Here is a 57180-nt window from a genome sequence, read left to right as displayed (position 1 = left end):
CTGAACTCGACGCTGGTGGCGGTGGCGATCACCGTCTCGCAACTGGTCTGCGCGGTGCTGTCGGCCTACGCGTTCGCCTTCCTGGCGGTGCCGTTCAAGCGGACGATGTTCGCGCTGTTCCTGCTGACCCTGATGGTGCCGTGGGAAGCGATCATCATCCCGAACTTCCTGTTCATGGCCGACCATCAGCTGCGCAACACCTACCTGGCGCTGATCCTGCCGTTCCTGGCGGGCGGGTTCGGCACCTTCCTGCTGCGGCAGTCCTTCCGCACCTTTCCGGTGGAGCTGCGCGACGCCGCCACCCTCGACGGTGCCGGCCATGCCCGGTTCCTGTGGCAGATCCTGCTGCCGCTGTCGCGCCCGGCGCTGGCCAGTGTCGCGATCTTCGTGTTCCTGTCGGCCTGGAACCAGTTCTTCTGGCCGCTGCTGGTCACCGACTCGCCGAAGCGGCAGACCCTGCAGATCGGCCTGTCCTCGCTCAACGACGCCGAGCAGGCCAATCCCGGCCTGATCCTGGCGGGGGTCAGCATGGCGTTGATCCCCACCGCGCTGCTGGTCGCCTTCGGCCAGCGGTTCCTGGTGCGCGGCCTGACCGCCGGTGCGGTCCGGTAGCGGCCGCCTTCCCCTGACCGAGAGGCTGTAGATGACGTATCGCAAGAGCTGGATGGTGACGGCCGCTACCGCGGCGCTCGCGCTGGTCCTGACGGCGGGCTGTGGCAGTTCCTCGAAGGACTCCGGCTCCGCGGGCTCCGGCTCCGCGCCGGGCGCCGACGCGCTCAAGGGCCCGGTGACCGTGTCGTTCTGGCACGCCATGAAGGGCGCCAACGCCGAGGCGCTGGACGCGCTGGTGGCCAAGTTCAACTCCGCGCACCAGGGCAAGATCACCGTCAAGGCCACCTTCCAGGGCAGCTACGACGACACCCTCACCAAGTACAAGGCGGCGGTGCGCGCCAAGCAGACGCCCTCGCTGGTGCAGATCTACGACATCGGCTCGGGCTTCATGGCCGACTCCGGCCAGACCATCCCGGCGCAGTCGTTCGCCGACGTCGACAAGCTGGACCTGGCGGACCTGCAGCCGGCCATCAAGGGCTACTACTCGCGCGGCGGCAAGCTGCAGAGCATGCCGTTCAACTCCTCGGTGCCGGTGCTCTACATCAACAAGACGGTGTTCACCAAGGCCGGGCTGGACCCGGCCAAGCCGCCGACCAGCCTGGACGAGATCCGCGCCGACGCCGAGAAGATCAAGGCCAGCGGCGCGGCGAAGTTCGGCTTCGGCGCCGCCATCTACGGCTGGTTCTTCGAGCAGCTCACCGCCGAGGCCGGCAAGACCTACTGCAACAACGACAACGGCCGCACCACCCGGGCGGACGCCGTGACCTTCGACGACCCCGAGCAGGTCAAGGTGCTGACCTGGTGGAAGGGCATGGTCGACGACGGCCTGGCCACCAACACCGGCCGCAAGACCGACGACGCGCAGGCGGCGTTCAAGTCCGGCACGGTGGGCATGCACCTGGAGTCCACCGGGGCACTGGGCGGCTACGTCAAGGCCGCCGCCGGCAAGTTCGAGGTGGCCACCGCGCCGTTTCCGAAGGTGCAGAGCTCGGACGCCGGCGGTCCGGTGATCGGCGGCGCGTCGCTGTGGATCAGCGGTGAGGGTCACTCGGCGGCTGAGCAGCGGGCGTCCTGGGAGTTCACCAAGTTCCTGATCCAGCCCGAGAACTCGGCGTTCTGGCACACCCAGACCGGCTACTTCCCGGTGTCCAAGGCGGCCCTGGACGAGGACGTCGACAAGAAGTGGGTGGCGGACAAGCCGCAGTTCCAGACCGCGATCGACCAGCTCGCCGCCACCCCGTCCGGCGTGCCCACCCAGGGGTGCTTGCTGGGCACCCTGCCGCAGGTCCGGGCGCTGGTCGAGAACGCCATCGAGTCGGTGCTGACCTCGAGCAAGGACCCGAAGGCGGCCCTGGACGAGGCGGCCAGCCAGGCCAAGGCCTTGATCGAGAACTACAACTCGTCGGTCAAGTAGTTCGTCAGGGGTATTGGGGCGGCCCGGGGCGGGGCACAATGGCCCCATGCCGACCCAGACCATGGCGGACGCTGACCCAGACTGGGAGTACGCACCGCTGCGGATCCCCTCGGATGTCACGAGGATGAACGCAGCGGTGCGGCTCGCATTGCACGCCGAGTACGGCGGCTGGGAACTCGCCCGTGTACGCAGATACGCCGACGGCTCGCGCCAGGTGCTGCTGCGGCGCAAGCGCCGGGCAGCCGACCTGGTCCCGATGCCGGGCCTGAGCGCCTGACCCGGCGCCGCAGCACCGGGCCCAGCGCGTAGCCGCTCCGCCCGGCAGCCGCCCTGCGCCCCGAGGGCGCGGCCCCGCTCAGCAGTTACGCAGGAACCGGTCCAGCACCCGGGTGCCGAACTGCAGCGCGCTGACCGGCACCCGCTCGTCGATGCCGTGGAAGAGCGCGGAGAAGTCCAGGTCGGGTGGCAGCAGGAGCGGGGAGAAGCCGAAGTTGCGGATGCCCAGCAGCGAGAACGACTTGGCGTCGGTGCCGCCGGACATCGGGTACGGCACCGGCACCCCGGCGGCGTCCTCGGCCTTGAGGGCGGCGGCCATCGCGTCGACGATCGCCCCGTCGAACGGAGTCTCGACCGCGATGTCCTCGGTGATCGTCTCCCGGCTGACGTGCTCGCCGATCAGCTGGTCGATGGTGTCGAACAGCTCGTCGGAGTAGCCGGGCAGGAACCGGCAGTCGACGGTCGCCTCGGCCCGGGACGGGATCACGTTGGCCTTGTAGCCGGCTTGCAGCATGGTGGGGTTGGCGGTGTTGCGCAGCGTGGCGCCGAGCATCCGGGCGGCGTTGCCGAAGTACTTCAGCGCGCCCTCCGGGTTCTCCAGGTCGATCGGCAGGCCGGTGGCGTCGGCGATCCGGGTCAGGAACTCCCGCATGGTGGGAGTCAGGTGCACCGGGAACTGGTACTCCCCGATCCGGGTGACCGCCCGGGCCAGCTCGGTGACCGCGTTGTCCGGGTGGATCATCGAGCCGTGCCCGGGACGGTTCTCCGCCCGCAGCCGCAGCCAGGCGATGCCCTTCTCGGCGGTCTGGATGAGGTAGAGCCGCAGGTCGTCGCGGACGGTGATGGAGTAACCGCCGACCTCGCTGATCGCCTCGGTGCAGTCAGCGAACAGGTCGGCGTGGTGGTCCACCAGCCAGTGCGCGCCCTGCTGGCCGCCGGCCTCCTCGTCGGAGACGAAGGCCAGCACGATGTCGCGGGGCGGCTGCACCCCGGTACGGGCCCAGTTGCGGATGACGGCCAGTGTCATCGCGTCCATGTCCTTCATGTCCACCGCGCCGCGGCCCCAGACGTAGTCGTCCTTCACCTCGCCGGCGAACGGGTCGACGGTCCACTCCGAGGCGTCGGCCGGAACCACGTCGAGGTGGCCGTGGATCAGCAGCGGCGGCCGGCTGGAGTCGGTGCCGGCCACCCGGGCGATGGTCGAGGCCCGGCCCGGGGCGGCCTCCAGGATGGTGGAGGCGATGCCGACCTCGTCCAGCTTCTCGGCCACCCACTCCGCGGCGGGGCGTTCGGGGTGGGTGGGGTTAGAGGTATTGATCCGGATCAATTCGGTCAGCAGCGTGACCACCTCGTCGGCGGCCGGGGTGTTGCTGGGCGAGCTCTGCTCTGCTGCGGAGGTCATACCGTAGTTCCTACCAGTGGCCCGGGCCCGAATCGAGTTGGGCTAGACTTCGGCCTTGCTCGCACTCGTCCGGGTGGCGGAATGGCAGACGCGCTAGCTTGAGGTGCTAGTGCCCTTTATCGGGCGTGGGGGTTCAAGTCCCCCCTCGGACACCATTGTTTCGCATGCCGAACTCCTCGGGCGTGCTGTCGGTGGGGCTCAATACACTCGGCGCGTGGCTGAGCCGGAGACGTTTGTCGGACGGGATCTGCGCGGCGCGCGGTTCGCCGAGTGCGACCTGTCGGACGTGGTGATGCGCGGTGTCGAAATCGCCGGGATGGACATCGACGCTCCCTGGCTGAGCGAGGGCGCGGGTCTGCGGGTAAACGGGGTCGACGTCACAGCGTTCGTCGAGCAGGAGCTGGATCGCCGTTTTCCCGGCCGCGGCGAGCGGCGGGCGGAGAGCCCAGCGGACCTGCGGGTGGCCTGGACCTCGGTGGAGCGGGCCTGGGACGCGGCGATCGCACGAGCGGCGGCGCTGCCTGCCGGCTCCGTCGAGACCAGGATCGATGGCGAGTGGTCGTTCTCGGAGACGCTGCGGCACCTGGTGCACGCCACCGACATCTGGCTGGGCAAGGGTGTGCTGGGGTGGGTGGAGGCTGACTTCCATCCCCTCGGTCTCAAGTACGGAAACCGGAACTCCGAGAGCCGGCCTTACGACGCCGTGCTGGCCGCCCGTGCGGACCGGGTCGCGATGGTCCGCGATTTCCTGGCCACCGTCACCGACGACCTGCTCGCCGAGGAACGCCGCAACCCGCACAACCCTGCAGACACCGAGACGGTTCGCAGCTGCCTGCACGTGATCCTCGAAGAGAGCTGGGAACACCTGCGATTCGCCTCGCGGGACCTCGACGCGATCGAGTCGTCCATCGTCTGAGGACGCCACCAGCAGCGGGAGGTGGCTCCCGCTCCGGTGCGGCGTCCGTCTTGATTGCTGGTTGGCCACAAGTTGCCAGCAGCGGTATCAGACGGCGGGCTTCTGGTATCTCACCGGGAGAAGGCGCAACCGATCAGCCATCGAGTGCGTCTTGGTAGTAAGCGTCCGACCGAACGGGGAAGTGATCTTTCATGAGCAAGACAGCCAGCCCCACCACCGACACCAGCGAGCAGGTGCCGCTGCCACCGCCGCCTCCCAAGCAGCCCGACGATGACCCGCCCATGAACCCGAACCCGTACATGGGCGGCGGCGGGACTCCGACCTGACAGACGGACCCGAACTCCGCCTGCTGGGCGACAACCGGGGTGCCGGCTGCTGTTACCGGCATGAGTGAATCGCCTCGGCCGCCCAGCTGACTTCGAAACCCCGTCGCTTCGGTGGTCGCTCCGTTACGGCGTCGCCGCGCTGTCCTCGGCTGGCTGGGTCCGTCCAGTCGTCTGCCCGGCCGAGGGTGATGATCACCGGCGCGACCAGAGCTGGATGACTCGGGACAGGCTCGCCGTCGGGGAGTATGGTCAAGCCACCACGGTGCCTATCCCGGCAGCTTGTCGGACGGCCGTGGTGAGAGGCAATCTGACCCGTCCACCGGGTCTGCGAGGCCCGATGAAGCAGGTAGCTCCGACAGCCGGTGAGGGCCAGGCCGAGCCCGGCCTGCTGTGCGTGCCGTGCGGGCATCGAGTGCAAGCCCATGACCCCACCGCCACGCGCTACTGCGCGGCGAGCAGGGCCAGTGGCGTCGACCGTGGCTGCCTGTGTCCGCCGGGTGCCGTGTCCGCAGGCGTGCAGCCGCTTTCGACCACACAACCCTTCCGGTGAGCGGTAGCTGCCGCCCACCGTCTCTGCCACGCCAAGGAGAATCCGATGTCCGGTAAGAACAAGGGTGGGCGCGAGATCCGCAAACCCAAGCAGGAGAAGAAGCAACCGGTCACCGAGATCTTCGCGGCGGCACCCAAGCCGGGCACCAAGAAGCCCAAGTAGGCCAGCCCGGCGGTCCATCCCCGGCGCGGGACGGACCTCTGACTCGGGCGTTACCCGGTCCCGGCCACCGGCTACGGTTCGGGCATGCCCGATAGCAACTCGGATGCCCTGCCGGACTTCGAGACGCAGCGCGAGCCGGTTCCCCGCGTGGACACCGGCGAGCTCGACACCGCGCTGGCGTTCCTGGACTTCGTCCGTTCCTGCGTGCTCAAGAAGGCGTCCGGCCTCACCGACGAGCAACTGCGCCGGGCCGTCGTTCCGAGCGGCACGTCGATCCTCGGCCTGATCCAGCACCTGACCGTGGGCGAACGGTTCTGGTTCGGCTACCAGCTGGCCGGCATCGGCGAGGACGCCGACTTCGACTTCGACATGGTGGTGCCGGCCGGGCGGAGCGCCGCCGAGGTGATCGCCGAGTACCGCGCCGCGATCGAGGAGAGCAACGAGCTGATCCGCCGCATCGGCGACCCCGACGCGCGCGTCGCGGTACCGGTCGACGGCGAATACCTCAGCATGCGCTGGGTGATCGCGCACGCCACCGGTGAGGCAACCCGGCATGCCGGCCATGCCGACATCATCCGCGAGCTGATCGACGGAACCACCGGCCGCTAACTCGGCCGCAACGGAAACGCCAGCGTCCTACAGGCCGAGATAGGTGCGCAGCTGGGTCTCGATGCGGGCCAGTTCGGCCCGGGTGAGCAGGCCGCGCTGCCTCCTCAGCCGGGCTCGGGCGACGGGCCGCAGCGAGGTCACGTCGGCGAAGGACCGGCCGTACCTGGTCAGCCCGGCATCGGCGTCCAGCGGGATGTGCGTGCTGGGCGGGCCCGGGGTTCCGGTGATCGGGATGACGGCGGCATGGCCGAGCCGGCTGTTCAGCGGGTTGACGCTCAGCACCACGGCCGGATGGCGGCCGAACTCGAAGTCGACATCCCACACCTGCCCGCGAAACGGCTCAGGCGCCGTCATCGGCCGGTTCGACGCCGAGCGGCAGCGGGGGCGTCGAGTCGCCGTAGAACTCCTCCACCGACCGCGCCATCCGTTCCTCGGCCGCCTGCCGGTGCAGCAGGCCGAGAGCGGCCCTCACGATCTCGGTGCGGCCGTCCAGGCCGAGCACCTCGGCATCGGCGCGCAACTGCTCGGCAAGGTCGCGCCCGATCCGGGCCTGCCACACCTCGGACGCACCGGGCGTGCCGCTCTCCGGGGCCGGCACCGCCCGCTCACTGGCACGCCGCGCCGGGCTGCTGGTGAGCGCGCGGACGGCCGGTTTCGCTTCCTTGCGCGGGGTCTGGGATCGAGTCCGGGCCATGCCGTATACATTCTGTCGTACAGCGCCGTTTGTCAAGCCTTCCGAGCGGCTGTGGAGCAGTAAAGCGGAGACACTGTCCTGGTATTCGGCTGACCAGCCCGCCAGGCCGTGCTAGCCGGTGATGCCCGCATAGACGACCGCCGGGATGGCGGCGACCATCGCCGCGGACAGCCCGATCATCCCGAGCAGCCCGGCATCGTCACCTGTGCTGCGGAAGGAGGCGGTGACCAGCACGGCACCGGTGAGCACCAGGGCGAAGGTGATGCCGAGCAGCGCGAACGTCATCGGACGGGCCTGAGGATGCGCCGCTGCGCGGTATCCGCCGCGGGCGGCCGGCCGCTGCTGATGCGATGTTGGCACGGCATGCAACGGGCCGCGGCCGGCAGCACCTCCAGGCGGTCGCGACCGACAGCCCCGCCGCAGTCGACGCACTGTCCGTACCGGCCGTCCCGAAGCCGGTCGAGAGCGAGATCGATCTCGGCCAACGCGTGCCGCGCGGCTTGTTCGAGCGCGCCGGCGACCTCCGAACCGAGAGGTGCGCTACGGGCGCCCGCTCCGTCGGCCAGCTCCGCCAACTGCTCGAGGCGGAAGCTGCGCTGCTCGTGCAGTGCCGCTTCGAAGGTGAGCAGCTCGGCCTGGGTCAGGTCTGTTACGACACCCGCCGCGGACTGATTCCTCATCGACAACTCCTTGCCTTCGACGGCGCCTCACGTTCTGATGTCTTCACCATGCGGCATGCGCCGGGGCGATCCCATGTCTGCCGCCGGTGAACATCGGGCCGGGATCATTGCCGACGGCCGGCAAGGGCGGTCGTCGCAGGCCGCCCCTTCAGTACCTGGTTACGAAGGATGTCCGAGCCGGGATGCTCTGGCCGGATGCCCCGATGTTGCCGGGGGTAGGCAGGCAGCGAGGACGTATCCCCGGACGTGACTCCCAGCCGATCCAGGGCCGAGCCTTATTCGGTGCTGGGAAGCTGCCGCTGCGGCCATTGCAACAGCCGAGCGCCGAGCACGGCTACTTCGAGGGCCAGCCGGTCTCCCGGATGCGTCGGGTTGCGCCCGGTGAGCTCAGCCACCTTCGCCAGCCGGTAGGTCACCGTGCGCACCGACACGTGCAGCCGCCGGGCCGCCTCGGTAGCCACGCCGCCCGTCTCGAAGTAGGTCTGCAAGGTGTCCAGCAGTGGACCGGCGCCGCCGCGAGCAGTGGTCAACGGAGACAGCACCGCTTGCACGAGATCGCTGATCGCGGCCTGGTCGCGAACCAGCACCCGGTACACCAGCAGGTCGTGGGCGTAGACCATCGGCGCGTCGATCTGCAGGATCTCGGCCAGGTCGAGGGCTTCGCGTGCCTCCTCGTACGAGCGTGCCACCCCGTACGCGCCGGGGTGCGCCCGACCGGCGGCGATCCGCCAGCGAACCCCTTTGCGGACATCACCGAGTGCCGCCTGGACAGCCGCCCCGACATCGGGCCGGCCGGCGTGCCTGGCGTCGTCATCGACCTCCGGGGCCACCACGACGAACCGGCCCTCCCGGGCGTCTACCAGAACCTCCCGGCCGTCGTAGGCATCGGCGATCGAACGTTCCAGCGCCGAGGCGACCGCGACGTGATCGGCCAGCCTGCCATTGGGCACCGCCAATGCCACCTGATGTCCCAGCCCGAAGTCCAGGCCGAACGGTTCGCTGCGCTGGACCAGCGACGCGACGTCGGAATCGCCGCGCAGCAAGTCGTCGATGAACTGACGTCGGACGGATTCCTCGTTCCGGATCAGCCGGCGACGTTCTGACTCGTGTCCCTCGACCAGCGCCGCGACAGCGCCGTCCACCACCACCAGCACCGCTTCGGCCGCGGCCGACACGGCGTCGCGGCCCCGGGTCCGGACCCGCTGCGGAATGGTGCTCCACAGCCGGGCCGCGGCCGTCAGGTAGAGATGAGCCATCCGGTGCGCCGCCACCCCACTGGCCGCGGCTTGCCGTCCGAGTTCCCGCACGGCGGCCAGTTCCGACCGATCGGGGGTCCTCCCCGTCAGTGCCGCGTCCGCCACCAGGTCGAGATAGGCGCCCAGCAGCTCGGCTGGCGTACCCGACTGGCGGGCCGCGTCCGCGGCGACCTTGGCCAGCCATGCCTCTCGCACCTCCGCCGGAATGCGCGGCGTCCCCCGCGGGTGTGCCTGGGTCATCGCCTCACCCACGCATGCCGATACCGCAAGACATCAGCGGTTCCTGCCGCGGGCGGCCACGAGCCAGCGGTCGACCACCTGACCCCGGGCGGTGACGACCAGCTCGTCGGCCAGATTGACCGCGTTGCACACGTGGTTCGGCGCCACCCGCACCGTCGAGCCCAACGCGGGAGGCGACACGTCCGGCGGAAAGACCACCGTTGCGTGGTGCTCGGACAGCGCCACCACCCGGGCGTCGGGATGGTCGGGCAGCCGGCCTGCCCCGGTGGCCCAGCCGGGTTGGTCGGCCCCCAGCGTCTTGCTGCCCGCGTCGAGCACCACGGTGTCCGCCCGGCGGCTGACCACGGTGGCCATCGCGGTCAGGGCGACCGCGCTCCAGTCAGCGGAGCCGAGCTCCACCTGCTGGGCGTCGTTGAAGGCGTAGACCCCAGGCCGCAGCTCGGTGAGTCCCTCGCCTACCACGCCCGCGGCCGCCAGCTCTCGTTCTGCCACCCCCGCGGTCGGGGTCGAGCCGCCGCTGCGCACCGCCGGCTCGATCCCGCGGCCGCGCAGGATGGCCACCGCCACCGCCACCGTCCGCGCCTCGTCCAGGGCGGCCGGAGTGCGGTTGCCCGGGCCGTAGCCGTGTCCCGGAAAGGTGAACAGCCCCGCCACCGGCAGCCCGGCCCGCTCGGCGGCGACCGCGACCTGGCCGGCCTCGGCCGGATGGACCCCGGTGCGGTGATGACCGCTGTCCAGCTCGACCAGCGCCCGGGCCGAGGTTCCCGCCAGCGCCTTGCCCAGCAGTTCCGCGGCCTCGGCCGAGTCCACCCCGACGGACAGGCTCACCCGCTCGGCCAGGGCGCGCAGCCGCTCCGCTCGGTGGCCGGCCGCCCACACCGGATAGGCGATGAACAGGTCGTCGCAGCCGGCGGCGGCGAACACCTCGGCCTCCCCCACCGTGGCCACCGTCAGCCCGACCGCACCCAATGCCAGCTGCCGCCGGGCGATCTCCAGGCACTTGTGCGTCTTGGCATGCGGACGCAACGAGATCCCGCGCTCGGCGGCCAGCCCGGCCATGGCCGACAGGTTGCTTTCCAGCACTTCCCGGTCGACGGCCAGGAACGGCGTGTCGAGATCGGTAACCGTCACCATGGCTGGTCGGCCGTGAAGTGCACGCCGGAGAACTGCTTGCGCCAGGCGGTGACCTCGCCGGCCACCGCCTCGGGCGGGACGTCCACGTCCAGGCCGCGGGCGATGAGCCCGCCGAGCTCGGCCATGTCGGCGGGTTTCATGCCGAGCCGGACCAGCTCCGGGGTCCCCATCCGCAGGCCGTTGACGTCCCCGTCGACCGGATCGTCCGGCAGCCCGATGCCGCAGGCGAGCAGGTTGGCCCGGCGCAGCCGGCGGGCGGCGTGCTGCCCGCCGCCCCAGCGGTGCGCGCGCAGGGCGAACTGGTGCGAGCGGGTGGGCCCGTGCGCGCCGCTGAACACCGGCAGCCCGGCCGCCGCCAGCTCCTCGGCCAGCCGGCCGGCGGTCTCCACCATCGCAGCGGCGTAGGCCCGGCCGGCGACCTTCCAGTCCAGCATGGTCACCGCGAGCGCGGCCGCCTTGCCGGCGTCGAAGTTCGCGGTCAGCCCGGGAAAGGCGATCCGGTCCAGGCGTTCGGCGAGCTCCGGATCGTTGGTGACCACGGCGCCCCCGGCCGGGCCGCCCAGGCTCTTGTAGGTGCTGAACGTCATCAGGTGAGCGCCCTCGTCCAGCGGCTGCTGCCAGGCGTGCCCCGCGATCAGGCCGCACAGGTGGGCGGCATCGAACAGCACCTTCGCGCCGACCTCGTCGGCGATCTCGCGGATCGCGGCAACCGGGTGCGGGTAGAGGTTCAGGCTGCTGCCGATGGTGATCAGCGCCGGCCGCACCTCCTTCGCCAGCTCGCGCAGGGCCGGCACGTCGACGGTGTAACTGTCGGCCGAGACCGGCGCCGGCACCGTCCGCAGCCGGTACTGGCCAGCCGAGCCGGCGGCGTGGTGGGTGACGTGCCCGCCGATCGCCGGCGGCGGGGCGATGATCGTGCTGCCCGGCTCGCAGGTCGCCAGGAAGGCGTACAGGTTCGCGACCGCCCCGGACGGCACCCGGATCTCGGCGTAGCGGGCACCGAACACCTCGGCGACCAGCTCCGCGGCGATGACCTCGATCTGCTCGATGGCCTCCAGGCCCATCTCGTACTTGTCGCCGGGATAGCCCAGCGACGGCCGCGAGCCCAGCTTCGCCGACAGCATCGCCTCGGCCCGCGGGTTCATCACATTGGTCGCCGGGTTGAGGTTGACGCACTCCACGTCGTGGATCTGCCGGTTCTCCGCCACCAGGCGATCCAGCTCCGCCAGCAGCGCGGCCGGAGCGGCGCTCGCCGCTGCCTCCGCCACGGTGCGCACCCGCCGCTCCGGCTCTTCCGGAACCCAGGGGCGGGAAACGAGCGCTGCAGCCATCGAGGTCTACTCCAAGGGTCGGACGGGTGATCTGAGCTCCCATCCTGACGCCTGGCTGCGCCGAACGGTATCGATGCTGCCGGCGCCGTGCCGGTCAGCCGCTGGACGACGGGTCGTCCTCGACAGGAATCCGGTCATGCCATACGATTTCCGCCCCTCTCAGGTTTATAAGCTTCTCGTTAGATAACTGGAGCGCCGGCCCGTGAACTCCTCCGCACACCTGCTCGCAGTCCGGCGCCTGTGCCGATCCGCGGTCATTCTGTTCCTCACCGTCGCGGTGCCGGTAGCGGCCTGCCAGCTGACACCGGCACGGGCTACCACCCCGGTGGTGGCCGGCGCCAGCACGTCCGCGGCCACCGACTGCCCTCCGAACAGCTCCGACCAGAGCCTGGGCAGGGCGTCCCGGTGCGTGGCGGAGATGATGCGCTCGACCCGGGGTTTTCTCAGACCCGAGTGCTTCGACACCCGTGCCCTGACCCCCGACCAGCTCTACCGGCTCGGCGAGTGCAAGGGCCTGACGACCATCCAGGCCGAGGCGATCGCCCAGACCCGGGCCATCGTCCGGTTCAACTCCCAGTCGGTGTTCGGCGACTCGGCACCGCTCGGCTCGGTCACCGCCAACCTGCAGTGGGAGGTCTCCTACCCCAAGCCGGCCGGTGCGGCGACCGGCGGCCGGGTCGACATCCTGATGTACGACCGGACCAGCCCCGGCAGCCCGATGCAGGCGATCGAGGTCAAGAACTCCCTGGGTGGTGTCGGTGACGCCGACGCCGAGGCCCAGCTGATCCGCTACCAGCGCGACTTCCCGACCGGGCCGACGAACCGGCCGCTGGTCAGGTACAACCTGGCCGGCTACTCCGACAAGTTCCGTATCCTGGTGCGCGAATGCTCGCCCACCAACGACACCGAGGTGGTCTACAACTACACCGCCGGCCCGACCGGACGCCTGGGTGTGCTGCTGGTGTCCGACCCGACGAAGACGACCCGCAAGTGCCAGGACGACCCGACCCCGGTTCCCACCGCGGCCAGCCCGTCGGCCACCGCGTCCACCTCGGCTCCCACGGCAGAGCCCACCTCGACTCCGACGGGTCCTCCGGTGCTGGTGCCGCCGGTCTACCGGCACCCGGGCGCTGACGACGACGGCAACGGCAAGGACGACTTCTGGGAAGACTTCATCAAGGACCACCCGGAACTGGACGACCTGCCGATCCCCGACGCGCCGACGGTGTCCGAGCCGCTGGTGAAGGTCGCGGTCGCGGTCGGAGCGGCGGCGATCCTGGTGGCGCTCGCCGGGGCCTGCATAGCGGGCGGCTGCCTGGCCGCACTCGGGATCGCGGCGGTCGAGACGGGCGCCGCCACGATCGGCACCCTCATTCTGATCACGGTAGCCGGGCTGGCGGCGTTGATCGGCTGGAACATCTTCGGCGACCCGCACCTGGCCACCCCGGACCGGTTCACCTACGACCTGCAGTCGGTCGGCGAGTTCCACCTGCTGGAGGTCCCTGACGAGGGCATCGACATCCAGGCCCGGTTCACCCCGAGCGGGCCGAACGTGTCGCTGTTCAACACGGTCGCGTTCGAGATCAACGACACCTGGGTCGAGCTCGGCAACGGCACGCTCAAGATCAACGGTGTGCCGACCTCGCTGAGCGGCGGCACCTCCTACGACCTCGGCGACGGTGCCGCCGTGCTGCACACCGGCCGGTTCTACTCGGTGCTCTGGCCGGGATACGGCGACCGGCTCTCACTGATGTGGAGCGGGTCGAACGTCGGCCTGCACGTCCCCAAGACGATGCGGACCCGTGGCCTGCTCGGCAACTCCAACGGCAACCCCGCCGACGACCTGGAGCTGCGCGACGGCACCCCGCTGCCCGCGAACACCTCCGACACCGTCCTGCACGGGCGGTTCGCCGACTCGTGGCGGATCACCGATGACGACTCGCGGTTCTCCTACGGCGCCGGCCAGACGACCGCGACCTTCACCGATCGCGCCTTCCCCGCGCGGGTGATCACCCTCGGGGACTTCACCGAGGCCGAGATCGCCGTGGCCACCGAGACCTGCCAGCTGGCCGGGGTCTCGCCGGGCCCGCAGTTCGAAGATTGCGTGTTCGACGTCGTCACCACCGGCGACGACACCTATGCCCAGGCTGCCGCCGAGGTCACCCAGGTGCTGGTCGACTCGGCCTCGCACTTCTTCGACGACACCGGCAACCTCGCCGAGGACTTCGAAGGCGCGGTCGGCGCCAACTTCGTGGCCCCGCGCTACACCTCCGACCCGTCGACCACCCGGGTGGCCGGCCCGCTCTTCGACACCCCGGGCTACCGGATGACGGCCCGGTCGGTCACCCGGCACAAGTCGATCCGGTTGCGCGCCGACCTCTACGCCTACGGCAACATCGGCAGCGACAGCGTTCCCCAGACCGTCTCGCTGATCCTCGACGGCACGCCCGCCGGCCAGGTCAACTTCGAGGGCGCGGACGGTCCGACGCTGTCCGGCGGGCTCACCGGCAGCATCGAACGGGTGGGCGTGAACACCACCGTCAACGGCATCGCGTACAGCAAGTTCGCCCTCGACGTCACCCTGTCGCACTCGGCGTCCTCGGCCAACCTGGAATTCGTGCCGAAGTACTTCCGCGGCGTCCTCAACACCTCGCTGGGCATCGACAACATCAAGATGACGCTGGAAGTGCCACCGGCCAACACCTTCGACGTGGCGCTGCCGCTGACCGTGCCGTCCGTCCAGGCCGCGATCGAGCAGGGCGCCGGCACGCTGGAGACGGCGGGCGCGCAGGACGAGTACCGCTTCAGCCTGGCGGCCCCGGCGGCGCTGGCCTTCGACGCCCAGGCCTGCCTCAGCGCGCTCAGCGCGGTGCTGACCGAGACCACCACCGGCGTCCGGACCACGCTGACCACCTCGTGCGGCGACTTCACCACCGCGGTGGTACCCGCGGGCTCCTACCGGGTGGAGGTCCAGGCCGCCCAGACCGGCAACTACAGCTTCGCCCTGTTCGTGAAGCCGGACCCGCAGGTCTTCGATCTCGGCGCACTGGGCTCGTCGGCGGTGCCGGTGTCGGACGGGGTGCCAGCGTCCGGTGCCGGCCGGCTGGAGACCAAGGCATCCGAGGACGACTACCGGTTCGGCCTGCCGGCGGCCGGCTCGGTAGCCCTCATCGGAACGTGCTCGGGTACCGGTTCCACGTCGGGTTACCTGTCCTGGCGGCTGGTCAAGGACGACGGGAGCAACACCACGGTCAGCTCCGGGACGTCCTGCCCGGCCCGGGTGCTCACCGGCCTGGCGGCGGGCGACTACCGGCTGGTGGTCAAGCCGCAGGCCGAGTACACCGGCAGCTATGCCGTGGACTTCCTGCTGGTGCCGGACGCCCAGGTCTTTCCGCTCGGCTCGATTCCCCCAGCGGGGATCACCGTCTCTGACGGTGTGCCCGGTGCCGGTGCCGGGAACCTGGAAACCAAGGTGTCGCAGGACGAGCTGCGGTTCACCCTGGATGCGGCCCAGGCCCTGTTCTTGGACTTCGCCGGCTCGGCTATCACCCCCGCTTGGCAGCTGCTGCGCGCCGACGGCTCCTCGGTGGTCTCCACCAGCGGCAACTACCGCATCGACGCCCTGCCGGCCGGTGACTACCGACTGCTGGTCGGCTCGCGGACCAGCATCGGTAGCACCGGCAAGTACACCGTCAAGCTCAGCTCCGCTGTTCCGCAGTCCTTCGACATCGGCGTCCTGACCACCACTCCGGTCTCGATCTCGGACGGAGTGCCGGGGACCGGTGCCGGCCGGTTGGAGAGCAAGGCGGCCGAGGACGACTACCGGTTCAGCCTGCCGGCGGCCGGCTCGGCGAGCCTTACCGGAACGTGCTCGGGTACCGGTTCCACGTCGGGTTACCTGTCGTGGCGGCTGGCCAAGGACGACGGGAGCAACACCACGGTCAGCTCCGGTTCGTCCTGCCCGGCGAAGGTGTTCGCCAACCTGGCAGCCGGCGACTACCGGCTGGTGGTCAAGCCGCAGTACGAGTACACCGGCTCCTACGCCCTGGACTTCATGCTGGTCCCGGACGCCCAGGTCTTCCCGCTCGGCACCCTGACCGGTACCGGCGTGACGGTCTCGGACGGGGTGCCGGCAGCGGGTGCCGGGAACCTGGAGACCAAGGTGTCGCAGGACGAGTTGCGGTTCACCCTGGATGCGGCCCAGGCCCTGTTCCTGGACTTCGCCGGCTCGCCGACCAGCCCGGGGTGGCAGTTGCTGCGCGCGGACGGCTCCTCGGTTGTCTCCACCAGCGGCAGCTACCGCATCGACGCCCTGCCGGCCGGCGACTACCGGCTGCTGGTCGGCTCGCGCACCAGCATCGCCACCGCGGGCAAGTACACCGTCCAGCTCACCGTTGCCGTTCCCCAGGCCTTCGACCTCGGCACCCTGGCCACTACCCAGATCTCCGTCTCCGACGGGATACCGGCGGCTGGTGCCGGGCGTCTGGAGGCTAAAGCATCCGAGGACGACTACCGGTTCACCCTCGCGGCGGCCGGGTCGGTGATGGTGAACGGGTCCTGCTCGGGTACCGGTGCGACGTCGGGTTACCTGTCGTGGCGGCTGGTCAAGGATGACGGCACCAACACCACGATCTCCTCCGGTTCGTCCTGCCCGGTGAAGGTGTTCGCCAACCTGGCGGCCGGCGACTACCGGCTGGTGGTCAAGCCGCAGTACGAGTACACCGGCAGCTACCGGCTGGACTTCATGCTGGTGCCGGACGCCCAGGTCTTCTCGCTCGGCACCCTGCCCGGCACCGGCCTCATCGTCACCGACGGCGTGCCCGGTGCCGGTGCGGGAAACCTGGAGACCAAAGTGTCGCAGGATGAGCTGCGGTTCACCCTGGATGTCACGCAAGCGCTGTTCCTGGACTTCGCCGGCTCGGCGACCAGTCCGGGGTGGCAGCTGCTGCGCGCCGACGGCTCCTCGGTGGTCTCGACCAGCGGCAGCTACCGGATCGACGCCCTGCCGGCCGGCGACTACCGGCTGCTGCTCGGCTCGCGCACCAGCATCGCCACCGCGGGCAAGTACACCGTCGCGTTCACCTCAGCGGTACTGCAAACCTTCGACCTCGCAGCGTTGGGCTCGTCCGTGACGTCGGTGTCGGACGGCGTACCGGCCGCCGGCGCCGGCCGGCTGGAAAGCAAGGCGTCCGAGGACGACTACCGGTTCACGCTGCCGACGCCCGGATCGGTCATGCTCACCGGGTCCTGCTCGGGCTCCGGTTCCACGTCGGGTTACCTGTCGTGGCGGGTGGTCAAGGACGACGGCAGCAACACCTCGGTCGGGTCCGGTTCGTCCTGTCCCAACCAGGTGATCAGCAACCTGGCCGCCGGCAACTACCGGCTGGTGGTCAAGCCACAGTACGAGTACACCGGCTCCTACCGGCTGGACTTCATGCTGGTGCCCGACGTGCAGGTCTATACCCTCGGCGCGATTCCTTCGGCAGGGGTCACCGTCTCCGACGGGGCGCCCGGTGCCGGTGCCGGGAACCTGGAGACCAAGGTGTCGCAGGATGAGCTGCGGTTCACCCTGGACGCCACGCAAGCGCTGTTCCTGGACTTCGCCGGCTCGCCGACCAGCCCGGGGTGGCAGTTGCTGCGCGCCGACGGTTCCTCGGTGGTCTCGACCAGCGGCAGCTACCGCGTCGACGCGCTGCCGGCCGGGGACTACCGGCTGCTGCTGGGTACCCGCACCGGGATCGGCACCGCCGGCAAGTACAGCGTCAAGCTCGTCGTTGCCGTTCCCCAGGCCTTCGACCTCGGCACCCTGACTACCACCCAGGTCTCCGTCTCCGACGGGATACCGGGGGCCGGTGCCGGCCGGCTGGAGAGCAAAGCATCCGAGGACGACTACCGGTTCACCCTGCCGGCGGCCGGATCGGTCATGCTCACCGGCACCTGCTCGGGCACCGGTTCCACCAGTGGCTACCTGTCCTGGCGGCTGGTCAAGGACGACGGCAGCAACGCCTCGGTCGGGTCCGGTTCCTCCTGTCCCAACCAGGTGATCAGCAATGTTCCTGCCGGCAACTACCGGCTGGTGGTCAAGCCGCAGTACGAGTACACCGGCTCCTACCGGCTGGACTTCATGCTGGTGCCCGACGCTCAGATCTTTACCCTGGGCACGATCCCCGTCGCGGGTGTCGCCGTCTCCGACGGCGTACCGGGTGCCGGTGCCGGGAACCTGGAGACCAAGGTGTCGCAGGACGAGCTGCGGTTCAGCCTGGACGCGGCCCAGGCATTGTTCCTGGACTTCGCCGGTTCGGCGACCAGCCCGGGGTGGCAGTTGCTGCGGGCCGACGGTTCCTCGGTGGTGTCGACCAGCGGCAGCTACCGCGTCGACGCCCTGGCGGTTGGCGACTACCGGCTGCTGCTCGGCTCGCGCACCAGCATCGGCACCGCCGGCAAGTACAGCCTGACCCTCACCCCGGCGGTGCTGCAGACCTTCGATCTCGGCGTGCTGACCACCACCCAGGTCTCGATCTCGGACGGGGTGCCGGGGACCGGTGCCGGCCGGTTGGAGAGCAAGGCGGCCGAGGACGACTACCGGTTCACCCTGCCGGCGGCCGGGTCGGTGGCCCTCACCGGCACCTGTTCGGGCACCGGTTCCACCAACGGCTACCTGGCCTGGCGGCTGGTCAAGGACGACGGGTCGTACACCACGGTCACCTCGGGTTCGTCCTGCCCGGCAAAGGTGTTCACCAACCTGGCGGCGGGCAACTATCTGGTCACCGTCAAGCCCCAGTACGAGTACACCGGCAGCTACCGGCTGGACTTCATGGTGGCACCCGACGTGCAGGTTTTCACCCTCGGCACGATTCCCTCGGCGGGGGTTGCCGTTTCCGACGGGGTGCCGAGCGCCGGTGCAGGGAACCTGGAGACCAAGGTGTCGCAGGACGAGCTTCGGTTCAGCCTGGACGCCGTCCAGACGCTGTTCCTGGACTTCGCCGGTTCACCGACCAGTCCGGGGTGGCAGTTGCTGCGGGCCGACGGTTCCTCGGTGGTGTCGACCAGCGGCAACTACCGGGTGGAGGGCTTGCCGGCCGGTGACTACCGGCTGCTGCTCGGCACCCGGACCAGCATCGGCACGCCGGGCAAGTACACCGTCAAGCTCAGCTCCGCCGTCCCGCAGTCCTTCGACCTCGGCGTCCTGACCACCACCCCGGTGCCGGTCTCGGACGGGGTACCGGGGGCCGGCGCCGGACGCCTGGAGGTCAAGCCGTCCGAAGACGACTACCGGTTCACCCTGCCGGCGGCCGGATCGGTGGCCCTTACCGGCACCTGCTCGGGCACCGGTTCCACCAACGGCTACCTGGCCTGGCGGCTGGTCAAGGACGACGGCAGCAACACCACGATCAGCTCCGGTTCGTCCTGCCCGGCAAAGGTGTTCGCCAACCTGGCGGCAGGCAACTACCTGCTCACCGTCAAGCCCCAGTACGAGTACACCGGCTTCTACGCCCTGGACTTCATGGTGGTACCCGACGTCCAGACCTTCGCGCTCGGCACCCTGCCGGGTGCTGGTGTGACGGTGTCGGACGGCGTGCCGAGCGCCGGTGCCGGCAATCTGGAGACCAAGGTGTCGCAGGACGAGCTGCGGTTCAGCCTGGACGCGGCCCAGACGCTGTTCCTGGACTTCGCGGGCTCGGCGACCAGCCCGGGGTGGCAGCTATTGCGGGCCGACGGTTCCTCGGTGGTGTCCACCAGCGGCAACTACCGGGTCGAGGGCCTGGCGGTTGGTGACTACCGGTTGCTGCTCGGCACCCGCACCAGCATCGGCACCCCTGGCAAGTACGCCCTGAAGTTGACGCCCGCCCCGGTGCAGGCCTTCGACCTCGGAGTGCTGGGCACGTCGGTGGTGTCGGTGTCGGACGGGGTGCCAGGGACTGGCGCCGGACGCCTGGAGGTCAAGCCGTCCGAGGACGACTACCGGTTCAGCCTGGCAGCGGCGCAGTCGGTGATGCTGCTCGGGAACTGTTCGGGCACCGGTTCCACCAACGGCTACCTGGCCTGGCGACTGGTCAAGGACGACGGCAGCAACACCACGATCACCTCCGGTTCGTCCTGCCCGGCAAAGGTGTTCGCCAACCTGGTGGCGGGCAACTACCTGCTCACCGTCAAGCCGCAGTACGAGTACACCGGCTTCTACACCCTGGACTTCATGGTGGTACCCGACGTGCAGACCTTCGCCCTGGGCACCCTGCCCGGCATTGGCCTCACCGTCTCCGACGGCGTGCCGAGCGCCGGTGCCGGGAACCTGGAGACCAAGGTGTCGCAGGACGAGCTGCGGTTCACCCTGGACGCGGCCCAGACGCTGTTCCTGGACTTCGCGGGCTCGGCGACCAGCCCGGGGTGGCAGTTGCTGCGGGCCGACGGCTCCTCGGTCGTCTCAGCCAGCGGCAACTACCGGGTGGAGGGCCTGGCGGCTGGCGACTACCGGTTGCTGCTCGGTTCGCGCACCAGCATCGCGACCGCGGGCAAGTACACCGTGCAACTCACCGTTGCCGTTCCCCAGACCTTCGACCTCGGCACCCTGACCACCACCCCGGTGCCGGTCTCCGACGGGGTACCGGCAGCCGGTGCCGGCAGGTTGGAGAACAAGGCGGCCCAGGACGACTACCGGTTCACCCTGGCAGCGCTCGGGTCGGTGACGCTCACCGGCAGCTGCTCGGGCACCGGTTCCACCAATGGGTACCTGTCCTGGCGGCTGGTCAAGGACGACGGCAGCAACACCACGATCAGCTCCGGTTCGTCCTGCCCGGCAAAGGTGTTCACCAACCTCGCCGCCGGCAACTACCGGCTGGTGGCCAAACCCCAGTACGAGTACACCGGCAGCTACCAGCTGAGCTTCAAGACCAGCTGAGTACGGCGGCCGGGCTCCGGACCATGCCCGGCCGCTGTTCCGGCACCCGATGGCTACCGTGGGCACAGCTCGCCGGCAGAGGAGGACAGAACGCATGCCCAGCGGTCCAGCAGTCGAGATCCAGCTGGCTTCGATAGAGAAGGCGTGGAAACGATACGGCGGCGCCGACATGTGGTTGCAGCTGCGCACCGGCGACGGCACTCTCGAGGACTTCGCGTCGGCGGCGGCCGAGCTGAACGACGAGGCCGAGGCCGACGGCGTGGAGAGTGTCTGGGCCGAAGCGCCGAGCTCCGCTCCGGCCGGCTTCGTCGTGCTGCTCACGCACTGCGCCGACCGGGAGGAACTGCGGCGCTGGATCTCCGAGTTCGCCGGACGGCTCGAACGGCGGGGACTTTCCGGAAAGCTGCAGCCCACGCCCCCGGTGCGCTACCCGGACTGGCTGTCCGGCGCCCAGCCGCCGGTGCCCACGGCTTTCCTCGCCTGGTCGGTGGACCGGGCGGCCGAGGCGGCTGACCCGTACCGCTCCTCGCACTGGCACGTGCCCGCCGAAGCCACCTACCGGATCGCCGCACTCGCCGATCGGTGGGCCCGGCTGCCGGGTGCCGAGCTGCGGCTGCGGTACAACGTCTACCGAGCCGCGGTGAACCTCGACGACGCCAGCGGTCCGTTGGCCCGCTCGCTGTTCGAAACCGGCATGGCGGGCCTGGAGTTCGTCGACGACGCCGGGCAGCAGGCAACCAACGTCGCCTTCGACGTCGGGGGTACCAGCCTGTTCCAGGACATCGGCGGAACCGGCGGCTGGCAGGCGCAGGTCGACCGGCTGCGGGCCGCGTTGACCGCGCTGCCGGCCGAGGTCGACCTCGGCTTCATCCGGATGGGCATTCGCGCCTCGGTGGGGATCGATTCGATGGCCACCGTTCAGCCACTGCCCGGCATCGAGGAGTACCACGTCCGGTACAACACGCACCTGCTCGACCGTTACCTGCCGGACGCGCACGGCATTCAGGTGCTGCGTACCGCGCACCTGGACCGGGCCCGCGACCTGTCCGGCTGGGAGGTGACCGAGCTGGGCGAGGGCAGGTTCCTGGTCCAGGCCGCCGACCTGACGCCCTGGTACGGCGCGGCGCAGCCGGACCCCGACGTGCTGGCCCGGGCCCGGGCGGACTTCGCGAGCGCTCTGCTCACCGAAGAGGTCATCTCCGCCAACCCACCGCCCTGGCGGGCCGGGTGAGGATATACCGGTAAACCGCAACGTCTGAGGGAGTAATCGTGCCTACCGACGTCCTGCTCGTCGTGGTGATCACCGGAGTGGCGGTCTCCCCCTGGGTGGCCCGGGTCAGCCGGCTGCCGGTGCCCACTACGCAGTTCCTGCTCGGCTGCCTGCTCACCGCCCTGCCGGCGGCCAGGGGCCTCACCGTCTCCCCCGAGCTGATCCTGCTGGTCGTGCTGCCGGTGATCCTGTTCTGGGAGGGCTACCAGACCTCGGTGAGCTGGGCCCGTCGGTACTGGCGCCCGATCTTCCTCAACGGCGTGCTGCTGGTGGTCGCCAGCGCCGGCGGGGTGGCGGTGATCGCGCACTGGCTTAGCTTCACCTGGCCCGCCGCCTGGGCGCTCGGGGCGGTGCTCGCGCCCACCGACGCCAGTGCGGTCGCCGCGTTCGGCCGGGCCCTGCCGACCCGGTGGACGACCGTGCTCCGCGCCGAGAGCCTGATCAACGACGGCACCGCGCTGGTGGTGCTCGCGGTGGCGATCCAGGCCGCCAACCACGAGCACTTCAGCGCCGGCTCGATCGCCTGGCGGTCGGCCGAGTCTTACGGGGTCGGCATCGCGGTCGGCCTGGCGGTGACGCTGTTCATGCTGCTGGTGCTGCGCCGGATCACCGACCCGCTGGTCAACGCCTCCTTCGCGCTGGCGCTGCCGCTGCTCGCCGCGGTGCCGGCCGAGGCGCTGCACGGCTCCGGGGTGGTCGCCGTGGTGACCTGCGGCCTGGCCGGCAGCCGCGGCGCCCGGCGCATCACCTCCGGGCAGATGCGGCTGCCCGCCCACGCCTTCTACGAGACCACCACCTTCCTGCTCACCGGCGCGCTGTTCGTGCTCAGCGGCCTGCAGCTGCGCGGCCTGGTCACCGGCGTCACCGCCCGGCACGCCGCCACCCTGGTGGCCCAGGGGCTGCTGATCACCGCTGCCGTGCTGGTGATCCGGTTCTGCTGGTCGATGACCATGACGGCGTTGATCCGCACCCTGGACCGCCGGCCGGTCCAGCGCACCCTGCGAGCACCGTTCCGGGCCCGGGTGGTCAACTGCTGGGCCGGGCTGCGCGGCGGCATCTCGCTCGCCGCGGCACTCACCGTCCCGCTGGCGGCAGCCGGCGCCCCGTTCCCGCGCCGGCAGGACCTGCTGGTGATCACCTTCGTGGTGGTCGCCACCACCCTGCTGATCCAGGGCTCGACCCTGGGACGGGTGGTGCGCTGGGCCTCGCCGAGCTTCCCGCCGGCACCGGCGCAGGATGCCGTCACCGCGGCCCGCCGGGCGATGACCCTGCGCACTCTGCGCGCGTTCGAGAACGAGTGGTTCCTCACCGAGGCCGACCCGCTGCTGCGCGAGGAGGTCCGCCGCACCCTGGCCGACGCGGTCGCCGGTGGCCCTACCGACGACGCGCGGGAGGTGGCGCGGATGCAGCTCGCGCTCGACGTGCTGCGCCGCAAGCGGCAGGAACTCGTCGGCCTGGTCACCGACGGCGAGGTGGAGGACTCGGTGATGTGGGAGGTGCAGCGGCTGCTCGATCTCGAGGAGGCCCGGCTGGACGGCCTGCTGTCGGCCGCGCAGGCACGTACGGCACGGCCGGCGCCCAGCGAGCTGCCGGCCGGCTGATCAGCGCCGGGCGCTGCGGGGCGCCAGCTCCAGCCCTACCGTCACCGTGTCACCCAGCTCGAGCCCTTCCGCCTCGCGCACCCAGGTCTTGACCGGCACGATGTAGCGGCCGTCCTTGGGCCACAGCGACGTCGTCCACGCGGTGTCGCCGATGTGGGCGGTCACCGGGATCATCCCCCAGCCGTAGGACACCTCCCGGGACGCCGCCTCGATCTCGGTACACCTGTCGTCCGGCACGGTGACGAAGTGCCACGGCGCCGGCCCACGCCAGAACCACAGCTCGCCGCTGAACTCCAGGTCCATCCGGTCAGGATAGGCAACCGTGCTACGAGCCGAGGCGCAGTTCCACGCAACACTCCCCCGCCTTCGGCTGCAGCACCGCCTGCACCGTCGGGGCGTCCAGGCCGGCCAGGAAGCCGGTCAGGTAGGCGTGGTTGAGCCCGCAGACCAGCTCCCGGGCCTGCTCGGCGAGCGGGTGGAACGGGCAGTTGCGCAGCGCCACGCACCCGGAGGAGACCCGCTCCGGTTCGTAGCCGTGCCGTTTCAGCAGCGTCTCGCTCAGGGTCAGGGCGCGCTCGGCGCCCAGCCGGCCGGGACGCAGCTGCTCCCGTTCGGTGGCCGCGACCTGCCGGCCACGGTCCTGCGCGGCCCGGATCGCGGCCTGCCGGGCGGTCTCACCGGCGCGTTCGGTGAGCACCGCGTCGAGGAGGATCGACGCCAGCACGTCCGGCTGGCGTTCGGGGATGCTGACCCGGATGTCGCGGTCGACCGGCTGGTACACCTTCGGCGTCCGGCCGACCTTGCGCAGCCCGCCGACCGGCTCGTAGTCCGAGCGCAGCAGGCCGGCCCCGACCAGCTTGTCCAGGTGGAAGGCCGCGAGCTTGCGCGAGATGCCGACCGCCTCGGCGGCCTGCTCCCGGGTCACCGGCCGCCGGGCGGTGCGGATGAACTCATACATCCCGTACCGCAGCCGGTCCTCGAGCGCGGCGAGCGCCCGGATGGCAGTCTCGACGGGTTGCTCCGCGGGCCGGCCAGCGATGCTCATCGGGCCACCATAACGCCTACCGGCCTTGCCCCAGCAGGAGCTTCGGCAGGACTCGCAACGAAACTTGACGGCGGAACCGAATAAGGCCAAGCTTCGTTAGAGAAATTCTTCTCGCCAGGGAGACCTCCGATGGACTCGACACACAACGCCAAGCAACCCGTCACCGTGCTCGCCGGCCCGTACGGCCACCCGTTCCACCCGATCCTGGTGACCGTTCCGATCGGTGCCTGGACCTGCTCGCTGGTCTTCGACATCGCCTCGCACATCGTCGACCGGCCGGGCTTCCTGACCGAGGGCTCGGAATGGCTGATCGCCATCGGCATCCTCGGTGCGCTCGCCGCCGCGGTGTTCGGCTTCCTCGACCTGCTCGCCATTCCCAGCGGCACCCGGGCGTTCCGCACCGCTCTGATCCACATGAGCCTCAACCTCGCCGTGGTCGTGGCCTACGCGGTCAACTTCGTCTGGCGGCACGGCAGCTACACCGACGGGGACAGCGTCGGGATCGGCCCGCTGGTGCTGTCGGTGCTGAGCCTGGCCGCGCTGGGCATGTCCGGCACCCTCGGCGGCAAGCTGGCCTACCACTACGGCGTCCGGGTCGCCGACGAGAGCACCCAAGCGGAGGGTTTCGTCGCTGCCGCCGGCACCGGCACCCGGCGCGGCGTGCGGAACTGAGCGGGGGCACTCCTGGCCCGGGCCGTGGCGTGTCCCCACGGCCCGGGTTAGGGCTGAATCAGGGTCGGCGGTCCCGGCCCTGGCGCGGATAACGAGGGGATAGCGTCCCGAACCCCGACGCAACGTTCCGGGTGGCCGGCCTCATCTAGCTGGGTAACGCGAGCACGCCCACCTGGAGGGTCGCCATGCTTCTGTCCACCCGCACCGTCGCTGCCCGTACGGTCCTGACCCGTACCGCCGTTCCGGTCGCCGTCGCCGGGCTGCTGCTCACCGGCTGCAGCGGCGACAAGCCCCACACCAGCCTGGGCGCACCGCAGATCGCACCGCGGAACGAGCCGAACATCGCCCCGACCGTGATCGGCGGCAGCGGCGTGGCGCTGGACGCGCTGCCCAGCGGCATGGCGGCCGGCATCGCCGCGCCGGTCAGTGCGGTGAGCCCGCTGGCCGCCGCACCTGCCGCGACGGTGGACGGGCACACCCTGTCCACCCGCGGGGTGGGCCGGGCCACCGGCACGCCGGACACCCTGACGGTGCTGATCGGCGTGTCCACCCAGGCGACCAGTGCCAGATCGGCGCTGGACGCCAACAACAGCAAGGCGAACGCCCTGCTGGAACTGCTGCGCCGCAACGGGGTCGCGAACAAGGACCTGCGGACCAGCCAGCTGAGCATCAACCCCACCTACAACGACAAGTCGACAGCCATCACCGGCTACCAGGTCGACAACACGGTGCAGGCGACGTTGCACGACCTGGGCAAGGCCGGCGCGCTGCTCGACGCCGCCGTCGGCTCGGTCGGAAATGCCGTGCGCATCCAGCAGATCTCGTTCTCGATCGGCGACGACACCGCGCTGCGGGCGCAGGCCCGGGCCCAGGCGGTCGCCCAGGCCAGGGCGCAGGCCAGCCAGCTCGCCCAGGCGGCCGGGGTGTCGCTGGGCTCGATCCGTTCCCTCACCGAACTGGTGGACGCCGGCTCCCCGATCGCCTACGACATGGGGAAGATGGCCGCCGGAGCGTCGGCGGCCTCGGTGCCGGTGCAGCCCGGCCAGCAGGAGATCACCGTCGCGGTCGACCTGGTCTACGACATCTCCTGACCCGGCCGGTCACCACTCGGTGCGCCAGCCGCGGCTGGTCGAGACCGTCCCGTCGCTGCCGATCAGCAGCGCCTCATAGCCGTCGATCTCCGTGATCCAGCGGAGCGCGTGGCGGCCCAGCACGAAGGCCGCGGTGGCGTAGGCGTCGGCGAAGGTCAGCGACGGGCCGACCACGGTAGCGCTGGCTAGCCCGGTGGCGGGCCGGCCGGTCAGCGGGTCGAGGATGTGCTTTCCCCGCTCGGCGGTTCCGGAGGTGGCCACCGCGAGGTCGCGGCCGGTGACGGTGTCGGCGATCCGGCGGCGGTCGGCTGGATCGCTGATGCCGACCACCCAGGGCCGGTCCGGTCCGGCGGAACCGGCCAACTGCAGATCGCCGCCGCCGTTGACGGCGTGGTTGACCGCGCCGTGCTCGGTCAGCAGCCGGCTGGCCCGCTCGACGGCCCAGCCCTTCACCAGGCCGGTCGGGTCCAGCCGGCCCTGCGGCATGGCAGTGAACGCGCCGCCGGTCCGGGCCTGGGCCTGGGCGCACAGTTCCAGCACCTGCTCGACGGCCGGGTCCGCGTCGGCCAGCCGCAGCTCGCCGCGCCGCATCCGGCTGATGTCGCTGCCGTCCGAGTAGGTGCTGAACACCGCGTCGACGTGGTGCAACCAGCCGACGGCGGCGGCGATCGCCGCGTCCCACCGGCCGGGGTCGCGGAGGTCGAGGGTGAAGACGGTGCCCATGCAGTGCTCGACGTGCACGGTGCGAGGCGCCTCGGCGGTGCCGGCGGCGGGAACGGTCAGCTCGGCGGTGCCCATGTCATAGGCCCGCCTTGTCCAGGGCGCTCTGCAGCGAGTCGAGGTAGCCGTCGCTGGTGTAGGTGGCGCCGGAGACCATGTCGATGTTCGCGCTCTTGGCCGCCAGCGCCTCGGAGTTCAGCTGCGGAATGGCGTAGGCGTTGATCTGCTGGTCGCGCGGGTTGTTCTGCGGGTACTCGACGGCGTTGACGGCGGTGATCGTGCCGTTGGTGACGGTGATCTGCACCTGCACCGGCCCGAACCGGGTGTCGACCGCGTCCCCGGTGACCGTCTTGGTACCTGAGGCGGCCGCGCTCGATGCGGCGCTGGACGGCGCGCTGGCCGTCCCGGTCGAGGAGGTGCCGCCGGTCGAGGACGCGCTGTCCCCGGCGGAGGTGCCGGCGGGAACCACGGGTGCCGTTGCGACCGGCACGGTGGCGGTGCTGCTGTGCGTCTTGAAGCTCAGCAGCATCACCAGCCCGGTGACCGTGCTGAACAAAGCTAAAGCGACTCGGCGCATCTTCGAAGTCCTTATGGTTGCGGAGGAAAGCGAGGATCAGAATTCGAACGATTCGGAATGGACCTGCCGGCGCGGCACCTTCGCGGCACGCAGCGCTGCCAGCACGGCCTCGGTCATCGGGGCCGGGCCGCACACGTAGACGTCGTAGTCCGGCAGGTCCGGGAGGTTGGCGGTGAGCGCCTCGGCCGACAGCGGGTCATAGCCGAGCTCGGTGCGGCGGCCGGTGACCACGTGCAGCCGGGCGCCCCGTTGCCGGGCCAGGGCAGTGAGCTCCTCGCCGAACACCACGTCGGAGTCCCGGCTGGCCCGGTAGACCAGGGTGAGCTCGTCCGGGCCGGTCGGCAGCGTCTCGAACAGGGCGCGCAGCGGGGTGATCCCGATCCCGCCGGCAATCAGCAGGACCTTGCGGCGGGTCCGCCGGCCGGCCGTCAGGGCACCGTACGGGCCTTCGGCGAAGACCCTGGTGCCGGGCCGCAGCCGGGCCAGGGCCGCGCTGTGCTCGCCGAAGCCCTTGGCGGTGATCCGCAGCAGGTCGGAGTGCGGGGCGGCCGACAGCGAGTACGGATTGGCCGCCCACCACAGCTCGCGGGTCGCGAACCGCCAGCGGAAGAACTGCCCCGACTCGGCGCGCAGCTCCGCCAGCTGCCGGCCGCTGATCACCACCGACACCACGCCGGGTGCTTCGGGGTACACCCCGGCCACCCGCAGCCGGTGCCGCAGCGCCTGCCGGACCGGCACCGCGCAGCGGTACCAGACGATCGCGGCCGCCACCGCGGCATACATCGCCGACCAGGCAAGGCGCGCCGGCCGGTTGGACAGAAAGTCCGCGCCGGTGGCGAACTGGTGGCTGAAGGCCAGCGCCACGGCCAGGTAGGTGTAGAAGTGCAGGTAGTACCAGGTCTCGTAGCGCATCCGGCGCCGCGCGGCCCGGGCCGAGGCCGCGCCCACGCCGACCAGCAGCAGGCCGGCGACGGTGGCCATCAGCACGTCCGGGTAGCTGGTCAGCAGCGTGCCGGTCTGGCTGACCACGTTGGTGTGCGCGGTGATCGCGTAACCCCAGATGATCAGCAGGCCGTGCGCGACGACCAGGCTGACGGTGTAGCGGCCACCGTGGGCGTGCCAGCGGGCCAGCCGGTCCGCACCGATCCCGCGCTCCAGCGGTGGCAGGCGGGCCATCAGGGCGACCAGCACCACCACCCCGTAGCCGGCCAGCAGGCCGGTGACCCGGCCGGCGTTGGTCAACCAGTCGCCGAAGCCGGAGATGGAGTCGCTACCGTGCCACCACAGCGCGACGGTGGCCAGCGCACCGGCCGCGATCACGCCCAGCACGGTGCCCGGGGTGGCGCCGGCCGGCGCGGCGGGCGGTAGCGAGCGGGGCGCGGTCGGCAGCGAACTGGCTTCGAGCGTTGCGGTCATGGTTACTTTGTGCCCGACCGACCTTGCCCGTCCCTGATCAGAACCTGGACGTCTCCTGTGAACGCCCGCCCACTGTCAGAGCGACTGGGTGGGCACCACCGCGACCGGGCAGGTCGCCGAGTGCAGCACCGCCTGGCTGACCGAGCCGAGCAGCGTGCCGGCCAGCGCATGCCGGCCGCGGTTGCCCACCACCAGCAGCCGAGCCGTCGCCGACTCGCTCACCAGCCCGACGGCGGGATGCTCTCGCACTACGCCGCTGCGCACGTCGACATCCGGGTACTTCTCCTGCCAGCCCGCGATCGCCTCGGCCAGCCAGGCCTCCGTGCGGGTCGGCGCCGGGGGCTCCGGACGCCACAGCATCTCGGCGAACACGTCCGGATGCCAGCACAGCACGGCACGCAGCGGCGCCCGCCGGCGGCTGGCGTGGTCGAAAGCGAACTCCAGCAGCGCCTGGGACGCCGGGCTGCCGTCCACGCCGACCACCACCTCGGCCTGCTCACCGGCCAGGCCTGCCGGACCGCGCAGCACGATGGCGGGGCAACTCGCCCGCGCCGCCGCCGCGGCGCTCACCGACCCCAGGACGGTCGCACCGAGCGCCGAGCGCTGCCGGGAGCCGAGCACCAGGAGCGAGGCCGCCTCGGACGCCTCGACCAGCGCCGGTGCCGGGGCGCCGTCCACGGTGTCGCCGGTGACCAGCACGCCGGGGGCAGCCCGTTCCGCGTCGGCAACGGCATTGGAGATCACCGTGGCCGCGTGCTGCCGGATCCGTTCGATGTCTGCGGGGTAGTCGGCGTACATGCCGGGAGCCTGGTAGAAGCCGGGCATCAACCGGTAGGCGCAGATCAACCGCACAGCGGCCTGCCGGCTGCCGGCTTCCTCGACAGCCCACTGCACCGCCGCCTGGGCGCCGGCCGATCCGTCGACCCCGACCACGATGGGACGCTCTGTACTCATCTCACTCCTCGAAGGCCATGTCGTGCGCCGGCAGCGCAGCGATCGTTGGATGCAGGGTTTCGCATCCGCCGGGCCGGTCTTAGAGCCTTTGGTCCCGTACCCGCTGCCGTCTCCCGCTGCTCATGACTTTCGGCCCTGCTGCCAGCCGGCGAGCCGGCGAAGCCTTGGACGGAGGCAGAAATGTCGGAATCGACGGAGGTTGGGAACGGCTCTGGTGGGCGTGCCGTCACCGTCGAGCCGTTCCCGCCGAGCAGGCGGCTGGTCACGGCGGCGGTTCGTTCCGGCCGCCGGATCGTCGCGATGCACGGGCTGTTCGAGGTGGACATCAGCACGGCGCGGCAACTGCTGGCCGGCCACGACCCGCCGCTGTCGCTCACCGCGTTCGTGATCGCCTGCCTGGGCAGGGCAGTCGCCGCGCATCCGCAGGTGCATGCCTATCGGGACTGGCGAGGCCGGCTGGTCCAACACCGTGCCGTCGACATCCAGACGCTGATCGAGGTGCCGACCGCGCATGGCCCGTTCGGGCTGGTGCACGTCGTCCGCGATGCCGACCGCCGCGGGATTGCCGAGATCAGCGCCGAGCTGCGCGCGGTCAAGGCCGATGCTGCCGGCACTCCGTCCGGACGGCCGCTCAGCACGCTGGCGACCACCGGTGGCCGGATTCCCGGCGGGTACCGGCTGATGTATGCGGTGCTGCGCCGGTCCCGCCGCGCCCACCTGGCGACCGGGACGGTCCAGGTCACCGCGGTCGGCATGTTCGGTGGTGGCGGTGGTTTCGCCATTGCTCCGCCCACGCTCGCCTCGCTCACCGTGGTGGTGGGGGGCGTCAGCAGCCGGCCGGTCGCCGTCGACGGCCGGGTCGAGGTCCGCGAGGTCCTCGACCTCACCGTGACGATCGACCACACGGTGGTCGACGGCGCGCCCGCCGCCCGGTTCGCCGCGGAGTTCCGGCGCCTGCTGGGCAGCCCAGCCGGGTTGCCCGGCTAACCCTGCTGCGCTGCCTGGATCGCGGTGAGCGCGATGGTGTAGACGATGTCCTCCACGCTCGCACCCCGGGACAGGTCGTTGACGGGCTTGGCCAGTCCCTGCAGCATCGGCCCGATGCTCACCACGTCGGCGCTGCGCTGCACCGCCTTGTAGGTGGTGTTTCCGGTGTTGAGGTCGGGAAAGACGAACACCGTGGCGTGGCCCGCCACCGGACTGCCGGGTGCCTTGCTGCGCGCCACCGAGGCGATCGCGGCCGCGTCGTACTGCAGCGGGCCGTCCACCACCAGGGACGGGTCGCGCTCGCGCACCAGCCGGGTCGCCTCGGTCACCTTGGCCACGTCGGTGCCCGTTCCGGACGTCCCGGTGCTGAAGCTGATCATCGCCACCCGTGGCTCGATGCCGAAGGCGCGTGCCGAGGCGGCGCTCTGCAGCGCGATGTCGGCCAGCTGCGCGGCGTCCGGGTCCGGATTGACCGCGCAGTCGCCGTAGACCACCACCTCGTCGGGCAGGCACATGAAGAACACCGAGGAGACCAGGGCCGCCGACGGTGCGGTGCCCAGTATCTGCAGCGCCGGCCGCAACGTGTCGGCGGTGGTGTGCACCGCGCCGGCCACCATGCCGTCGACCTCGCCCAGCCGCAGCATCACGGTGCCCAGCACGATCGGGTTGCCGAGCTGGTCGCGGGCGATCTCCGCCGTGATGCCCTTGTGCCGGCGGGCCGCCACCAGCGCCTGGACGTAGCGTTCGTCGACCTGCGTCGGGTCGACGATCTCCAGCTCGCCGGGCAGCACCAGTCCCCGGCTGGCGGCCGTGGCGGCCACCTCGGCCGGGCGGGCCAGCAGCACGCACCGGGCGATGCCCTGCCGGTGGCAGGTCAGCGCGGCCTGCAGGGTGCGCGGCTCGGCGCCCTCGGGAAGCACGATGCACCGGCCGGCCTGCCGGGCCGCGGTGGTGAGCCGGTGCCGGAACGCCGGCGGGCTGAGCCGGGGCACGTGGCTGGCGGTCGGCAGGGTGGTCAGCCACTCCGGGTCCAGCGCGTCGGCCACGGTGGACATCACCAGGCGGGCCCGCTCGGCGTCGTCGGGCGGCACCTCCGGGTCCACCGCGTGCACCACGGTGGCCGTCTCGTAGCTGTAGCCGCCGGTGAGCAGCACCGGCAGGCCGGTATCGGCGGCCGGGCGGCACAGCTGCCACACCCGCGGATCCGGTTCGATGCCGGCGGTGAGCAGCAGGCCGGCCAGCCGGGTGCCGTTGCGCGCCGCCAGGCAGGCACTGAGGATCACGTCGTGCCGGTCGCCGGGCACGATCACCAGCGTGCCGTCCCGCAGCAGCGGCAGGACGCCGGGGACGGCCTGCGCGGCGATGATGACGTCGGTCACCCGACGCTCGGATTGGCCCTGGTTCAGCACGGTGACGTCGAGGCCGGCCACGAGATCGCACAGCCGGGGCCAGGTCAGCTCGGTACGGAACGGAATGGCTCCCACCAGCACCAGGCCGCGCCCCGCGAGCGCCGTGCGGAGCACCTCGACCGCCTGCCGGCCGGTGTCGGGCACCCGGTTGACCAGGGCGCCCACCACCCGCCCGCGCTCGCCGGCCTGGTAGGCCTGGGCAGCGATCGCCATGCCTTCGGCGAGGTGGTCGGCCGGGCCGTCGCCGGCCGCGCCGACCAGCAGCACGTCTGCGTCGAACGCCTTGGCCAGTGCCAGGTTCACCCGGCTGGCGTACACCAGGCCGGTGGCCGGCACCAGTCCCTCCAGGATCACCACGTCGTGGCCGGCGGTCATCGGCTCGACGGCGGCGACCGCCTGTTCCATCAGGGCGTCCAGGGCATTCTCGCTGAGCAGGTGCTCGACCACCCCGGCCGGGATCGGTTCCGGAGGGCACAGCCCGGAGGTCAACGTCATCAGCGCGGTGGAGCGGTCCGCGTCGGTGCCGTCCGCACGCGGTTGCGCCAGCGGCTTGCCGAAGCCGACGTCGACGCCCTGCCGCTGCAGCGCGTTGACCAGCCCGAGGCAACTGGCCATCAGGCCCACGCCGTGCCCGGTGGGCACCACCAGCAGGGTGCGGGTCACCGGGCCGGCTCCGCTGTCAGCTCCCAGGTGTCGCGCGCGATCAGCAGCTCCTCGTCGGTCGGCACCACCAGCACCGGCACCGAGCCCGCGCCGGAGATCCGGCCGCCGGTCCGCCGGCCGTCCTCGCCGTTGGCGCCGACGTCCTCGGTGATGCCCAGGATGCCGAGCTGGACCAGCACCGCCGAGCGCACCGTGGCCGAGTGCTCGCCGATGCCGCCAGTGAACACCACCGCGTCCAACCGGCCCAGCGCCACCGCCAGCGCTCCGATCGCCTTGGCGACCCGGTAGCAGAACACCTCGACGGCCAGGGCCGCATCGGCCGATCCGTGCTCGGCGGCGTCCTGCACCTCGCGCATGTCGTTGCTGATCCCGGACAGTCCCAGCAGGCCGCTGCGGGTGTTGAGCTGGTCGAGCAGCCCGGCCAGGCCCTTCCCCAGCCGGTCGGCGAGGTAGCCGAGCGCACCCGGGTCGACGTCGCCGCTGCGGGTGCCCATCACCAGGCCCTCCAGCGGCGTCATGCCCATCGTGGTGTCCACCGAGATCCCGTCGCGGACCGCCGTGGCGCTGCACCCGTTGCCCAGGTGCACGGTGACCATTCTGAGCGAGGCCAGCGGCCGGCCGAGCAGCTCGGCCGCCCGCCCGCTGACATAGCGGTGGCTGGTGCCGTGGAAGCCGTACCGGCGCACCGCGTGCTGGGAGTACCACCCGGCCGGCACCGCGTAACGGTAGGCCCGCGCCGGCATGCCGGAATGGAACGCGGTGTCGAACACCGCCACGTGCACCCGGTCGGGCAGTTCCGCCCGGGCGGCCTCGATGCCGGCGAGGTTGCCCGGCAGGTGCAGCGGTGCGAGTCCGGTCAGCTCGCGCAGCGTCGCCAGCACCGGGTCGTCGACCACCGCGGAGGAGGAGAACCGCTGGCCGCCGTGCACCACCCGGTGGCCCACTCCGGCAACGGTGGCCAGCTCGTCTGCGAGCGCGGCTAGCAACTCCTTGATCACCCCGCGGTGCGAGCCGTCCGCCGGCGCGCCGGCCTGCTCCTGCTCGCCCCGCCGAACCCGCACGGTTGCCTCGCCGGTGCCGACCCGCTCCGCCAGTGCGGTCACCCGCCGCTCGCCGCTCACCGGGTCGAGGACGGCCAGCTTCACCGAGGAGCTGCCGGAATTGAGCACCAGTACCGGCGCAACGGCCGGCACCGCCGAAACCCCGGTGGCCATCAGGCGGGCAGGACCGGATCGGTGAGCACCCAGTTCCGGACGTCCGGCAGGTCCTCCAGGTAGGCCACCACGTGCTCGGCATGCTCGGCCAGCCGCCGCTCGCACCACGCCTTGAGCTCGCTGGCTCCCGGCGGCGTCCGGCGGGCGTTGTTGATGGCGTCCATCACCAGGTGGTACCGGGACACCCGGTTGCGCACCACCATGTCGAACGGCGTGGTGGTGGTGCCCTCCTCGATGAAGCCGCGCACCCGGAACCGGTCGGCGTCCGGGCGGCCGTGCACCAGCTGGTGGATCGCACCGGGGTAGCCGTGGAAGGCGAACACCACGTCGACGGAGTCGGTGAACAGCTCGCGGAACAGGGTTTCGTCCATGCCGTGCGGGTGATCGCGGCGCCGGATCAGCGCCATCAGGTCCACCACGTTGACCACCCGGGTACGGAACCGCGGCAGCCACTGGCGCAGGATGGCCGCCGCCGCGACCGTCTCCATGGTCACGATGTCGCCGGCGCAGGCCAGCACGATGTCGGGGTCGGCGGACCCGTCGTCGGTACCGGCCCACGACCAGGCCCCGGCGCCGCGGGCGCAGTGCTCGATCGCCTCAGCCATCGTCAGCCACTGCAGCTGCGGCTGCTTGTCGATCACGATCAGGTTTACGTAGGAACGGGAACGCAGGCAGTGATCGGCTACCGACAGCAGGCAGTTGGCGTCCGGCGGCAGGTAGACCCGGCTGATGTTGCCGCGCGCGGTGAGCACGTTCTGGATCAGGCCGGGCCCCTGGTGGCTGAAGCCGTTGTGGTCGTTGCGCCAGGCGGTCGAGGTCAGCAAGATGTTCAGGCTCGGCACCCGGGCCCGCCAGGGCAGCTCGTCGGCCTCCTGCAGCCACTTGCAGTGCTGGATGGTCTGCGAGGCGCTCACCATCGCGAAGGCCTCGTAGGTGGCGAACAGGCCGTGCCGGCCGGTCAGCGTGTAGCCCTCCAGCCAGCCGTGGCAGTTGTGCTCGGACAGCACCTCCATCACCCGGCCGCTGCGCGAGATCGCCACGTCGTCGGAGGTCACCCGCTCGGCGAAGGCGCGGTCGGAGGCCTCGAACACCGCGCCGAGCCGGTTGGAGTTGGTCTCGTCCGGGCAGAACAACCGGAACCGGTCGGGGTTGGCCCGGTAGACGTCGCGCAGGAACTCGCCGAACCGGCGGGTGGACTCCAGCCGCACCGAGGCCGGTGCCGGGACGTCGACGGCGTAGTCGCGGAAGTCCGGCAGGACCAGCGGCCGGGTGAGCAGCCCGCCGTTGGCGTGCGGGGTGGCGCTCATCCGCAGCGGGCCGGTGGGATTGGCCCGGCGGACCAGCTCGGTCGGCGCCCCGTCGGCGTCGAAGAGTTCCTCCGGCCGGTAGGAGCGCATCCACTGCTCCAGCAACGCCAGATGCGCGGGGTTCTCCCGGACGCCGGCCAGCGGGACCTGGTGGGCCCGGAAGGTGCCCTGCACCTGGATGCCGTCCACCACGTCCGGCCCGGTCCAGCCCTTGGGGCTGCGCAGCACGATCACCGGCCAGCGCGGCCGGCTGCCGTCCCAGCTGCCGCCGCGGGCCGCGGCCTGGATCGCCCGGATCTGCGCCCAGGCCTGGCCCAGCGTCTCGGCGAACCGGTAGTGCATGCCCGGCAGGTCGGCCCCGGCCACCTCGAACACCTGGTAGCCGTGCCCCTCCAGCAGCGACCAGACCTCGGCCGGGTCCTTGCGGCCGAGCACCGTCGGCCCGGCGATCTTGGCACCGTTGAGGTGCAGCACCGGCAGCACCGCACCGTCCCGCTCCGGGTTGAGGAACGAGATGCCCTTCCAGGAGCCCTCCAGCGGGCCGGTCTCGGCCTCGCCGTCACCGACCACCGCCAGCGCGATCAAGTCCGGGTTGTCCAGCACGGCGCCGAAGGCGTGCACCAGCACGTAGCCGAGCTCGCCGCCCTCGTGGATGGAGCCGGGCGTGGTGACCGACACGTGGCTGGGGATGCCGCCCGGGGCGGAGAACTGCCGGAACAGCCGCCGCATGCCCTCCTCGTCCAGGGTCACGTTGGGGTAGGTCTCGGTGTACGCGCCTTCCAGGTAGCCCGCCGCCACCAGCGCCGGCCCGCCGTGGCCCGGTCCGGCCAGGTAGAGCAGCTGCTGGCCGGTGAGCCGGATCAGCCGGGAGGCGTGCGCGTAGACGAACGACAGACCCGGACTGGTCCCCCAGTGCCCGAGCAGCCGGGGCTTGATGTGCCCGGCGGCCAGCGGCTCGCGCAGCAGCGGGTTGGCCATCAGGTAGATCTGGCCCACTGTCAGGTAGTTGTTGGCGCGCCACCAGGCATCTAGTGCCTCGATCTCGTCGTCGGTGGGCCGGCAGATGCGCTCGGCCAGCTCGGCTTCCTCCGGCATGGTGGGCAGGGCGGTCTCGGTCACGTTCCTCCTCCTGCGTCTGGTGTCTACGTCTGGCGGGCTGGCGCTCACTGCTTCTGCAGGCGCTGCATCTCCTGCCGGATGTGGGTCTCGTCCATCTCGTCGTCGGAGTAGACGTCCCAGGCGTTCATGATCACGCCGACGCCCCAGCCGGTCATGGGGAAGATCGGCCAGAAGAAGCCGGCCGCGCCGGTCATAGCCCAGATAATCACCAGGAAGCCGTTCACCGACACGTAGGCGAGCACATGCCGGTAGAAGTCCCGCCGCTTCTTCAGCCGCTGAACGGCTCGCTCGCGCAGCAGCGTGTCCTTCGAGCCGTAGTCGATGGTCATGGCGTCCTCCCGAAACCGTGCGTGGCAAACCTGGTGCCGGTTACCCCTTCAGCTCACCCGATTCCCGCTCCCCGGCCCAGAGTCGAAGGTCACTGCCTGCCCGGGTCGGTCAGGCGGCGATGTCGCGCCGTTGGAACGCCTCAGGCAACGGAGGATTCTCCGGTGCCTGAGGTCTGTCCTCCTCCGGCTGCCGGGCCGCGCTAGGCCTGTTTCGCCTGCTTCACCGAAGGCTCCCGGCGGCCGGCCCTTTCGGCAAGTTCCCGCCCCCACCGGCGAGCCCGGTCGGTCTCTCCGGCCAGCAACCGGCTGTCCCGGGTGACGAAGAAGCTCACCGCCGGTGCCAGCACCACAAGGCCGTTGCGACGAAGCCAGCGCACCATCCCGCGCGATGCCCGCCCGGTCACCGCCGCCGGCGCCTTGATGCGGGTGTCGAAGGCCGCGCTCGCCAGGCCGTTGCCGTTTCCCGTTTGCGAGGCGAGCCATTCCCGCAGGCCGAGATCGCCGGGCCGGGCTGTCACCCGCAGGCCCTTGCGGTGGCCGTCGGTGATGGCCTGTGCCCGGGTCCTGGCGCGGGTCATGCCCCAGGCGTGGGTCGGGCCGCCGACGACCAGCAGGTCGATCCCGTCCAGGCTTGCCAGAACTGCCTCACGGACCGGAAGCACCCTGGCCTCCCCCGCGGTGCGTAGCCCGGCGGCGACGGCCTCGGCGATCTCCTGGGTGTTGCCGTACATCGATTCGTAGACCACGAGAGTCCGCATGACAAACCTCCTAGGTGGGATTGCTCGGGCGGGTCAGCGGCGCAGACCCACGCAGGTCATGCCGGGCGGCCGGTATCAGCAGGGTCAGGGCCGGCACGCTCCACAGCCAGAAACCCCAGCCGAAGACCATCAGGGCCAGGTGGAACGCGATCACACCCGCCCATCCCAGCCTTGCCCAGCCACCGCCACGCAGCAGCGCCAGGCCCAGGACGACTTCGGCCGCCGCCAGCACCAGGCCCCAGACAGCGGGATGGGCCATGAACACGTCCTGCCATCGCGAGCGGGCGAAGCCGAGCAGGGCACCGTCGGCGAAGTGCCGGTAGAACCCGGGCTCCGCCGCCACGATGCCGACATGCACCCCGCCGGTGAACAGGAAGAAGCTTCCAACGACCCTGCGGTCGAGCCGGATTCGCGGTCTGCGCCGCCGTACCGACGGAAGTCGCTGGGCGGCTGGTCGTACCAGATGGGTGGTCATGGTCGTTGCGTCCTTCCCTCGGCTGCGCGGACCGTTACTGCCAGCCTTTCGCGGGCACTGCGGTGGTACCAGGGTCGAAGGTCCACATCGACCAAGCCCCGATGACTTTGGCCCCTGGCTGGGAAGTAGCCGCACCAGGACGCTGGGAGTGAGCCGCAGGACCGCTCGGAACCGGAGGACCGCCATGATGTCTCCGACGGCCGCACCCCACCCGCTCTGGGAGGCGGCCGCCGCGGCGCGGCTGGCCCCGTCCATCCACAACAGCCAGCCGTGGCGCCTCGTGCTGACCCCGGACGCCTTGCAGGTGCACGCCGATCGCGACCGGCAACTGCGGGTCGCCGACCCCGAGGGCCGCCAGCTGATGCTCAGCTGCGGGTGCGCGGTGTTCAACGCCCGCACCGCGCTCGCAGCTCGCGGTTACGACGCGGTGGTGCACCGGCTGCCCGACCCGGACGACCCGAGCCTGGTCGCGCGACTGGAACTGCCGGCCCGGCAGTCGGACTGGGTTCCGATCGCCGCGCTCGAACCGCACATCGCGCGGCGGCACTCCAACCGGAGCGGGTTCCTGGACACCTCGGTAGCGGCCTCGGTGCGCTACGAACTCGCGTGCGCGGCACGGGCCGAGGAGGCCGAACTGTTCGAGGTGCGCGAGCAGACCCATCGACTCAGCATTGCCAGGTTGAGCCAGCAGGCCGACCTGCGGGAGAACACCGATCCGGCCTACCGGCAGGAGCTGACGGCCTGGACCACCGGCGACCCCAGGCGCAAGGACAGGGTGCCGGCCATGGCTGTGCCTTACCGCAACAGCGTTCTGAGCCGGATCAGCGATGCTCCGTCGATCCGCGACTTCGACACCCGCCGGATGGGCTGGATCGTCGACGAGGACCGCTCCGGGGCGCAGGAGTGCATCCTGGTGCTGGTCACCGCCGCCGACAAACCCCTGTCCTGGCTGCGCGCGGGTGAGGCCTTGCAACGCGTGTGGCTCGAAGCCACCCGGGCCGATTACGTGATGAGCCTGTTCAGCCAGGTGATAGACATCGCCGACCTGCGGGCCCGGTTGCGCACCGACCTCGGCCTCGCCGGCTACCCGCAGATGGTGCTGCGGGCCGGGCGGGCCGGCGTCACCCCGGAGTCGAGCCGGCGCGACCTGGACGAGATCCTGACCGTCACTGCCGAATAGCGCTGGCGGGCAGCGCGGGGCAGCAGGGCAACACCTGCCACTCCACTTTCTCGGCGAGGTGTCTCAGGCGGGGTGTCTTTAGGCGTAGTGCTCTCAGCGTTGTGCCAGACCCAGCCGGTACGCAGGCAGCGCCGGCCGGCCGTCCGGGCTCTGGCCGTCCTGGTTCCAGACATGGCCGACCACCACCACCGGCCCGCGGTTGCGGTGCACCACCGACGTCGCGACCGGCCCCAGCCGGGTGCTCCAGTGGTCGTCACTGTGGTGGCAGCCCACCACCAGGATGGTGGAACTGTCGGAGTAGGCCGGCAGCACCTCGACCGCCTCGCCGCACACTCGCTCGGCGAGGACGACGAGGTCCGGCCGTTCGTGGCGCAGTGCGGCGGCCTCACCGGCCAGCTCCTGCTCGGCCTGCGACCGGCGTTCCGGCGCCTCGGCGGATGCGGGCTGGGCAGGGTGTGCGGGTGGTTCCAGGCGCAGCAGGTGCAGCGGCACGTCCCGGCGCGCGGCTTCCGCGGCCGCGAAGGCGACAGCCGCCCGCCCCGCCCGGGTGGTTCCGGCGCCCACCACGATGCGCGACACCATCGAGGGCGGGCTGAAGGTCGAGACCGGCCCGAGCAACAGCACCGGGCAGTGCGCGTGGGCGCTGACCGTCACCCGCCTCGACGACAGCATCGACACGTCGCCCGTTAAAGCAGTCCGCGCCCCCAGCACCAGCAACTGGGCCTCGACACTGACGTCGATCAGCGCCTGGATCGGGTCGGCATGGCTGAGCAGGCTTTTCACCACCAGCTGCGGCTGACGAGCCCGGGCGAGCGCGGTCGCCGAGTCCAGCACCGAACGGCCGACGTCGTCGGACGCGCGCAGCGCCGCACCCAGGTGGCCGGCCGGGGCGGCCAGTGGCAATGCGGGTGAATGCACCACCAGCAGCGAAGTTCCGGCCAACATGGCTTCTTCGGCGGCCCACAGCACGGCCGACCGCGCGTCGACGCTGTCGTCGACGCCGACGACGACGGGTGGCATGGTCATGATCGGTACTCCTCGGCTGGTCACCTCTCCATCCTGGGAGGTCAACTCGGCCGGGGGTAGGGGCCGCAAGCCCCTGGGACCAGGACCAAAGACCCTGTCCGGTTACCGGTGCTTGAGCTCCGAGCCGAAGACGGCGGCCTGGGTGCGGCGCTGCATGCCGAGCTTGGCCAGCAGTGCCGAGACGTAGTTCTTGACGGACTTCTCGGCGAGGAACAGCCGTTCACCGATCTGGCGGTTGGTCAGCCCTTCGGTGATCAGGTCGAGGATCTCGCGCTCCCGCTCGGTCAGCCCGGCCAGTCGCGGGTCGGCCTGCTGGCCGGTGCGCAGCCGCTGCATCACCCGTTCGGTCACCGTCGGGTCGAGCAGCGACCGGCCGGCCCGGACCTGCCGGATGCCGTCGAGCAGCGACGAGCCGCGGATCTCCTTGAGCAGGTAGCCCGACGCGCCGGCCATCACGGCGGCGAACAGCGCGTCGTCGTCATCGTAGGAGGTGAGGATCAGGCAGCGGATGTCGGGATAGCTGGACCGGATGTCGCGGCAGACGTCGATGCCACTGCCGTCGGGCAGCCGCCCGTCGAGCAGCGCGACGTCCGGGCGGACGGCCGGTATCCGCCGCAGCGCCTCGGCGGCGGTGCCTGCCTCGCCGACCACCTCCATGTCATCGGTCGCCGAGAGCAGGTCAGCGATCCCCCGCCGGACGATCTCGTGGTCGTCCAGTAGGAAGATCCTGATCGGGGTTGCGGTCAGGTCAGTGCTATCTGCCATCGCAGCTGGGTTCCTTCGTTCGGTGTGCTGGTCACGGTCAGGGTTCCGCCGTGCCGGGCGGCACGCTCGGTGAGGTTGGCTAGGCCGCTTCGCCGGGTGGTGTCGCCCAGCCCGACGCCGTCGTCGGTCACCGACAGGCACAATTGCGAGGTCGAGGCGTCCAGGGCGACCTCCACGCCGTCGGCCCGGGCATGGCGGGCCACGTTGCTCAGCGCCTCCCGCAACACCGCGGCCAGCTCGTCGGCCAGGTCCGGCGTCACCATCGAGTCGACCGGCCCCGAGAAGCGCAGCGTCGGCTCGAACCCGAGCTGCGCGGCCTGCTCGTTGGCCACCGCCAACAGCCCGGTCCGTACGCTCGCCGAGGCCGGCGACAGCGCGCCGCGCAGGTCAAAGATCGAGGTGCGGATCTGCCGGATGGTGTCGTCGAGGTCGGTGACCACCTGCGCCAGCTTGGCGGTGGCGGCCGGATCGAGCTGACGGGTCTGCAGGCTCTGCACCGTCAGGCCGGCGGCGAACAGCCGCTGGATCACGTGGTCGTGCAGGTCCCGGGCGATCCGGTCCCGGTCTTCCAGCAACACCACCCGCTGCTGGTCGGAGCGGGCATCGGCCAGTTCCAGGGCGACGGCCGCGTGGTTGGCGAAGATGGTCGCCATCTGCAGGTCGTTGTCGGTGAACCCGCGGCGGCCGCCGAGCCTGGTTACCATCAGGCAGCCGCGCGGCTTGCTGGCGCCCGCCAGCGGCAGGCCCATCACCGCGTTGACCGGAACCAGCTCGCGCATCCGCAGCGTGTACTCGAACTGTTCTTCGACGTTGTCGATCCGGATCGGCTCACTGGTCTCGATCACCGCGCCGGCGATGGTGCGCTCGCTGGAGTAGGACAGGCCGGTCAGCCGGTCTGCCCCGAGACCCACCGCCATCTCGACCATCAGCTCACCCGGTGTGGTGGCCGGCAGCACCACCGTCACCAGGTCGGCGTCGGCCAGCTCCTGCACGCTGCGGGCGATCACCAGCAGCGGATCCTCGCCCGAGTAGGACAGCAGTTGCTGGCTCACCTCGGCGGTGGCCTGCAGCCAGCGCTCCCGGCGGCGGGCCTCGTCGTAGAGCCGGGCGTTCTCGATCGCGATGGCGGCGGTGGCCGCCACCGCCCGGATCAGCTCCACGTCGCTCTCGGTAAAGTTCCCGGTACGGCGACCGGTCAGGTACAGGTTGCCGAACACCGAGTCGCGCACCTTGATGGGCACGCCGAGAAAGCTGTCCATCGGCGGATGGTGGGCAGGGAAGCCCACCGAGCGCGGATCATCGGCTATCCGGTTCAACCGGATCGGGCGGGGATCGGCGATGAGGGCGCCGAGCAGCCCTTCCCCACGGGGCAGGGAGCCGATCCGGGCCGCGGTGTCCTCGTCGATGCCCTCGTAGACGAACTGCTCCAGGCCGTCGCCGTCGAGGTTGATCACCCCCAGTGCGCCGTAGCGGGCGTCGACCAGGACGCACGCGGCATGGACGATCTGGCGGAGCACCACCGGCAGTTCCAGGTGGCCCATGATGGCCTCGTTGGCGGCCAGCAGGCTGTTCAGCTTGGCGTGCACGTCCCGGACGTCCTGCGCCCGGTCGATCAGCTGGTCCAACAGCTCGGCCAAGCCGAGCTGGGGGGCGGGGGTCGGCACGTGTCGCTGCTCGGTCATCACCCGTTCCGCCTGCTGTCAGGCCGCTTGTGCGTGCCGGTGACCAAAAGAATATGCCACGACCGGCCGGGTTCACACATCTCCGGCTCCGGCCGTGTGCCGCAGCACCTCCACCAGCTTGCGGCGCCGGGAGGCCGGGGTGGCCGGCGCCCGTCCGACCCGGAGCAGGACGTGCGGGTACATGCCCAGGCCCAGCTCGGAGCGCAGCGAATCCCTGGTACCGGCCACCTCGATCACCTGGGTGAACAGGCTCATGGCGTAGCCGGCCCGGGTCACCTCCAGCCAGACCCGCTCCAGCGCCTCGCCCGCCTGCAGCCAGGCCAGCACGTCGTCGGTGTCGGTTCCCAACAGCAGCAATGACTGATCCAGGCCGGCGGAGGTGACATCAGGCAAGCCGGCGTCGCCGGGATCGGCGTAGTTCCGCAGCGGCACCTCGCCGGTACCGCAGGGAGCACCGGACGGCACCGGCCGCGGCAGTGTGCTGACCGGCACCCCGTCGCTGCGCTGCTGGTCGTCGGTCACCCAGGCCCGCAGCTCGGCCCGGTAGGCCGGGTCGGACTGCTCGATCGCCTCAGCCCGCCGGCTCAGCGAGGCGGTGGCGACCCGGTGCGACCGATCGCTGACGACGAACAGCCGGGCACCTTCCCGGGTGGCGGCGTCAGCCAGCGTCGCGAGCAGCTCGCTGGGAACGTGGTCGTCGGCGAACCGCCGGCGGTTGGTCCGCCGCAGCGACAGCAGCGGGTCCAGCGCCGCCACCACCGGATCCCGTTCCGATGACCCGGCCAGTTCGGCGAGCAGGTCGCTGCCGGCGCCGGGTGCCTGCCGCCGGACCTCGGCGGTAAATCCGTCCGCGGCCAGCGAGACCCGGGCGTTGAACACCGCACAGCCGCAGCTGATGATCAGCTGGCGGCCGGTCGGGTCCAGGACCTGCAACCGCCGGCTGAAATCGGCGTGCACCTCCAGCACCCCGTGGCCGATCACGAACCGCCAGGGCTGGGTGTTGTGCACCGACGGCGCCCAGGTCGCCCGCACCGCCGCCCGCCGCAGCGCCTCGGTGGGTATGCCGGAGCCCGGGGTGCCGAGCGTGGCCACCCGGGCAGTGGGGTACATGGTGGAATCCTTCCGACGCGAGGGACGAGCAGCGGTTCAGGGTGCCCCGGCCCGCCGGACCGGGAACAGGGCATTAGGTCCCGGCCACCGCGGCGGACGGCTGGCCGGCCGGGTACCGGGTGGTCACCAGCCGGGCGAGCACCGCCAGGCCCGCGGCGACCAGCCCGGCGGCGACCAGGTCGGCAGCGGTCACCGGAGTCGTCCGGAAGACCTCCCGCAGCGGTGGCGCGTACACCGCCGCCAGCACCAGCGCCACGTTGACCAGCACCGATCCCAGCAGCATCCGGTTGTCCCGAAGCCGGTGCTCGGCCGGCCGGCCGGCCAGTGCGATCGCCAGTTGCCCGAAGGTCAGGGCCAGGAACAGGGTGCTCTGCGCCGGCCGGTGCTGCCAGGCAGACCACCCGGCCGCCAGCAGGCTGGCGGCTGCCAGGACGCTGCCCAGCACGCCGATCCGCCACAGCTGGCCCCGGTCCAGCAGGCGATGGCCGACCGGCCGGGGTGGTCGGCTGGCCGCGTCGGCACCGGCCGGCTGGTTGCCGATGGCAACCCCCGGCAGGCCGTGGGTGAGCAGGTTGACGAACAGGATCTGCCCGGCCTGCAACGGCACCGCCATGCCGAGGAACGGTCCGGCCAGCATGATCAGCACCTCCGCCAGTCCCCCGCTGAGGGCGTAGCGCAGGAACCGGCTGATGTTGTCGTACACCCGGCGGCCTTCCACGATCGCCGGCACCATCGCCGCCAGGTCGGACGAGCTGAGCACGATAGCCGCGGCCTGCTTCGCCACCTCGGTGCCGTTGCCCATCGCGATGCCGATGTCGGCCGAGCGCAGCGCCGGCGCGTCGTTGACGCCGTCGCCGGTCATCGCGACGACGTTGCCCTGCCGCCGCAGCGCCTGCACCACCATGGTCTTCTGCTCCGGCCGGACCCGCGCGACCACCGAGAGCCCGGTCAGGTCCGGGCCGTCCCCGATCTCGGCCGCGGCGAGCTCCGCCCCAGTCAGCACCCGCCCGGTCGTGTCCAGTCCCAGCTTGCGGGCGACCGCCACCGCCGTGCCGGCGTGGTCCCCGCTGATCATCACCGGCCGGACACCCGCCCGGCGGAACGCCGCGATCATGCCGGGCGCGGTGGCGCGAACCGGATCGACCAGCCCGAGCAGGCCGACCAGCCGGTCCGCCGCCAGCGACTCCGGTCCGGCAGCGGTTGCCGCCCGGACCGCCAGCACCCGCAGGCCGTCGGCCACCCAGGAGCTGAGGGTGCCCGAGGCGACGCCGGCCAGCTCGTCCCCGCTGAGCAGCGCCTCCGGCGCACCCTTGCGGATGCGCAGCACCGCACCGCCCGGCGTCCGGTGCGTGGTGCTCATCATCGCGGTGCGGGCATCGAACGGGGACTCGGCGATCCGCGGCGCGGCCCGGCGCAGCGCGGCGACGTCGATGCCGGCGCCGAGCGCCCGCTGGACCAGCGCGATCTCGGTGGGATCGTCGCTGCGCTGCGGAGTGCCGTCGTCGTTCCGGCAGGCGTCACTGCACAGGACCGCGTATTCCAGCAGGCTCTTCGCCGCCTCGGCGCTGCCGTCGGGCGTCCACAGCCGGTCGAGTGCCATCCGTCCCTCGGTCAGCGTGCCGGTCTTGTCCATGGCCAGCACGGTGACCGAGCCGAGCGCCTCCACCGCGGAGAACTTGCGCACCAGGATTGCCTGCCCGGCCAGCTGATGCCCGGCCAGCGCGAGCGACAGGGTCACCACCGCCGGCAGCGACTCCGGGATCGCGGCGACCGCCAGGCTGATGCCCAGCACCAGGCTGGTCTCCCAGCTGCGACCGTTGCCCAAGTTGAGCACGATCACCACCAGCGCCGCGGCGCTTGCCGCGACAGCCAGCCGCCGGCCCAGCAGTGCCAGCTGTCGCTGCAGCGGCGTGGCGGTCGCGGCAGTGCCGCTCAGGCCACGCGCGATGCCGCCCATCACGGTGGCGTGCGCCGTGGCCCGCACCACCGCAAAGCCATGCCCCCGGGTCACCACCGAGCCGGCGAGCACCGGGTCACCGGCAGCCTTACCGACCGGCACCGACTCGCCGGTCAGCATCGCCTCGTCCACGGTGAACGACTCGCAGCGGATGAGCTGCGCGTCGGCCGGCACGATGTCCCCGGCCGCCAGTTCCAGCAGGTCACCCACCACCACCTCGCCGGCGTCGACATCGCGGGCGTGCCCGTCCCGCAGCACCGTGGCACGCGGCGCGGTCAGCGTCGACAGCGCCGCCAGCGCCCGGTCGGAGCGGAGCTGCTGCAGCGTCCCCAGGGTGGTGTTGAGGACGATCACCGCGAGAATGACGCCCATGTCGGGCAGGTCGCCGACGGCGGCGGTGAGGACCGCGGCGACCAGTAGGACCACCACGACGGTGTCGCCGATCTGGTCCCGGACGGCGGACAGCACCCGTGGCTCGGCCCGTACCGAAAGTTCGTTGCGCCCGTCGGTCGCCAGCCGGAGCCGGGCCTCGGTGGCACTGAGACCGTTGACGGCGGCAGGCACCTGCTCAGGTGCCGGCGCCGCCCGTGCCACGCGGACCTCGGACATCTACTGCTCCTTCCCCACCTGAGCGTGTCCGCAACCGCCGCCGCCCAGCCAGGGCCTTTGGCCCCTTACCCGCCTCTCGCGCCGGGCCCACCATCGGAGGCCACCACGCTCGACAGGAGTGAGTCCGATGCCGGATGCCGAGGAGATCCCGGTCCCCGGCAGGAAGGAGCTGAGCACGATGTCAACCGCGTCGACCTACCCGGCACGTTTGGAGGGCGTTCCCGGCCAGCCGTTGAGCCGCTGGCTGTGGCTGGTGAAATGGCTGCTCGCCATCCCCCATGTCGTGGTCCTGGTGTTCCTGTGGATCGGGCTGGTGGTGACCACGATCGTCGCCGGTTTCGCGATCCTGTTCACCGGCCGCTATCCGCGGGGGCTGTTCGACTACGCGGTCGGGGTGATGCGCTGGACCTGGCGGGTCAGCTACTACGCCATCGGGGCGTTCGCGACCGACCGGTACCCACCGTTCACCCTGCACGACGACCCGAGCTACCCCGCCCGGTTCACCGTCGACTACCCGGAGCGGCTCTCGCGCTGGCTGGTCCTGGTGAAATGGTGGCTGCTGGCGCTGCCCCACCTGATCATCGTCGGCTTCTTCGCCGGCGGCTGGGGACTGGGTGGCGACGGCGGCTGGCGGATAGCCGGTGGCGGCGGCCTGATCTCCGTCCTGGCCATCATCGCCGCGGTGATCCTGGCGGTGACCGGGCGCTACCCCTCGGCGCTGTACGACTTCATTCTGGGGCTGAACCGGTGGTGCTACCGGGTGCTGGCCTACGTCGCGCTGCTGACCGACCAGTACCCACCCTTCCGTCTGGACAACGGCGGCCCGGATCCCGCGGGCCCGGTGTCCGGCCCGGTCCTGCCGACGGCACCGACCAATATGCCGACGGCCGACCGCGTGGCCTGACATGCGTGCGTTCGAAGGTTGCGCTGTTGCGGCCCTGAGTCCGGCAACTACGGCGGCAGCGGCCGATCAGCTCGGGACGATCGACCCTTCCTGCCCGCGCGGAACCGGAGTTGGCTCGAGTCGAGGAAGGCATGTCAGCGCATCTACTACAGGAGAATGTCATGAAAGCCGCCGTCGTCACCGACTTCCGCTCCCCGCTGGAGATCCAGGACGTTCCGATCCCGGAGCCGGGACCTGGCCAGGTCCTGGTCCGGATGGAGGTCAGCGGGCTGTGCCACACCGACATCCACGCCGCGCACGGCGACTGGCCGGTGACGCCGAGCCTGCCGTTCGTTCCTGGCCATGAAGGCATCGGCTACGTAGAGCGGCTGGGCGCTGGCGTCACTACCCGCTCGGTCGGCGACCGGGTCGCCATCGCCTGGCTCGGCTCGGCCTGCGGGCAGTGCCGTTACTGCATCGGAGGCTGGGAGACGCTGTGTGAATCCCAGCAGAACTCGGGTTACTCGGTGAACGGATCGTTCGCCGAGTACGCCGTGGTGGCGGCGGCGTTCGCGACCCCGGTGCCCGACAGGGTCAGCTCGCGCGATGCCGGCCCGCTGACCTGTGCCGGAGTCACCACCTACAAGGCGATCAAGGTCGCGAACGTCAAGCCGGCCGAGACGGTGGCGATCTTCGGGGTCGGCGGCCTGGGTCACCTGGCCCTGCAGTACGCCCGGATCGCCGGAGGCTTCGCGATCGGCGTCGACATCTCCGACGACAAGCTGGCGATGGCGACCGAGCTGGGCGCCGACCACGTGGTCAACGCCCGCGACACCGATCCGGTCCGGGCCATCCAGGCTCTGGGTGGTGCCGATGTGGCGGTGGCGCTGGCCGCCTCACCGCAATCCTTCGACCAGGCCTACCGGTCGCTGCGCCGCGGTGGCCGGCTGGTGTGCGTGGCGCTACCGGCCGACAACGCCGCATTGAGCGTGCCGATCTTCGACACCGTGCTCAGCGGCAAGACCGTTGTCGGCTCCATCGTCGGCACCCGCAACGACCTCGCCGACGTCTTCGCCCTGCACGCCGCCGGGCGTACCAAGGTCATCGCCGTCGACCGCAAGATCGACGAGGTGAACGAGTCGATGGCTGACGTGCTGGCCGGGCGGATCCCGGCGCGCGTGGTGTTCCAGTTCTGACGCATCCACCGTGCGCCCGTCGAGATGGAGATGCTGCCATGTCCGCCACCCTCGCCGGCCCGGCAACCAGGGCCGAACCCACCGTCGCGGCGCACACCGTCGACGCCAGCAAGGTCTATGGGCACGGCTCGACCGAGGTACGTGCCCTCGACGGGATCACCGTCGACTTCCTGGCCCCGCGGTTCACCGCGATCATGGGGCCGTCCGGATCCGGGAAGTCCACCCTGCTGCACTGCATCGCGGGTCTGGACACCCTCACCTCCGGCCATGCCTACATCGGCGCGCAGGACCTGAGCACGCTCAACGACCACCAGCTGACGGTGCTGCGGCGCGACCGGGTCGGCTTCGTCTTCCAGGCTTACAACCTGGTGCCGACCCTGACCGCGATCGAGAACGTGACCCTGCCGCTGCGGCTGGCCGGCCGTTCGGGTGACCGGGCCTGGATCGACAACGTGATCGAGACCATGGGCCTGGCCGACCGCCTGCAGCACCGTCCGTCGGAACTGTCGGGCGGCCAGCAGCAGCGCGTCGCGGTGGCCAGGGCATTGGCCAGCAAACCGCAGATCATCTTCGCCGACGAGCCGACCGGCAACCTCGATTCCCGTTCCAGCGGCGAGGTACTGGCCTTCATGCGGCAAGCGGTCGAGGCCATGCACCAGACCATCGTCATGGTGACCCACGACCCGCGCGCGGCCGGCTATGCCGACCGGGTGGTGTTCCTGGCGGACGGCCGGATCGTCGACGAGATGGCCGACCCGACCACCGACAAGGTGCTCGAGCGGATGAAGCTGTTCGGAGAGTGATACGGCCATGTTCGCAACGACGCTCAAGAGCCTGCTCGCGCACCGGTTCCGGATGCTGGCCACCGCGCTGGCGATCGCGCTCGGGGTGGCGTTCATGGCGGGCACCCTGGTGCTCACCGACACCATGCGCCAGACCTTCGACAACCTGTTCGCCGACGTCTACCGGGGTACCGACGTGGTGGTGCGCGTCAAGGCGGCCTTCGAAGGCCCCCAGGGCGGCGCTGACCTACGTGGCCGCGTCGACGCCGCGCTGATCCCCCGGGTACAGGCGGTCCCCGGCGTATCGGTCGCCGAGGGCGGGGTGTTCGGATACGCCCGCCTGGTGGGCAAGGGCGGCAAGGCGCTCGGCAATCCCACCACGGGCGCGCCGGTATTGGGCACCGCGTGGTCGGACACCGGTGCGCTCAACCCGTTCAACCTGGTGGCCGGCGCCCCGCCGCGGGCGGACGACGAGGTCGTGATCGACAAGAAGAGCGCCGGTGACGGTCACCTGGCCGTCGGTGACACCACCACGGTGCTGGTGCTCGGGCCGCCGCAGCGGGTACGGATCTCGGGGATCGCCCGGTTTGGCAACGCCGACTCCCCGGGCGGCGCTACCACGGTGATCTTCACCAGGGCCGCCGCCCAGCGACTGGTGGCCGAGCCCGGCAAGTTCGACAGTATCGAGATCGTCGGGACTGCCGGGGTGTCGCAGGCCGAGCTCGCCCACCGGATCGGCGCGGTGCTGCCGGCCGGTACCGAGGCGATCACCGGCAAGGCGATCACCGCCGAGAACCAGAGCGCCATCCGCAAGGCACTGTCGTTCTTCAACACCTTCCTGCTGATCTTCGCCGTGATCGCGCTGCTGGTCGGCGGCTTCATGATGTTCAACACCTTCGCCATCACGGTTGCCCAGCGCACCCGTGAGAACGGATTGCTGCGCGCGCTCGGAGCCAGCCGGCGCCAGGTCCTCGGTTCGGTCCTGATCGAGGCGTTCCTGGTCGGGCTGATCGCCTCGCTGGTCGGCATGGTGGCCGGTGTCGGGGTCGCCGTCGGACTGAAGAACCTGCTGAAAGCCACCGGTGTGGACATCCCGGCGCAGGGGGTGGTCGTCCGGCCCGGCACCGAGATCATCGCCCTGGTGGTGGGGATCGGGGTCACCGTGGTCGCCGCGCTCTCGCCGGCCCGCAGGGCCGCGAAGGTGCCGCCGGTCGCAGCCATGCAACTGGGAGTCGCCGGCGGCACCGGCTACGGCTCCAGGCAACGGATCCTGGTCGGTGCCGCGGTCCTGACCGCGGGCGTGGCCAGCCTGCTGTGGGGGCTGTTCGGCGGTGTCTCCCAACCGGTCCGGCTGGTCGGTGCCGGGGCGCTGCTGGTGTTCTTCGGGATGTCCGTCCTCGGCCGTAGCGTGGCATCGCCGCTCAGCCGGCTGATCGGCGCGCCGCTGCCCAGGCTGCGCGGCATCACCGGCGAGATCGCCCGGGAGAACGCGATGCGCAATCCCGGACGGACGGCCGCGAGCGCGTCCGCCCTGATGATCGGGGTCGGGCTGGTGGGGTTCATCACGATCTTCGTCTCCTCGGCCAAGGCCTCCATCGACCACTCGATCAGCAGCGGTTTCACCGGCGACATCGTGCTGGACACCGGCGGCGGAGTGGGTGGCGGGGTGGACCCGGCGCTGGCCGAGCGGGTGGCGAAGCTACCCGAGGTGGCGGTCGCCGCCGGACTCCGGCAGGGGGTGGCCCAGATCGGCGGAGCCGGCACGTTCCTGCAGGCCGGCGATCCGGCGACGCTGCTCTCCATCATGCGGATCGATCCGCGCGAGGGCTCGGTGAACGACCTCGACGCCGGGTCCATCGCGGTCTACGACAAGACCGCGCGGGACAAGCGCTGGACGATCGGCAGCCAGATACCGGCGGTGTTCGCCAAGACCGGACCGCGGACCCTGCGGTTGGCGTTGATCTATTCCGACAACACCCAGGCCGGCAACTACCTGCTGAGCCGATCAGGCTACGAGGCCAACTTCGCCGGCCAGTTCGACAGCAAGGTGCTGATCCGGAAGGCACCTGGGGTGTCGACTGCTGCCGCGCTGGCCGCGGTCGGAACGGTGGCCAAGGACTATCCCGGCGTCGACCTGCTCGACAAGGCGCAGTACACGCACAACCAGACCGCGCCGTTCAACCAGTTACTCGCCCTCATCTACGCGCTGCTCGGGCTGGCGATCGTCATCGCCCTGCTCGGTATCGCCAACACGCTGGCGCTGTCGATCACCGAGCGCACCCGGGAGGTGGGGCTGCTCCGGGCAGTCGGCATGACCCGATCGCAACTGAGATCGGCGATCCGGTGGGAGTCGGTGATCATCGCCCTGCAAGGCACCCTGCTGGGCCTGGCGATCGGGATCTTCTTCGGCTGGTCCCTGGTGGCCGCCATGCACGACCAAGGCATCACGGTATTCCGGGTCCCCGTTATCAGCCTGCTGGCCGTGGTGCTGATCGCCGCCGTGGCGGGCATGATCGCGGCCGTGCCGCCGAGCCGGCGCGCGGCCAAGCTCGACGTGTTGCGTGCGGTGGTGTCGGACTGAACAGACCGGGACGTTCGACCCTGATATTCGCGCTACGCGGACTGGAAGCTGGTCATGAGACCAAGGAGGCGGTCATGACCACTCGAACCGGAACCATCGATCGGATAGTCGTCGGCGTGGACGGCTCGGAGCAGTCCAAGCTGGCGCTGCGCTGGGCCGGCACCCTGTCGGAATGGACCGGTGCTGCTATCCACGCGGTGACCGCCTGGCACATCCCGGCCAGCTTCGCCTGGGCGGCGGGATCGTCCTACGTCCCGCCGGAGATGGACCCGCAGGCCGATGCCGAACGGATGCTGAAAGAAGTACTGGCCGAGGTGTTCGCCACCGACCCGCCGCGCGAGGTGCAGGCCGTGGTCTGCGAGGGCAGTGCGGCACAGGCCCTGCTCGAGCACAGCGACTCCTCCAGCCTGCTGGTGGTGGGCAGTCGTGGCCATGGCGGTTTCGCCGGGCTGCTGCTCGGCTCGGTCAGCTCGCACTGCGCCGAGCACGCGAAGTGCCCGGTGCTGGTGGTGCACGGGAACCGGCCGCCGGTGATCGCAGGGCGTCCGGAATAACAGAGAGGCGAACTTTCATGTCAGACACCACGACTGCTACCGCCGGGACGAGCGGGCAGCCCACCGCGGCGGCGAGTCCGTTCGACCGCACCGGAATCGAGCCGATCATCGCGGTGGCCAACCGGGCGCCGTCCATCCACAACACCCAACCGTGGAGCTGGCAGCTGCGCCCGGACCGGCTGTCGCTGCGCGCCGACCGGGACCGGCAGCTGGGCGTCGCCGACCCGGACGGGCATTCCCTGCTGATCAGCTGCGGGGCGGCGCTGGCATTGACCGAGCTCGGCCTGCGCACGCTGGGCTGGGACGTCTCCGTCGAGCGGCTTCCCGACCCGGCCGATCCGGACCTGCTGGCCGAGTTCCGGCTGGCGACCCGGCGGCCGGCGACGGCCCGGGAGCTGGAGCTGTTCGCGGCCGCGCAGCGCCGGCAGAGCGACCGCAGGCCGTTCACCGCGCGGCAGGTCGAACCCGAGCTGGTGGAGCTGCTGCGCGGCGTCGCCGCCGGCACCGGCGTCTACCCGGACTTCCCGATGCGCACCGAGCAACGGGTCGACCTCGCGGTGGCGGTGAGCTGGGCCGACCGCACCGAGCGCAACGATCCCGACTACCTGGCCGAGATGAACCGGTGGTTGCGCGAGGAGAACGTCCATGCCGACGGCGTTCCGGCCGGCGCCATACCGAACGTGCCGCCGGGACAGCCCCGGCACACCGAGGTGCCGTTGCGGGACTTCGAGATCGGCGTCTCCGGCCGGCTGCTCATCGAGCGCGACGTCGACGAGCATCCGCTGATTGCGGTGCTGCTGACCGACTCCGACACCCCGCTGGAGCAGTTGCGGGCCGGCGAGGCGATGATGCGCCTGATGCTGGAGGCGGAACTGCTCGGGCTCGGCACCTGCCCGTTGAGCCAGGCGGTGGACCTGGTCGCCTTCCGCAACCGGGTCCAGACCCTGATGGGCTGGCAGGCGCTGCCGCAGATGATGCTCCGGATCGGCTACCCGGCACCCGACGCGGCCCAGCCGGCACGCACTCCGCGCCGCCCGGTGGCCGACGTGCTCGACGTCCTGGCGGGCTGAGCCTCACCCGGCCGGCTTGCGGACGGCCGGTGACCTTCGGCCCTGCTGCCGACGGCGGCTGCGGACCAAGCTGTCAGCAGGGCTGATCGAAGGCGGAGGGATTCCCATGACGCGCTCAGTGGAAACCCGCACCGAGCTGTTGCTCCAGGCTGCCCGGCAGGCCCGGCTGGCCCCGTCGGTGCACAACACCCAGCCGTGGCGCTTCGTCCTCGCCGATGGTGCGCTCGAGATCTACTCCGACCCGCGCCGCCAGCTGGCCGTTCTAGATTCCACCGGCCGGCAGCTGCTGATTAGCTGCGGTTGCGCGGTCTTCAACGCCAGGGTGGCGCTGGCTGCCCAGGGTTATGACGCAGTGGTGGAGCGCTTCCCGGACGGGTTCCATCCGACTCTCGTCGCCCGGATCGCACTGGGCGACCAGCCGGGCACCATACCGCCGATCGGCTTGCTGGACGGGTGCATCATCAGCAGGCAGACCAACCGCCGCCGCTTCACCGACGAGGTCGTGAGCCCGGAACTGACCGCACAGCTTCTCGAGGCGGCGTCCGCCGAGCAGGCAATCCTCGTCGAGCTGGACGACCTGCAGCACCGTCTCGCGGTGGCCCGGCTCAGCCAGGAAGCCGACCGGCTGCAGAACGCCGACCCTGCCTACCGGGCCGAGCTGCGAACCTGGACGACGGACGATCCCACCCGGCCGGACGGCGTTCCGGCGATCACGGTGCCGCGGGTGACCGGGGAGTCCCAAGACGACATCCCGATCCGCGACTTCGACACCCGGGGCACCGGATCGCTACCGCCGGAGACCCGATCCCACCTCGGCCAGTCGCTGTTCGCGCTCGGTACCGCCGGGGACGACCCGGTGTCCTGGCTGCGGGCCGGCGAGGCACTGGAGCACCTCTGGCTGGAGATCACCCGGCAGGGGTACGTGGCCAGCCTGTTCACCCAGGCGATCGAGATTCCCTATCTGCGGCAACAGCTGCGAATCGAGCTGGGACTGACCATGAATCCGCACGTCCTGGTGCGGGTGGGCAAGGCGGGGGTCACCTCAGCCTCGATGCGCCGCCGGTTGCAGGACATCGTGGTCGACCGCACGACCGCGCACGGCTGAGTTCCGCCGCGCCGGACGTCCTCAGCCGGGCCCGGCAGGGAGGTACTAAAGCCCCTGTCGGCGGCTCCCGGACTTCGATGGACTGAGAGGGTCAGCTGGAACTGCTTCCCCGATCGGAGGTCGAGTCATGGACGCAGTATCTGCCAAGCCCGTGGTCGTCGGTGTGGACGGCTCACCCGTCAACCGGAGCGCGGTGCTCTGGGCCGCCGACGAGGCGGCACGCTGCAACCTGCCGCTCGTCCTGGTGCACGCGGGGTTCTACCTGTACGAACCGGTGCTGTCCGACGCGACGATGACCCAGGCACTGCACGAGATCGACGAGCACGCCCGCACGCTGCTCCGCCAGGCGGTCGAGGCCGTCCGTGCGGCGTGTCCCGACCTGCCGATCCAGACCCGGCTGGACGTGACGGATCCGGCCAACCTGCTGGTTGCCATGAGCAAGTCCGCCACCATGGTGGTGCTGGGCACCGAGGTCGAGGGCAGCATCTCGGGATTCGTCCGGGGCTCCATCAGCCAGGCGGTGGCAGCGCATGCCCACTGCCCGGTCGTCGTGCTCAACGGTTACGGACCACCCAACGCCGAGCGCAGGAACGTCGTGGTGGTCGGGGTGTCGCCGAGCCGCGGCGGCCGGCAGGCACTGCGGTTCGCCTTCGAGCAGGCCCGGCAACGGAAGTGCTCGGTCCTGGCTGTGCGGTCCTGGGGTGATCTCGGCTGGGGCACCTATGCCCTGACCGACACCGAGGTGCTGCGCGACGTGCAGCGGATCGAGTCCCGGGTGATGACCGACTGCCTGGCGCAGGTAGCCGGCGACTTCCCTGAGGTGGCCGTGGAGAGGAGCTTCGTCGGGGTGCGGGCTCAGTGGGCCCTGGAAGAGGCGGCGATCGGCGCCGACCTGCTCGTGGTGGGCTGCCACCGCGCCGACGACCACTGGTTCTCCCGGCTCGGCTCGGTCGCCTCGTGGCTGCTGCACCGCTCGCCCTGCCCGATCGCGGTGGTCGGCCGGCCGCAGGCCGCCGCGGACCTGCCGGGTGCCGAGCAGGACCGGCCGGAGGTCAGCGCGGCCTCGTCTCCCCGCTGACGCCGGCGACCGAGGGCCCCATCCGACGGACTTTGGTCCTGCCAGGTGGGGCCCTCGGCCTCGTCCGGAGCGCGGCGAGCACGAGCAGAGTGAAGGTGTAGCGATCAGAAGAGGAAGGAAGCGATCATCATGACCGCGCAGCAGAGTTCGAGCGTTACCCGCGCGCACGAGGAGGTCACCGTCCGGGGTGCCATGGTCACCTCCTTCGCCACCCGGGTACTGGCCGTCCTCCGGGTAGTCACCGGCTTCGTGTTCCTGTGGGCCTTCCTCGACAAGACCTTCGGGCTGCACTACGCGACGCCGTCGGCCAAGGCCTGGATGCACGGCGGCTCGCCGACCAAGGGCTTCCTGTCCTCGGTGGAGGTCGGCCCGATGAGCTCGACATTCCACTCGATGGCCGGCGACACCTGGGTGAACTGGCTGTTCATGCTCGGTCTGCTCGGCATCGGGGTCGCCCTGATCGCCGGTGTCGCGCTGCGGATCGCCGCGGTGGCCGGGGTGGCGATGATGGCCCTGATGTGGCTGGCGGAGTTCCCGCTGGCGCAGCACACCAGCGCCGGCGCGCCCAGCGGCTCGGTGAACCCGCTGGTGGACTACCACGTCGTCTACGCCATCGCCCTGATCGTGCTGGCCGCCACCTACGCCGGCAACACCTGGGGCCTCGGGAAGTTCTGGGCCAGGCTGCCGTTCATCAGCCGGCACCGGTGGACGCTGTAGACCGTGCGGCCGGGAGGGCCGCCGACCGGTAGCACCACGTACCGCAAGAACTCAGGGAGCCACGACCTCACGGGGGGCGTGGCTCCCTGCATGTGCCGACCGCAGGCCGCAGGAGGCCGGCACCCGCTTCGCGAGATCGAGGACCTTGGTCCCGGCAAAGCAGGTCTTTCTCCGGCAGTGCCCTGCCCCGTGGTCGGCGACAGTTGAGGAAAGCAACCCACATCACCAGGGAGACGAGATGAAGCGCAAGACGTTCGACCAGCTGGTCAGTGCAGCTGGACTGTTCCTCGCGGCCGTTCTGGTCATCGCCGGATCGCTGCTGGTCTGGGCACACAACTTCGTCGGCGACGAGGTGCACAGCCAGCTCGCGGCGCAGCAGATCTACTTCCCGGCCAAGGACAGCAAGGACATCGCCGGCCCGGAGTTCGCCGCCGTGCGCAAGTACGCCGGTGAGCAGCTGACCACCGGCGCGCAGGCCAAGGCCTACGCCGACCACTTCATCGGTGTTCACCTCGCCGAGATTGGCGGCGGCCAGACCTACGCCCAGCTGAGCTCGCAGTCCCTGGCCAACCCCGACGACACCAAGCTCGCGGGCCAGGTGCAGACGATGTTCCGGGGCGAGACGCTGCGCGGTCTGCTGCTCAACGCCTACGCCTTCGACACCATGGGTGAGATCGCCGGCTACGCGGCCTTCGCCTCCTTCGGCGGCGCAGCGGTCCTGCTGGTCCTGGCCGGCGCGGGCTTCGTCCACATGCGGCGCACTCCTGCCGAGGTCGAGGT

At 70.9% G+C, this 57180-nt stretch carries 49 protein-coding genes and 1 tRNA gene (1 of these 50 only partly in view); 25 read left to right on the top strand and 25 right to left on the bottom strand.

All coding sequences use genetic code 11. The features are described 5' to 3' along the window. The 3 genes in view from VLJ82_RS12075 to VLJ82_RS12065 are tightly spaced (at most 46 nt apart) and all read left to right on the top strand, a layout consistent with a single transcriptional unit that may run on beyond the window. Positions 1-612 carry the 3' portion of a carbohydrate ABC transporter permease gene (locus VLJ82_RS12075; RefSeq protein ID WP_408663602.1) on the top strand. Its footprint begins 201 nt before the window's first position, so 612 of the gene's 813 nt are visible here — the last part of the coding sequence; its start codon lies off the left edge, out of view; its stop codon occupies positions 610-612. A gap of 31 nt (positions 613-643) precedes the next feature. After that, the gene (locus VLJ82_RS12070) at positions 644-2026 is read left to right on the top strand and encodes an ABC transporter substrate-binding protein (protein WP_408663601.1); all 1383 of its coding nucleotides are present in this window, start codon (positions 644-646) and stop codon (positions 2024-2026) included. Between the two features lie 46 nt (positions 2027-2072). Then, positions 2073-2303, top strand: coding sequence for a DUF5703 family protein (locus tag VLJ82_RS12065; RefSeq protein ID WP_408663600.1), 231 nt, complete (start codon positions 2073-2075; stop codon positions 2301-2303). Between the two features lie 78 nt (positions 2304-2381). On the opposite strand, the gene VLJ82_RS12060 is transcribed toward VLJ82_RS12065, so the two are convergent. Next, a complete protein-coding gene (locus VLJ82_RS12060; protein WP_408663599.1) occupies positions 2382-3704 on the bottom strand; it encodes a M20/M25/M40 family metallo-hydrolase in 1323 nt (440 codons plus the stop codon). Positions 3705-3771: 67 nt separating this feature from the next. Between VLJ82_RS12060 and VLJ82_RS12055 the strand changes: the two genes are divergently transcribed. The 5 genes from VLJ82_RS12055 (at position 3772) to VLJ82_RS12035 (ending at position 6267) form a co-directional block, all read left to right on the top strand. Then, a tRNA-Leu gene (locus tag VLJ82_RS12055) sits at positions 3772-3859 on the top strand. 59 nt (positions 3860-3918) lie between these two features. Then, positions 3919-4620: a DinB family protein gene (locus VLJ82_RS12050; protein WP_408663598.1), complete on the top strand. Its 702-nt coding sequence runs from the start codon at positions 3919-3921 to the stop codon at positions 4618-4620. Positions 4621-4811: 191 nt separating this feature from the next. Next, positions 4812-4946 carry a hypothetical protein gene (locus tag VLJ82_RS12045; RefSeq protein WP_408663597.1) on the top strand — a complete coding sequence of 45 codons (135 nt, stop codon included), beginning with the start codon at positions 4812-4814 and terminating at the stop codon, positions 4944-4946. Between the two features lie 214 nt (positions 4947-5160). After that, the gene (locus tag VLJ82_RS12040) at positions 5161-5496 is read left to right on the top strand and encodes an RGCVC family protein (protein ID WP_408663596.1); all 336 of its coding nucleotides are present in this window, start codon (positions 5161-5163) and stop codon (positions 5494-5496) included. Between the two features lie 246 nt (positions 5497-5742). After that, positions 5743-6267 (top strand): DinB family protein, encoded by a 525-nt coding sequence (locus tag VLJ82_RS12035; RefSeq protein WP_408663595.1) that lies wholly within the window; start codon positions 5743-5745, stop codon positions 6265-6267. A gap of 27 nt (positions 6268-6294) precedes the next feature. Here VLJ82_RS12035 and VLJ82_RS12030 read toward each other — a convergent pair whose 3' ends face one another. The 7 genes from VLJ82_RS12030 to glyA all read right to left on the bottom strand — a co-directional run bounded on the left by VLJ82_RS12030 (position 6295) and on the right by glyA (position 11602). Continuing rightward, positions 6295-6621 carry a type II toxin-antitoxin system PemK/MazF family toxin gene (locus VLJ82_RS12030; protein WP_408663594.1) on the bottom strand — a complete coding sequence of 109 codons (327 nt, stop codon included), beginning with the start codon at positions 6619-6621 and terminating at the stop codon, positions 6295-6297. Beyond that, a complete protein-coding gene (locus tag VLJ82_RS12025; RefSeq protein ID WP_408663593.1) occupies positions 6608-6961 on the bottom strand; it encodes a hypothetical protein in 354 nt (117 codons plus the stop codon). The genes VLJ82_RS12030 and VLJ82_RS12025 overlap by 14 nt, the downstream gene beginning before the upstream one ends. 111 nt (positions 6962-7072) lie before the next feature. Continuing rightward, positions 7073-7246, bottom strand: coding sequence for a hypothetical protein (locus VLJ82_RS12020; RefSeq protein WP_408663592.1), 174 nt, complete (start codon positions 7244-7246; stop codon positions 7073-7075). Beyond that, positions 7243-7641, bottom strand: coding sequence for a TraR/DksA family transcriptional regulator (locus VLJ82_RS12015; RefSeq protein WP_408663591.1), 399 nt, complete (start codon positions 7639-7641; stop codon positions 7243-7245). Before VLJ82_RS12015 ends, VLJ82_RS12020 begins: the two co-directional genes overlap by 4 nt. Positions 7642-7916: 275 nt before the next feature. Further along, positions 7917-9137, bottom strand: a complete 1221-nt coding sequence (locus tag VLJ82_RS12010; RefSeq protein WP_408663590.1) for a PucR family transcriptional regulator — start codon at positions 9135-9137, stop codon at positions 7917-7919. A gap of 33 nt (positions 9138-9170) precedes the next feature. After that, on the bottom strand, positions 9171-10271 hold the full coding sequence (locus VLJ82_RS12005) for an alanine racemase (RefSeq protein WP_408663589.1): 1101 nt from the start codon (positions 10269-10271) through the stop codon (positions 9171-9173). Next, positions 10265-11602, bottom strand: coding sequence for a serine hydroxymethyltransferase (gene glyA / locus VLJ82_RS12000; RefSeq protein WP_408663588.1), 1338 nt, complete (start codon positions 11600-11602; stop codon positions 10265-10267). Before glyA ends, VLJ82_RS12005 begins: the two co-directional genes overlap by 7 nt. Before the next feature lie 202 nt (positions 11603-11804). Here glyA and VLJ82_RS11995 point away from each other — a divergent pair, with 202 nt between their 5' ends. The 3 genes from VLJ82_RS11995 (at position 11805) to VLJ82_RS11985 (ending at position 23369) form a co-directional block, all read left to right on the top strand. After that, positions 11805-20498: a VWD domain-containing protein gene (locus tag VLJ82_RS11995; protein ID WP_408663587.1), complete on the top strand. Its 8694-nt coding sequence runs from the start codon at positions 11805-11807 to the stop codon at positions 20496-20498. 94 nt (positions 20499-20592) lie between these two features. Next, positions 20593-21729 (top strand): hypothetical protein, encoded by a 1137-nt coding sequence (locus VLJ82_RS11990; RefSeq protein WP_408663586.1) that lies wholly within the window; start codon positions 20593-20595, stop codon positions 21727-21729. Positions 21730-21767: 38 nt separating this feature from the next. After that, positions 21768-23369 (top strand): cation:proton antiporter, encoded by a 1602-nt coding sequence (locus tag VLJ82_RS11985; protein WP_408663585.1) that lies wholly within the window; start codon positions 21768-21770, stop codon positions 23367-23369. On the opposite strand, the gene VLJ82_RS11980 is transcribed toward VLJ82_RS11985, so the two are convergent. Beyond that, positions 23370-23672 carry a DUF1905 domain-containing protein gene (locus tag VLJ82_RS11980; RefSeq protein WP_408663584.1) on the bottom strand — a complete coding sequence of 101 codons (303 nt, stop codon included), beginning with the start codon at positions 23670-23672 and terminating at the stop codon, positions 23370-23372. Between the two features lie 22 nt (positions 23673-23694). After that, positions 23695-24414 (bottom strand): helix-turn-helix transcriptional regulator, encoded by a 720-nt coding sequence (locus VLJ82_RS11975; RefSeq protein WP_408663583.1) that lies wholly within the window; start codon positions 24412-24414, stop codon positions 23695-23697. A gap of 129 nt (positions 24415-24543) precedes the next feature. On the opposite strand from VLJ82_RS11975, the gene VLJ82_RS11970 reads away from it, so the two are divergent. After that, positions 24544-25086, top strand: coding sequence for a DUF2231 domain-containing protein (locus VLJ82_RS11970; RefSeq protein WP_408663582.1), 543 nt, complete (start codon positions 24544-24546; stop codon positions 25084-25086). Positions 25087-25271: 185 nt separating this feature from the next. Next, a complete protein-coding gene (locus VLJ82_RS11965) occupies positions 25272-26177 on the top strand; it encodes an SIMPL domain-containing protein (RefSeq protein WP_408663581.1) in 906 nt (301 codons plus the stop codon). A gap of 9 nt (positions 26178-26186) precedes the next feature. Here VLJ82_RS11965 and VLJ82_RS11960 read toward each other — a convergent pair whose 3' ends face one another. The 4 genes from VLJ82_RS11960 to VLJ82_RS11945 form a co-directional block, all read right to left on the bottom strand. Continuing rightward, positions 26187-26975 carry an FAD:protein FMN transferase gene (locus tag VLJ82_RS11960; protein ID WP_408663580.1) on the bottom strand — a complete coding sequence of 263 codons (789 nt, stop codon included), beginning with the start codon at positions 26973-26975 and terminating at the stop codon, positions 26187-26189. A 1-nt stretch (position 26976) separates the two neighbouring features. Continuing rightward, positions 26977-27474, bottom strand: coding sequence for an FMN-binding protein (locus VLJ82_RS11955; protein ID WP_408663579.1), 498 nt, complete (start codon positions 27472-27474; stop codon positions 26977-26979). A gap of 36 nt (positions 27475-27510) precedes the next feature. Further along, positions 27511-28890: a ferredoxin reductase family protein gene (locus VLJ82_RS11950; protein WP_408663578.1), complete on the bottom strand. Its 1380-nt coding sequence runs from the start codon at positions 28888-28890 to the stop codon at positions 27511-27513. Positions 28891-28965: 75 nt separating this feature from the next. Beyond that, a complete protein-coding gene (locus VLJ82_RS11945; RefSeq protein ID WP_408663577.1) occupies positions 28966-29844 on the bottom strand; it encodes a universal stress protein in 879 nt (292 codons plus the stop codon). 180 nt (positions 29845-30024) lie between these two features. Here VLJ82_RS11945 and VLJ82_RS11940 point away from each other — a divergent pair, with 180 nt between their 5' ends. Further along, on the top strand, positions 30025-30831 hold the full coding sequence (locus tag VLJ82_RS11940) for a 2-oxo acid dehydrogenase subunit E2 (RefSeq protein ID WP_408663576.1): 807 nt from the start codon (positions 30025-30027) through the stop codon (positions 30829-30831). Here the strand turns inward: VLJ82_RS11940 and pta are convergent. The 6 genes from pta to VLJ82_RS11910 all read right to left on the bottom strand — a co-directional run bounded on the left by pta (position 30828) and on the right by VLJ82_RS11910 (position 38105). Further along, positions 30828-32903 (bottom strand): phosphate acetyltransferase, encoded by a 2076-nt coding sequence (gene pta / locus VLJ82_RS11935; RefSeq protein ID WP_408663575.1) that lies wholly within the window; start codon positions 32901-32903, stop codon positions 30828-30830. The two genes, VLJ82_RS11940 and pta, sit on opposite strands and share 4 nt — an antisense overlap. Next, positions 32900-34117, bottom strand: coding sequence for an acetate/propionate family kinase (locus VLJ82_RS11930; RefSeq protein WP_408663574.1), 1218 nt, complete (start codon positions 34115-34117; stop codon positions 32900-32902). The genes pta and VLJ82_RS11930 overlap by 4 nt, the downstream gene beginning before the upstream one ends. Next, entirely contained in the window at positions 34117-36519 is a 2403-nt protein-coding gene (locus tag VLJ82_RS11925) for a phosphoketolase family protein (RefSeq protein WP_408663606.1), read from the bottom strand. The genes VLJ82_RS11930 and VLJ82_RS11925 overlap by 1 nt, the downstream gene beginning before the upstream one ends. A gap of 68 nt (positions 36520-36587) precedes the next feature. Next, positions 36588-36872 (bottom strand): 2TM domain-containing protein, encoded by a 285-nt coding sequence (locus tag VLJ82_RS11920; protein WP_408663573.1) that lies wholly within the window; start codon positions 36870-36872, stop codon positions 36588-36590. A 200-nt stretch (positions 36873-37072) separates the two neighbouring features. Next, positions 37073-37630: a flavodoxin family protein gene (locus tag VLJ82_RS11915; RefSeq protein ID WP_408663572.1), complete on the bottom strand. Its 558-nt coding sequence runs from the start codon at positions 37628-37630 to the stop codon at positions 37073-37075. Between the two features lie 10 nt (positions 37631-37640). Further along, positions 37641-38105: a hypothetical protein gene (locus tag VLJ82_RS11910; protein ID WP_408663571.1), complete on the bottom strand. Its 465-nt coding sequence runs from the start codon at positions 38103-38105 to the stop codon at positions 37641-37643. A gap of 184 nt (positions 38106-38289) precedes the next feature. Between VLJ82_RS11910 and VLJ82_RS11905 the strand changes: the two genes are divergently transcribed. Then, positions 38290-39285, top strand: a complete 996-nt coding sequence (locus VLJ82_RS11905; protein WP_408663570.1) for an Acg family FMN-binding oxidoreductase — start codon at positions 38290-38292, stop codon at positions 39283-39285. A 93-nt stretch (positions 39286-39378) separates the two neighbouring features. On the opposite strand, the gene VLJ82_RS11900 is transcribed toward VLJ82_RS11905, so the two are convergent. The 5 genes from VLJ82_RS11900 to VLJ82_RS11880 form a co-directional block, all read right to left on the bottom strand. Next, on the bottom strand, positions 39379-40311 hold the full coding sequence (locus VLJ82_RS11900; RefSeq protein ID WP_408663569.1) for a universal stress protein: 933 nt from the start codon (positions 40309-40311) through the stop codon (positions 39379-39381). 102 nt (positions 40312-40413) lie between these two features. Next, positions 40414-41076: a response regulator gene (locus VLJ82_RS11895; protein ID WP_408663568.1), complete on the bottom strand. Its 663-nt coding sequence runs from the start codon at positions 41074-41076 to the stop codon at positions 40414-40416. Next, complete coding sequence (locus VLJ82_RS11890) at positions 41055-42758, bottom strand: GAF domain-containing protein (protein ID WP_408663567.1); 1704 nt, start codon at positions 42756-42758, stop codon at positions 41055-41057. Before VLJ82_RS11890 ends, VLJ82_RS11895 begins: the two co-directional genes overlap by 22 nt. 72 nt (positions 42759-42830) lie before the next feature. Next, positions 42831-43868, bottom strand: coding sequence for an Acg family FMN-binding oxidoreductase (locus tag VLJ82_RS11885; RefSeq protein ID WP_408663566.1), 1038 nt, complete (start codon positions 43866-43868; stop codon positions 42831-42833). Positions 43869-43941: 73 nt separating this feature from the next. Then, complete coding sequence (locus VLJ82_RS11880; protein WP_408663565.1) at positions 43942-46434, bottom strand: cation-translocating P-type ATPase; 2493 nt, start codon at positions 46432-46434, stop codon at positions 43942-43944. 178 nt (positions 46435-46612) lie between these two features. On the opposite strand from VLJ82_RS11880, the gene VLJ82_RS11875 reads away from it, so the two are divergent. The 10 genes from VLJ82_RS11875 to VLJ82_RS11830 all read left to right on the top strand — a co-directional run. Beyond that, positions 46613-47338, top strand: coding sequence for a DUF4389 domain-containing protein (locus tag VLJ82_RS11875; protein WP_408663564.1), 726 nt, complete (start codon positions 46613-46615; stop codon positions 47336-47338). Positions 47339-47499: 161 nt separating this feature from the next. Further along, on the top strand, positions 47500-48513 hold the full coding sequence (locus VLJ82_RS11870) for a zinc-dependent alcohol dehydrogenase (protein WP_408663563.1): 1014 nt from the start codon (positions 47500-47502) through the stop codon (positions 48511-48513). A gap of 38 nt (positions 48514-48551) precedes the next feature. Beyond that, on the top strand, positions 48552-49316 hold the full coding sequence (locus VLJ82_RS11865) for an ABC transporter ATP-binding protein (RefSeq protein WP_408663562.1): 765 nt from the start codon (positions 48552-48554) through the stop codon (positions 49314-49316). A 7-nt stretch (positions 49317-49323) separates the two neighbouring features. Then, the gene (locus tag VLJ82_RS11860; RefSeq protein ID WP_408663561.1) at positions 49324-51876 is read left to right on the top strand and encodes an ABC transporter permease; all 2553 of its coding nucleotides are present in this window, start codon (positions 49324-49326) and stop codon (positions 51874-51876) included. 74 nt (positions 51877-51950) lie between these two features. Continuing rightward, complete coding sequence (locus tag VLJ82_RS11855; protein ID WP_408663560.1) at positions 51951-52430, top strand: universal stress protein; 480 nt, start codon at positions 51951-51953, stop codon at positions 52428-52430. Between the two features lie 17 nt (positions 52431-52447). Beyond that, the gene (locus tag VLJ82_RS11850; RefSeq protein ID WP_408663559.1) at positions 52448-53500 is read left to right on the top strand and encodes an Acg family FMN-binding oxidoreductase; all 1053 of its coding nucleotides are present in this window, start codon (positions 52448-52450) and stop codon (positions 53498-53500) included. A 106-nt stretch (positions 53501-53606) separates the two neighbouring features. Further along, complete coding sequence (locus VLJ82_RS11845; RefSeq protein WP_408663558.1) at positions 53607-54605, top strand: Acg family FMN-binding oxidoreductase; 999 nt, start codon at positions 53607-53609, stop codon at positions 54603-54605. Positions 54606-54732: 127 nt separating this feature from the next. Beyond that, positions 54733-55683 (top strand): universal stress protein, encoded by a 951-nt coding sequence (locus VLJ82_RS11840; RefSeq protein ID WP_408663557.1) that lies wholly within the window; start codon positions 54733-54735, stop codon positions 55681-55683. A gap of 192 nt (positions 55684-55875) precedes the next feature. After that, complete coding sequence (locus VLJ82_RS11835; RefSeq protein WP_408663605.1) at positions 55876-56400, top strand: hypothetical protein; 525 nt, start codon at positions 55876-55878, stop codon at positions 56398-56400. A 238-nt stretch (positions 56401-56638) separates the two neighbouring features. Further along, positions 56639-57180: hypothetical protein (locus tag VLJ82_RS11830; RefSeq protein WP_408663556.1), on the top strand; the 542-nt coding region annotated here is incomplete at its 3' end.

The sequence above is a fragment of the Jatrophihabitans sp. genome, assembly GCF_035474675.1.
Classification (GTDB): domain Bacteria; phylum Actinomycetota; class Actinomycetes; order Mycobacteriales; family Jatrophihabitantaceae; genus Jatrophihabitans_A.
The sequence above is the reverse complement of the archived record's forward strand: the minus strand, read 5'-3'. Positions and strand labels throughout refer to the sequence as shown.

Bases quoted from the DNA above. Each gene is read 5' to 3' on its own strand.
- VLJ82_RS12070 (WP_408663601.1), top strand. From the start codon at position 644: ATGACGTATCGCAAGAGCTGGATGGTGACGGCCGCTACCGCGGCGCTC.
- VLJ82_RS12065 (WP_408663600.1), top strand. From the start codon at position 2,073: ATGCCGACCCAGACCATGGCGGACGCTGACCCAGACTGGGAGTACGCA.
- VLJ82_RS12060 (WP_408663599.1), bottom strand. From the start codon at position 3,704: ATGACCTCCGCAGCAGAGCAGAGCTCGCCCAGCAACACCCCGGCCGCC.
- VLJ82_RS12045 (WP_408663597.1), top strand. From the start codon at position 4,812: ATGAGCAAGACAGCCAGCCCCACCACCGACACCAGCGAGCAGGTGCCG.
- VLJ82_RS12040 (WP_408663596.1), top strand. From the start codon at position 5,161: ATGACTCGGGACAGGCTCGCCGTCGGGGAGTATGGTCAAGCCACCACG.
- VLJ82_RS12035 (WP_408663595.1), top strand. From the start codon at position 5,743: ATGCCCGATAGCAACTCGGATGCCCTGCCGGACTTCGAGACGCAGCGC.
- VLJ82_RS12030 (WP_408663594.1), bottom strand. From the start codon at position 6,621: ATGACGGCGCCTGAGCCGTTTCGCGGGCAGGTGTGGGATGTCGACTTC.
- VLJ82_RS12025 (WP_408663593.1), bottom strand. From the start codon at position 6,961: ATGGCCCGGACTCGATCCCAGACCCCGCGCAAGGAAGCGAAACCGGCC.
- VLJ82_RS12020 (WP_408663592.1), bottom strand. From the start codon at position 7,246: ATGACGTTCGCGCTGCTCGGCATCACCTTCGCCCTGGTGCTCACCGGT.
- VLJ82_RS12015 (WP_408663591.1), bottom strand. From the start codon at position 7,641: ATGAGGAATCAGTCCGCGGCGGGTGTCGTAACAGACCTGACCCAGGCC.
- VLJ82_RS12010 (WP_408663590.1), bottom strand. From the start codon at position 9,137: ATGACCCAGGCACACCCGCGGGGGACGCCGCGCATTCCGGCGGAGGTG.
- VLJ82_RS12005 (WP_408663589.1), bottom strand. From the start codon at position 10,271: ATGGTGACGGTTACCGATCTCGACACGCCGTTCCTGGCCGTCGACCGG.
- glyA (WP_408663588.1), bottom strand. From the start codon at position 11,602: ATGGCTGCAGCGCTCGTTTCCCGCCCCTGGGTTCCGGAAGAGCCGGAG.
- VLJ82_RS11990 (WP_408663586.1), top strand. From the start codon at position 20,593: ATGCCCAGCGGTCCAGCAGTCGAGATCCAGCTGGCTTCGATAGAGAAG.
- VLJ82_RS11980 (WP_408663584.1), bottom strand. From the start codon at position 23,672: ATGGACCTGGAGTTCAGCGGCGAGCTGTGGTTCTGGCGTGGGCCGGCG.
- VLJ82_RS11975 (WP_408663583.1), bottom strand. From the start codon at position 24,414: ATGAGCATCGCTGGCCGGCCCGCGGAGCAACCCGTCGAGACTGCCATC.
- VLJ82_RS11970 (WP_408663582.1), top strand. From the start codon at position 24,544: ATGGACTCGACACACAACGCCAAGCAACCCGTCACCGTGCTCGCCGGC.
- VLJ82_RS11965 (WP_408663581.1), top strand. From the start codon at position 25,272: ATGCTTCTGTCCACCCGCACCGTCGCTGCCCGTACGGTCCTGACCCGT.
- VLJ82_RS11960 (WP_408663580.1), bottom strand. From the start codon at position 26,975: ATGGGCACCGCCGAGCTGACCGTTCCCGCCGCCGGCACCGCCGAGGCG.
- VLJ82_RS11955 (WP_408663579.1), bottom strand. From the start codon at position 27,474: ATGCGCCGAGTCGCTTTAGCTTTGTTCAGCACGGTCACCGGGCTGGTG.
- VLJ82_RS11950 (WP_408663578.1), bottom strand. From the start codon at position 28,890: ATGACCGCAACGCTCGAAGCCAGTTCGCTGCCGACCGCGCCCCGCTCG.
- VLJ82_RS11945 (WP_408663577.1), bottom strand. From the start codon at position 29,844: ATGAGTACAGAGCGTCCCATCGTGGTCGGGGTCGACGGATCGGCCGGC.
- VLJ82_RS11940 (WP_408663576.1), top strand. From the start codon at position 30,025: ATGTCGGAATCGACGGAGGTTGGGAACGGCTCTGGTGGGCGTGCCGTC.
- VLJ82_RS11930 (WP_408663574.1), bottom strand. From the start codon at position 34,117: ATGGCCACCGGGGTTTCGGCGGTGCCGGCCGTTGCGCCGGTACTGGTG.
- VLJ82_RS11925 (WP_408663606.1), bottom strand. From the start codon at position 36,519: ATGCCGGAGGAAGCCGAGCTGGCCGAGCGCATCTGCCGGCCCACCGAC.
- VLJ82_RS11920 (WP_408663573.1), bottom strand. From the start codon at position 36,872: ATGACCATCGACTACGGCTCGAAGGACACGCTGCTGCGCGAGCGAGCC.
- VLJ82_RS11915 (WP_408663572.1), bottom strand. From the start codon at position 37,630: ATGCGGACTCTCGTGGTCTACGAATCGATGTACGGCAACACCCAGGAG.
- VLJ82_RS11910 (WP_408663571.1), bottom strand. From the start codon at position 38,105: ATGACCACCCATCTGGTACGACCAGCCGCCCAGCGACTTCCGTCGGTA.
- VLJ82_RS11905 (WP_408663570.1), top strand. From the start codon at position 38,290: ATGATGTCTCCGACGGCCGCACCCCACCCGCTCTGGGAGGCGGCCGCC.
- VLJ82_RS11900 (WP_408663569.1), bottom strand. From the start codon at position 40,311: ATGACCATGCCACCCGTCGTCGTCGGCGTCGACGACAGCGTCGACGCG.
- VLJ82_RS11895 (WP_408663568.1), bottom strand. From the start codon at position 41,076: ATGGCAGATAGCACTGACCTGACCGCAACCCCGATCAGGATCTTCCTA.
- VLJ82_RS11890 (WP_408663567.1), bottom strand. From the start codon at position 42,758: ATGACCGAGCAGCGACACGTGCCGACCCCCGCCCCCCAGCTCGGCTTG.
- VLJ82_RS11885 (WP_408663566.1), bottom strand. From the start codon at position 43,868: ATGTACCCCACTGCCCGGGTGGCCACGCTCGGCACCCCGGGCTCCGGC.
- VLJ82_RS11880 (WP_408663565.1), bottom strand. From the start codon at position 46,434: ATGTCCGAGGTCCGCGTGGCACGGGCGGCGCCGGCACCTGAGCAGGTG.
- VLJ82_RS11875 (WP_408663564.1), top strand. From the start codon at position 46,613: ATGTCAACCGCGTCGACCTACCCGGCACGTTTGGAGGGCGTTCCCGGC.
- VLJ82_RS11870 (WP_408663563.1), top strand. From the start codon at position 47,500: ATGAAAGCCGCCGTCGTCACCGACTTCCGCTCCCCGCTGGAGATCCAG.
- VLJ82_RS11865 (WP_408663562.1), top strand. From the start codon at position 48,552: ATGTCCGCCACCCTCGCCGGCCCGGCAACCAGGGCCGAACCCACCGTC.
- VLJ82_RS11860 (WP_408663561.1), top strand. From the start codon at position 49,324: ATGTTCGCAACGACGCTCAAGAGCCTGCTCGCGCACCGGTTCCGGATG.
- VLJ82_RS11855 (WP_408663560.1), top strand. From the start codon at position 51,951: ATGACCACTCGAACCGGAACCATCGATCGGATAGTCGTCGGCGTGGAC.
- VLJ82_RS11850 (WP_408663559.1), top strand. From the start codon at position 52,448: ATGTCAGACACCACGACTGCTACCGCCGGGACGAGCGGGCAGCCCACC.
- VLJ82_RS11845 (WP_408663558.1), top strand. From the start codon at position 53,607: ATGACGCGCTCAGTGGAAACCCGCACCGAGCTGTTGCTCCAGGCTGCC.
- VLJ82_RS11840 (WP_408663557.1), top strand. From the start codon at position 54,733: ATGGACGCAGTATCTGCCAAGCCCGTGGTCGTCGGTGTGGACGGCTCA.
- VLJ82_RS11835 (WP_408663605.1), top strand. From the start codon at position 55,876: ATGGTCACCTCCTTCGCCACCCGGGTACTGGCCGTCCTCCGGGTAGTC.